The organism is Mycolicibacterium arenosum (genome assembly GCF_024320865.1).
GTDB lineage: Bacteria > Actinomycetota > Actinomycetes > Mycobacteriales > Mycobacteriaceae > Mycobacterium > Mycobacterium arenosum.
This window is the reverse complement of sequence record NZ_JANDBD010000006.1, coordinates 288,358-344,715: the sequence shown is the minus strand read 5'-3', so window position 1 is coordinate 344,715 and position 56,358 is coordinate 288,358. Positions and strand designations below refer to the sequence as shown.

The 56,358-nt window shown below is 68.5% G+C and carries 59 protein-coding genes and 2 pseudogenes (2 of these 61 cut by a window edge); 23 read left to right on the top strand and 38 right to left on the bottom strand.

Annotation, left to right across the window (positions count from 1 at the left end):
* The 4 genes in view from aroA to NM203_RS16880 are tightly spaced (at most 48 nt apart) and all read left to right on the top strand, a layout consistent with a single transcriptional unit that may run on beyond the window.
* Positions 1-313, top strand: partial view of a 3-phosphoshikimate 1-carboxyvinyltransferase gene (aroA, locus tag NM203_RS16895; protein ID WP_255061165.1) — the end only. 986 nt of this gene lie to the left of the window's left edge; 313 of the gene's 1,299 nt are visible here — the last part of the coding sequence; the start codon falls outside the window, past its left edge; the stop codon is at positions 311-313.
* The gene (gene rsgA, locus NM203_RS16890; protein ID WP_255061164.1) at positions 310-1,290 is read left to right on the top strand and encodes a ribosome small subunit-dependent GTPase A; all 981 of its coding nucleotides are present in this window, start codon (positions 310-312) and stop codon (positions 1,288-1,290) included. Before aroA ends, rsgA begins: the two co-directional genes overlap by 4 nt.
* Entirely contained in the window at positions 1,291-1,935 is a 645-nt protein-coding gene (locus tag NM203_RS16885; protein ID WP_255061163.1) for a class I SAM-dependent DNA methyltransferase, read from the top strand.
* Between the two features lie 48 nt (positions 1,936-1,983).
* Positions 1,984-2,832: an aldo/keto reductase gene (locus tag NM203_RS16880; protein WP_255061162.1), complete on the top strand. Its 849-nt coding sequence runs from the start codon at positions 1,984-1,986 to the stop codon at positions 2,830-2,832.
* Positions 2,833-2,847: 15 nt separating this feature from the next.
* On the opposite strand, the gene NM203_RS16875 is transcribed toward NM203_RS16880, so the two are convergent.
* The 5 genes from NM203_RS16875 to NM203_RS16855 form a co-directional block, all read right to left on the bottom strand.
* Positions 2,848-3,261 (bottom strand): hypothetical protein, encoded by a 414-nt coding sequence (locus tag NM203_RS16875; protein WP_255061161.1) that lies wholly within the window; start codon positions 3,259-3,261, stop codon positions 2,848-2,850.
* Between the two features lie 66 nt (positions 3,262-3,327).
* Positions 3,328-4,572, bottom strand: coding sequence for a fatty acid desaturase family protein (locus NM203_RS16870; protein ID WP_255061160.1), 1,245 nt, complete (start codon positions 4,570-4,572; stop codon positions 3,328-3,330).
* Positions 4,573-4,640: 68 nt separating this feature from the next.
* Positions 4,641-5,813, bottom strand: coding sequence for a ferredoxin reductase (locus NM203_RS16865; protein WP_255061159.1), 1,173 nt, complete (start codon positions 5,811-5,813; stop codon positions 4,641-4,643).
* Between the two features lie 52 nt (positions 5,814-5,865).
* Positions 5,866-6,360 carry a DUF6912 family protein gene (locus NM203_RS16860; RefSeq protein WP_408633366.1) on the bottom strand — a complete coding sequence of 165 codons (495 nt, stop codon included), beginning with the start codon at positions 6,358-6,360 and terminating at the stop codon, positions 5,866-5,868.
* 16 nt (positions 6,361-6,376) lie between these two features.
* The gene (locus tag NM203_RS16855) at positions 6,377-7,786 is read right to left on the bottom strand and encodes a WS/DGAT/MGAT family O-acyltransferase (protein WP_255061252.1); all 1,410 of its coding nucleotides are present in this window, start codon (positions 7,784-7,786) and stop codon (positions 6,377-6,379) included.
* Between the two features lie 187 nt (positions 7,787-7,973).
* Here NM203_RS16855 and NM203_RS16850 point away from each other — a divergent pair, with 187 nt between their 5' ends.
* Entirely contained in the window at positions 7,974-8,477 is a 504-nt protein-coding gene (locus NM203_RS16850; RefSeq protein WP_255061251.1) for an Rv3235 family protein, read from the top strand.
* On the opposite strand, the gene secA is transcribed toward NM203_RS16850, so the two are convergent.
* The 3 genes from secA to NM203_RS16835 all read right to left on the bottom strand — a co-directional run bounded on the left by secA (position 8,474) and on the right by NM203_RS16835 (position 13,000).
* Positions 8,474-11,305 (bottom strand): preprotein translocase subunit SecA, encoded by a 2,832-nt coding sequence (gene secA / locus NM203_RS16845; protein WP_255061158.1) that lies wholly within the window; start codon positions 11,303-11,305, stop codon positions 8,474-8,476. The genes NM203_RS16850 and secA overlap by 4 nt on opposite strands.
* A 158-nt stretch (positions 11,306-11,463) precedes the next feature.
* Positions 11,464-12,135, bottom strand: a complete 672-nt coding sequence (hpf, locus tag NM203_RS16840) for a ribosome hibernation-promoting factor, HPF/YfiA family (protein ID WP_255061157.1) — start codon at positions 12,133-12,135, stop codon at positions 11,464-11,466.
* 241 nt (positions 12,136-12,376) lie between these two features.
* Positions 12,377-13,000, bottom strand: coding sequence for a ComF family protein (locus NM203_RS16835; RefSeq protein ID WP_255061250.1), 624 nt, complete (start codon positions 12,998-13,000; stop codon positions 12,377-12,379).
* A gap of 88 nt (positions 13,001-13,088) precedes the next feature.
* Here NM203_RS16835 and NM203_RS16830 point away from each other — a divergent pair, with 88 nt between their 5' ends.
* Positions 13,089-13,898, top strand: coding sequence for an SDR family NAD(P)-dependent oxidoreductase (locus NM203_RS16830; protein ID WP_255061156.1), 810 nt, complete (start codon positions 13,089-13,091; stop codon positions 13,896-13,898).
* Here NM203_RS16830 and lpqB read toward each other — a convergent pair.
* Genes lpqB through NM203_RS16810 form a run of 4 tightly spaced genes read right to left on the bottom strand, consistent with a single transcriptional unit; the run spans position 13,895 to position 18,687 of the window.
* On the bottom strand, positions 13,895-15,661 hold the full coding sequence (gene lpqB, locus NM203_RS16825) for an MtrAB system accessory lipoprotein LpqB (RefSeq protein WP_255061155.1): 1,767 nt from the start codon (positions 15,659-15,661) through the stop codon (positions 13,895-13,897). The genes NM203_RS16830 and lpqB overlap by 4 nt on opposite strands.
* The gene (mtrB, locus tag NM203_RS16820) at positions 15,658-17,307 is read right to left on the bottom strand and encodes an MtrAB system histidine kinase MtrB (protein WP_255061154.1); all 1,650 of its coding nucleotides are present in this window, start codon (positions 17,305-17,307) and stop codon (positions 15,658-15,660) included. The genes lpqB and mtrB overlap by 4 nt, the downstream gene beginning before the upstream one ends.
* 7 nt (positions 17,308-17,314) lie before the next feature.
* Complete coding sequence (gene mtrA, locus NM203_RS16815; RefSeq protein WP_255061153.1) at positions 17,315-18,001, bottom strand: two-component system response regulator MtrA; 687 nt, start codon at positions 17,999-18,001, stop codon at positions 17,315-17,317.
* Between the two features lie 56 nt (positions 18,002-18,057).
* Positions 18,058-18,687 (bottom strand): dTMP kinase, encoded by a 630-nt coding sequence (locus NM203_RS16810; RefSeq protein ID WP_255061152.1) that lies wholly within the window; start codon positions 18,685-18,687, stop codon positions 18,058-18,060.
* A 91-nt stretch (positions 18,688-18,778) separates the two neighbouring features.
* Here NM203_RS16810 and NM203_RS16805 point away from each other — a divergent pair, with 91 nt between their 5' ends.
* The 3 genes and pseudogenes from NM203_RS16805 to NM203_RS33595 all read left to right on the top strand — a co-directional run.
* Positions 18,779-19,399: a WXG100 family type VII secretion target gene (locus tag NM203_RS16805; RefSeq protein ID WP_255061151.1), complete on the top strand. Its 621-nt coding sequence runs from the start codon at positions 18,779-18,781 to the stop codon at positions 19,397-19,399.
* A 21-nt stretch (positions 19,400-19,420) separates the two neighbouring features.
* On the top strand, positions 19,421-19,696 hold the full coding sequence (locus tag NM203_RS16800) for a WXG100 family type VII secretion target (protein WP_408633365.1): 276 nt from the start codon (positions 19,421-19,423) through the stop codon (positions 19,694-19,696).
* 125 nt (positions 19,697-19,821) lie between these two features.
* Positions 19,822-20,370 (top strand): annotated as a pseudogene (locus tag NM203_RS33595) (hypothetical protein); the annotation flags it as partial.
* Here NM203_RS33595 and NM203_RS16795 read toward each other — a convergent pair.
* A complete protein-coding gene (locus tag NM203_RS16795; RefSeq protein ID WP_255061150.1) occupies positions 20,362-21,066 on the bottom strand; it encodes a hypothetical protein in 705 nt (234 codons plus the stop codon). The pseudogene NM203_RS33595 and the gene NM203_RS16795 overlap by 9 nt on opposite strands.
* Before the next feature lie 263 nt (positions 21,067-21,329).
* Entirely contained in the window at positions 21,330-21,461 is a 132-nt protein-coding gene (locus NM203_RS16790) for a hypothetical protein (RefSeq protein WP_255061149.1), read from the bottom strand.
* A gap of 277 nt (positions 21,462-21,738) precedes the next feature.
* Between NM203_RS16790 and NM203_RS33520 the strand changes: the two are divergent.
* The 5 genes and pseudogenes from NM203_RS33520 to NM203_RS16770 all read left to right on the top strand — a co-directional run.
* Positions 21,739-22,686, top strand: a pseudogene (locus NM203_RS33520) (toxin glutamine deamidase domain-containing protein); the annotation flags it as partial.
* Positions 22,687-22,786: 100 nt separating this feature from the next.
* Positions 22,787-23,314 (top strand): SUKH-4 family immunity protein, encoded by a 528-nt coding sequence (locus NM203_RS16785; protein ID WP_255061148.1) that lies wholly within the window; start codon positions 22,787-22,789, stop codon positions 23,312-23,314.
* Positions 23,315-23,317: 3 nt separating this feature from the next.
* Positions 23,318-23,845, top strand: coding sequence for an SUKH-4 family immunity protein (locus tag NM203_RS16780; RefSeq protein ID WP_255061147.1), 528 nt, complete (start codon positions 23,318-23,320; stop codon positions 23,843-23,845).
* An 83-nt stretch (positions 23,846-23,928) separates the two neighbouring features.
* Entirely contained in the window at positions 23,929-24,606 is a 678-nt protein-coding gene (locus NM203_RS16775; RefSeq protein ID WP_255061146.1) for a hypothetical protein, read from the top strand.
* Complete coding sequence (locus tag NM203_RS16770; RefSeq protein ID WP_255061145.1) at positions 24,607-24,960, top strand: hypothetical protein; 354 nt, start codon at positions 24,607-24,609, stop codon at positions 24,958-24,960.
* 211 nt (positions 24,961-25,171) lie between these two features.
* Here NM203_RS16770 and NM203_RS16765 read toward each other — a convergent pair whose 3' ends face one another.
* From NM203_RS16765 to NM203_RS16730, 8 genes are all read right to left on the bottom strand, one after another.
* Positions 25,172-25,975 carry an endonuclease/exonuclease/phosphatase family protein gene (locus NM203_RS16765; RefSeq protein ID WP_255061144.1) on the bottom strand — a complete coding sequence of 268 codons (804 nt, stop codon included), beginning with the start codon at positions 25,973-25,975 and terminating at the stop codon, positions 25,172-25,174.
* A 17-nt stretch (positions 25,976-25,992) separates the two neighbouring features.
* On the bottom strand, positions 25,993-27,315 hold the full coding sequence (locus NM203_RS16760; protein WP_255061143.1) for a lipase family protein: 1,323 nt from the start codon (positions 27,313-27,315) through the stop codon (positions 25,993-25,995).
* 76 nt (positions 27,316-27,391) lie between these two features.
* The gene (locus NM203_RS16755; protein ID WP_255061141.1) at positions 27,392-27,856 is read right to left on the bottom strand and encodes a hypothetical protein; all 465 of its coding nucleotides are present in this window, start codon (positions 27,854-27,856) and stop codon (positions 27,392-27,394) included.
* Between the two features lie 10 nt (positions 27,857-27,866).
* Positions 27,867-29,333 carry an adenosylhomocysteinase gene (ahcY, locus tag NM203_RS16750; RefSeq protein ID WP_255061140.1) on the bottom strand — a complete coding sequence of 489 codons (1,467 nt, stop codon included), beginning with the start codon at positions 29,331-29,333 and terminating at the stop codon, positions 27,867-27,869.
* 106 nt (positions 29,334-29,439) lie between these two features.
* Positions 29,440-30,087 (bottom strand): TetR family transcriptional regulator AlkX, encoded by a 648-nt coding sequence (gene alkX / locus NM203_RS16745; RefSeq protein ID WP_255061138.1) that lies wholly within the window; start codon positions 30,085-30,087, stop codon positions 29,440-29,442.
* A gap of 41 nt (positions 30,088-30,128) precedes the next feature.
* On the bottom strand, positions 30,129-30,308 hold the full coding sequence (locus tag NM203_RS16740; protein WP_255061137.1) for a rubredoxin: 180 nt from the start codon (positions 30,306-30,308) through the stop codon (positions 30,129-30,131).
* Positions 30,305-30,514 carry a rubredoxin gene (locus NM203_RS16735; RefSeq protein WP_255061136.1) on the bottom strand — a complete coding sequence of 70 codons (210 nt, stop codon included), beginning with the start codon at positions 30,512-30,514 and terminating at the stop codon, positions 30,305-30,307. The genes NM203_RS16740 and NM203_RS16735 overlap by 4 nt, the downstream gene beginning before the upstream one ends.
* A complete protein-coding gene (locus tag NM203_RS16730; RefSeq protein WP_255061135.1) occupies positions 30,511-31,734 on the bottom strand; it encodes an alkane 1-monooxygenase in 1,224 nt (407 codons plus the stop codon). Before NM203_RS16730 ends, NM203_RS16735 begins: the two co-directional genes overlap by 4 nt.
* A gap of 188 nt (positions 31,735-31,922) precedes the next feature.
* Here NM203_RS16730 and NM203_RS16725 point away from each other — a divergent pair, with 188 nt between their 5' ends.
* On the top strand, positions 31,923-33,308 hold the full coding sequence (locus NM203_RS16725; protein WP_255061134.1) for an FAD-dependent oxidoreductase: 1,386 nt from the start codon (positions 31,923-31,925) through the stop codon (positions 33,306-33,308).
* Here the strand turns inward: NM203_RS16725 and manA are convergent.
* The 4 genes from manA to NM203_RS16705 all read right to left on the bottom strand — a co-directional run bounded on the left by manA (position 33,305) and on the right by NM203_RS16705 (position 37,495).
* Positions 33,305-34,525: a mannose-6-phosphate isomerase, class I gene (manA, locus tag NM203_RS16720; protein ID WP_255061133.1), complete on the bottom strand. Its 1,221-nt coding sequence runs from the start codon at positions 34,523-34,525 to the stop codon at positions 33,305-33,307. The two genes, NM203_RS16725 and manA, sit on opposite strands and share 4 nt — an antisense overlap.
* 4 nt (positions 34,526-34,529) lie before the next feature.
* Positions 34,530-35,591 carry a TobH protein gene (locus NM203_RS16715; protein WP_255061248.1) on the bottom strand — a complete coding sequence of 354 codons (1,062 nt, stop codon included), beginning with the start codon at positions 35,589-35,591 and terminating at the stop codon, positions 34,530-34,532.
* Positions 35,592-35,602: 11 nt separating this feature from the next.
* The gene (locus NM203_RS16710; RefSeq protein ID WP_255061132.1) at positions 35,603-36,991 is read right to left on the bottom strand and encodes a phosphomannomutase/phosphoglucomutase; all 1,389 of its coding nucleotides are present in this window, start codon (positions 36,989-36,991) and stop codon (positions 35,603-35,605) included.
* Positions 36,992-37,087: 96 nt separating this feature from the next.
* Positions 37,088-37,495, bottom strand: coding sequence for a DUF3499 domain-containing protein (locus NM203_RS16705; protein ID WP_255061131.1), 408 nt, complete (start codon positions 37,493-37,495; stop codon positions 37,088-37,090).
* Between the two features lie 133 nt (positions 37,496-37,628).
* Here NM203_RS16705 and NM203_RS16700 point away from each other — a divergent pair, with 133 nt between their 5' ends.
* Complete coding sequence (locus NM203_RS16700) at positions 37,629-38,054, top strand: metallopeptidase family protein (protein WP_255061130.1); 426 nt, start codon at positions 37,629-37,631, stop codon at positions 38,052-38,054.
* Between the two features lie 6 nt (positions 38,055-38,060).
* On the opposite strand, the gene NM203_RS16695 is transcribed toward NM203_RS16700, so the two are convergent.
* The gene (locus tag NM203_RS16695; RefSeq protein WP_255061247.1) at positions 38,061-38,327 is read right to left on the bottom strand and encodes a WhiB family transcriptional regulator; all 267 of its coding nucleotides are present in this window, start codon (positions 38,325-38,327) and stop codon (positions 38,061-38,063) included.
* A gap of 419 nt (positions 38,328-38,746) precedes the next feature.
* Between NM203_RS16695 and cofD the strand changes: the two genes are divergently transcribed.
* From cofD to NM203_RS16670, 5 genes are all read left to right on the top strand, one after another.
* Entirely contained in the window at positions 38,747-39,739 is a 993-nt protein-coding gene (gene cofD, locus NM203_RS16690; RefSeq protein WP_255061129.1) for a 2-phospho-L-lactate transferase, read from the top strand.
* Positions 39,736-41,085 (top strand): coenzyme F420-0:L-glutamate ligase, encoded by a 1,350-nt coding sequence (locus NM203_RS16685; RefSeq protein ID WP_255061128.1) that lies wholly within the window; start codon positions 39,736-39,738, stop codon positions 41,083-41,085. Before cofD ends, NM203_RS16685 begins: the two co-directional genes overlap by 4 nt.
* A complete protein-coding gene (locus tag NM203_RS16680; protein ID WP_255061127.1) occupies positions 41,082-41,621 on the top strand; it encodes an NUDIX hydrolase in 540 nt (179 codons plus the stop codon). The genes NM203_RS16685 and NM203_RS16680 overlap by 4 nt, the downstream gene beginning before the upstream one ends.
* Positions 41,622-41,724: 103 nt before the next feature.
* Positions 41,725-43,389 carry an HNH endonuclease signature motif containing protein gene (locus NM203_RS16675; RefSeq protein WP_255061126.1) on the top strand — a complete coding sequence of 555 codons (1,665 nt, stop codon included), beginning with the start codon at positions 41,725-41,727 and terminating at the stop codon, positions 43,387-43,389.
* A gap of 85 nt (positions 43,390-43,474) precedes the next feature.
* On the top strand, positions 43,475-43,837 hold the full coding sequence (locus NM203_RS16670) for a hypothetical protein (RefSeq protein ID WP_255061125.1): 363 nt from the start codon (positions 43,475-43,477) through the stop codon (positions 43,835-43,837).
* A 3-nt stretch (positions 43,838-43,840) separates the two neighbouring features.
* Here NM203_RS16670 and manB read toward each other — a convergent pair whose 3' ends face one another.
* From manB to rfbD, 3 genes are read right to left on the bottom strand one after another with little or no spacing between them, the layout of a single operon-like run.
* Positions 43,841-44,917 (bottom strand): mannose-1-phosphate guanylyltransferase ManB, encoded by a 1,077-nt coding sequence (gene manB, locus NM203_RS16665; RefSeq protein WP_255061124.1) that lies wholly within the window; start codon positions 44,915-44,917, stop codon positions 43,841-43,843.
* A gap of 37 nt (positions 44,918-44,954) precedes the next feature.
* Positions 44,955-45,839 (bottom strand): glycosyltransferase family 2 protein, encoded by an 885-nt coding sequence (locus NM203_RS16660; RefSeq protein WP_255061123.1) that lies wholly within the window; start codon positions 45,837-45,839, stop codon positions 44,955-44,957.
* Positions 45,836-46,702, bottom strand: a complete 867-nt coding sequence (rfbD, locus tag NM203_RS16655) for a dTDP-4-dehydrorhamnose reductase (RefSeq protein WP_255061122.1) — start codon at positions 46,700-46,702, stop codon at positions 45,836-45,838. Before rfbD ends, NM203_RS16660 begins: the two co-directional genes overlap by 4 nt.
* Before the next feature lie 67 nt (positions 46,703-46,769).
* Between rfbD and NM203_RS16650 the strand changes: the two genes are divergently transcribed.
* On the top strand, positions 46,770-48,236 hold the full coding sequence (locus tag NM203_RS16650) for an LCP family protein (protein ID WP_255061120.1): 1,467 nt from the start codon (positions 46,770-46,772) through the stop codon (positions 48,234-48,236).
* Between the two features lie 3 nt (positions 48,237-48,239).
* Here the strand turns inward: NM203_RS16650 and NM203_RS16645 are convergent, their stop codons facing one another.
* The 5 genes from NM203_RS16645 to NM203_RS16625 form a co-directional block, all read right to left on the bottom strand.
* Positions 48,240-49,337 carry a beta-galactosidase gene (locus tag NM203_RS16645; protein WP_255061119.1) on the bottom strand — a complete coding sequence of 366 codons (1,098 nt, stop codon included), beginning with the start codon at positions 49,335-49,337 and terminating at the stop codon, positions 48,240-48,242.
* 97 nt (positions 49,338-49,434) lie between these two features.
* Positions 49,435-50,598, bottom strand: coding sequence for an acyl-CoA dehydrogenase (locus tag NM203_RS16640; RefSeq protein ID WP_255061118.1), 1,164 nt, complete (start codon positions 50,596-50,598; stop codon positions 49,435-49,437).
* Positions 50,599-50,652: 54 nt separating this feature from the next.
* Entirely contained in the window at positions 50,653-51,486 is an 834-nt protein-coding gene (locus tag NM203_RS16635) for a class I SAM-dependent methyltransferase (RefSeq protein ID WP_255061117.1), read from the bottom strand.
* Between the two features lie 11 nt (positions 51,487-51,497).
* The gene (gene purE, locus NM203_RS16630) at positions 51,498-52,004 is read right to left on the bottom strand and encodes a 5-(carboxyamino)imidazole ribonucleotide mutase (RefSeq protein WP_255061116.1); all 507 of its coding nucleotides are present in this window, start codon (positions 52,002-52,004) and stop codon (positions 51,498-51,500) included.
* On the bottom strand, positions 51,997-53,205 hold the full coding sequence (locus NM203_RS16625; RefSeq protein ID WP_255061115.1) for a 5-(carboxyamino)imidazole ribonucleotide synthase: 1,209 nt from the start codon (positions 53,203-53,205) through the stop codon (positions 51,997-51,999). Before NM203_RS16625 ends, purE begins: the two co-directional genes overlap by 8 nt.
* A gap of 92 nt (positions 53,206-53,297) precedes the next feature.
* Between NM203_RS16625 and NM203_RS16620 the strand changes: the two genes are divergently transcribed.
* Positions 53,298-53,975, top strand: coding sequence for a GtrA family protein (locus tag NM203_RS16620; protein WP_255061114.1), 678 nt, complete (start codon positions 53,298-53,300; stop codon positions 53,973-53,975).
* On the opposite strand, the gene NM203_RS16615 is transcribed toward NM203_RS16620, so the two are convergent.
* The 3 genes in view from NM203_RS16615 to NM203_RS16605 are tightly spaced (at most 23 nt apart) and all read right to left on the bottom strand, a layout consistent with a single transcriptional unit that may run on beyond the window.
* The gene (locus NM203_RS16615; protein WP_255061113.1) at positions 53,930-54,448 is read right to left on the bottom strand and encodes a PH domain-containing protein; all 519 of its coding nucleotides are present in this window, start codon (positions 54,446-54,448) and stop codon (positions 53,930-53,932) included. The two genes, NM203_RS16620 and NM203_RS16615, sit on opposite strands and share 46 nt — an antisense overlap.
* Before the next feature lie 23 nt (positions 54,449-54,471).
* Positions 54,472-55,281: a biotin--[acetyl-CoA-carboxylase] ligase gene (locus tag NM203_RS16610; RefSeq protein WP_255061112.1), complete on the bottom strand. Its 810-nt coding sequence runs from the start codon at positions 55,279-55,281 to the stop codon at positions 54,472-54,474.
* Positions 55,271-56,358, bottom strand: the 3' portion of a protein-coding gene (locus NM203_RS16605; protein WP_255061111.1) for a lipase family protein. The gene runs 142 nt beyond the window's last position; 1,088 of the gene's 1,230 nt are visible here — the last part of the coding sequence; the start codon falls outside the window, past its right edge; it ends in the stop codon at positions 55,271-55,273. Before NM203_RS16605 ends, NM203_RS16610 begins: the two co-directional genes overlap by 11 nt.

Sequence of the window (56,358 nt, the reverse complement as noted above, 5' to 3'; positions counted from 1 at the left end):
GTCCCGGCTCACCGGCATCGCACACCTGCGCGGCCACGAGACCGATCGGCTCGCCGCGCTGAGCGCCGAGATCAACGGTCTCGGCGGCCGGTGTGAGGAGATCTCCGACGGACTGGTGATCACTGCCGGGCCGCTGCACGCGGGCCTGTGGCACTCCTACGCCGACCATCGGATGGCGACCGCGGGCGCCATCGTCGGGTTGCGCGCCGAAGGAGTGGACGTCGAGGACATCGCGACGACGAGCAAGACCCTGCCGGACTTTCCCGGCATGTGGGCGGACATGCTCGCCGGAGAGGTACCCGAAAAGCCTTGAGCCCCCGCGAGTACGACGAATCCGATGTCCGGGTGCGCCCCGGCAGGGGTTCGCGGCCGCGAACCAAGACGCGACCCGACCACTCCGACGCCGAATCGGCGATGGTGGTGACCGTCGACCGCGGCAGATGGGGGTGCGCACTCGGCGGCGATCCCCATCGGGTGGTCACTGCGATGCGGGCGCGCGAACTCGGGCGCACCTCGGTGGTCGTGGGCGACGACGTCGACGTCGTCGGCGATCTGTCCGGCCGGCCCGACACCCTGGCGCGCATCGTAAGACGCGGGTCGCGACGAACGGCGTTGCGCCGCACGGCTGACGACACCGACCCCACCGAGCGGGTGGTCGTCGCCAACGCCGACCAGCTGCTGATGGTCGTCGCGCTCGCCGACCCGCCGCCGCGGACCGGCTTCGTCGAGCGGTCCCTGGTCGCGGCGTACGCGGGCGGGCTCGCGCCGATCCTGTGCCTGACGAAGTCGGATCTGGCACCGGCCGCGCCCTTCGCCGCGCAGTTCGCCGGCCTCGACCTGACCGTCGTGACGACGAGCCGCGACGGCGGCATCGACGACGTCGATGAGCTGCTCGAGGGGAAGTCCACGGTGCTGGTCGGCCACTCCGGCGTCGGCAAGTCGACGTTGGTGAACCGGTTGGTGCCCAACGCCGATCGCGCCGTCGGCGTGGTGTCCGGCGTCGGCAAGGGCAGGCACACGTCGACGCAGTCGGTGGCCCTCCCGCTGACCGGTTCCGGATGGGCCATCGACACCCCCGGCATCCGCTCGTTCGGGCTGGCGCACGTGACCGCCGACGACGTCATCCATGCGTTCTCCGACCTGGCCGCCGCCATCGAGAACTGCCCCCGCGGCTGCGGGCATCTGGGGCCGCCCGCCGACCCGGAGTGCGCGCTCGACGAGATGACCGGCGCCGCGGCCGGTCGCGTCGCCGCGGCCCGCCGACTGCTGATCGCACTGAAGAGCGGCTGAATGACCTATCTGGACACGACGCGCGCCGGCTACGACGCCACGGCGAGCGAGTACGCGGCGCGGTTCCACCGTCACCTCGACGACAAGCCGATCGAGTTGGCGATGCTGTCGGCGTTCGCGGGGCTCGTCCGAAAGACGGGGCGCGGTGACGTCCTCGACGTCGGCTGCGGCACCGGTGCGACGACGGCGATCCTGCGCGACCGCGGGCTGATGACCACGGGAATCGACCTGTCCCCCAACATGATCGCCGAAGCACGCCGACTGAACCCGGATCTGCGGTTCGACGTGGGCACCATGACGGCTCTGGAAGCGGACGACGGCTCCGTGGGCGGCCTGTGCGCCTGGTATTCGACGATCCACGTCCCCGATGCCGACCTGCCGACGGTGTTCGCCGAGTTCGCACGGGTCCTCGCGCCGGACGGCGTGCTCCTGTTGGCGTTCCAGGTCGGCGACGTCCCGCGCAGGCTCACCGAGGCGTTCGGCGTGCGGGTCGACCTGGAGTTCCACCGCCGACGGCCCGACGCGGTCGCCGCGATGCTCACCGATGCCGGTCTGGTTCCCTACGCGGAGACGGTGCGGGAACCCGACGGCGGCACCGTCGATTCCACCCCGCAGGCGTTCCTGATCGCGGTGAAGAGCGGCTAGTGGGCAGCTCACAGTTTGTCCCCTCAGCAGAGAGGGCAAGCTGTACGGATGAGCATTGTTCCGAACATCGAACTCAACGACGGCAACACCATTCCCCAGCTCGGCTTCGGCGTGTACCAGGTCCCGCCGGACGAGACCGCGAGCGCTGTGAAGACCGCGCTCGACATCGGCTACCGGCACATCGACACCGCCGAGATGTACCAGAACGAGAAGGGTACCGGGCAGGGCGTCCGCGACTCCGGCCTCAACCGCGCCGACGTGTTCGTGACGAGCAAGCTCAACAACGGCTTCCACGAGCCCGACGACGCCCGTCGCGCCTTCGACTCGACGTTGTCCGAACTCGGTTTCGACTACGTCGACCTGTTCCTCATCCACTGGCCGCTGCCCACGCTGTACGGCGGCGACTACGTGTCGACGTGGAAGGTTCTCGAGGAGTTCAAACGTGACGGCCGGGCGAAGAGCATCGGAGTCTCGAACTTCCAGGTTCCGCATCTGCAGCGGTTAGCCGCCGAGGCGGAGACCGTGCCGGCGGTCAACCAGATCGAGGTGCACCCCTACTTCACCAACGAGGACGTGCGCGCCTACGGGCTCGAGCACGGCATCGCCACCGAGGCGTGGTCGCCCATCGCGCAGGGACAGGTGCTCGACGATCCCGCCATCACCGGTGTCGCCGAAGCGCTCTGCCGCACACCGGCTCAGGTCGTCCTGCGCTGGCACATCCAGCGCGGCGACATCGTGTTCCCGAAATCGGTGACACCGCAACGCGTCAAGGAGAACTACGAGATCTTCGACTTCGAGTTGAGCGCCGACGACATGGTGGCCGTCAGCTCACTGGACAAGGGCGAGCAGGGCCGCACGGGACCCAACCCGGACAGCTTCGACTACGTGCCGGAGTAGCGGGCGGGAGTCTCGTCAGGCGGCCCCGTCGCCCTTCGCCTCCGCGGCCTTCTTCTCGGCTTCCTTCTTGGCCGCGGCGATGGCCGCACGGCCCTCCGGCGAGGCCGCCGAGTTGCCCGCCTGCGTCGCGGACGCTACGCCCGCATCGCAGTTGAGGTACAGCAGCACCGTGTCCGTGACCGGCGCGAAGTCATCGCCCTTGAGCCACGCCGCCTTCTGCGAGTGCGTGACGATGCAGTCGTCGTCGGCGAGTTCGTCACCGAAGCGCGCCGCGATCACGCCCGTCTGCTTGGCATCCCCGAGCGCGGACTGAGCGTCCTTGTAGGTCTTGCCGGAGTAGTCGTCGGCCGCCGCGATTCCCGTGCCGAACGTGGCCGTGGACACCGCTGCGGCGCCGATGCACACCGCACCCAGAACAGTTCTCTTCATGGCAGCACCGTAGAACCGAGAACTGATAGGACGCTGGACCGCCCGTTTGCGAATGCTGGGAGTTGCTTAGGCGGCGAGTTTCCTTGCCAGCAGCCGCTTTTCACGGCGCTTGCTGCGCACGGCGGCGATCGCGGACTTCAGCCCGCGCCGCTCCTCGGGCGCCAGTTCGTCGAACATCCGCTCGCTGCGGGTCTCCGGCGCGTTGTCGCGGGTGTCGGACAGGTACTTGTCCGGAAGCGACAGCTTCGCGATGGTGCGCCACGTCTTGCCGTACTGCACCAGGAAGTTCCCGGTGGTGTAGGGCAGATCGTACTTGTCGCACAGCGCGCGCACCCGGAACGAGATCTCGTGCAGCCGATTGCTCGGCAGATCGGGATACAGGTGGTGCTCGATCTGGTGGCACAGATTGCCGCTCATGAAGCGCAGCAGCCAGCCACCCTCGAAATTCGCACTGCCGAGCATCTGGCGCAGGTACCACTGACCCTTGGTCTCGCCGACCATGTCGGTCTTGGTGAACTTCTCCGCCCCGTCGGGGAAGTGACCGCAGAAGATCACCGCGTTGGCCCACACGTTGCGGATGACGTTGGCGACCGCGTTGGCCTTCATCGTCGACGTGAACGTGGCGCCCGGCGACAGCGAGGTCAGGGCGGGGTAGACCACGTAATCCTTGGCCACCTGGTTGCCCGCCTTGACGCCGAACTCGCGCACCCGGACCAGCGTCGCCTTGCGGTCGTCGCGGCCCTTGAAGATCTTGCCGAGTTCGAGGTGCTGCAGTCCGACGCCCCACTCGAAACCGATCGCGAGCAGCGTGTTGAACAGCAGGTTGCCGTAGAGGTTGAACGGCTTCCACTTCGCGTCGCGGGTCACCCGGATGACGCCGTAGCCCACGTCGTCGTCCATACCGAGGATGTTCGTGTACTTGTGGTGCATGAAGTTGTGGGTGAAACGCCAGTGCTTGGACGACCCGCTCATGTCCCACTCCCACGTCGAGGAGTGAATCTCGGGATCGTTCATCCAATCCCACTGGCCGTGCATGACGTTGTGGCCGATCTCCATGTTCTCGATGATCTTGGCCACGCCCAGGGTCGCGGTGCCCGCCCACCACGCGGAGCGCTTCGAGCTCGCAGTGAGGATCAACCGGCCCGCCACCTCGAGGGCACGCTGGGCGGCGATGGCGCGGCGGATGTAGCGCGCGTCGCTCGCACCGCGGGAATCCTCGATGTCCTGCCGGATGGCGTCGAGTTCGATGCCGAACGCCTCAATGTCGGCGTCCGTCAGATGTGCGAATTCGGGTACGTCTGTGATTGCCACTTGCAACCCTCCTTCCGATACCTACGTTAGCGTAACCTACGGTTCCGTAGGTTACCAGCCAGTAAAGCCTAAACGTCCACTGCGCAATCGCCGGATGCTGCGGAAACGCACGTCTGAATCCGGGTCCCCGGTTCGCGCTCTTCACCCGTCCGCAGATCGCGTACGTTTCCGTCGACCAGGGTGACGACGCACGACTGGCAGATGCCCATCCGGCACCCGAACGGCATCTGCACGCCGGCCTGTTCACCAGCCTCCATCAGTGAGGTCGCCGCGTCGGCGGCGAACGTCTTACCGCTGCGCTCGAACGTCACGGTGCCGCCCGTTCCGCGCGCCGCCCGCGCCGCGGCGAACCGCTCGAGGTGCAGCATGTCCCCGATTCCGGCCGCCGACCACACCCTGTGCGCCTGGTCGAGCATGCCCTCCGGGCCGCAGGCCCAGGTCTGCCGCTCACGCCAGTCGGGAACCTCGTCGGCGAGGCGGTCGAAGTCCAGCCTGCCCTCGGTGCGGGTGGTCCGGATGCGCAGCCGGTAGCCGTCGTGCGCGCGCGCCAGGCCGGCGAGCTCCTCGGCGAAGATGACGTCGGATTCCGTCGGCGCCGAATGCACGTGCACGACGTCGCCGATCTGGCCGTGCCGCTCCAGTGTCCGCAGCATCGACATGACCGGCGTGATGCCCGACCCCGCGGTGACGAAGAGCACCCGCGCCGGTGCCGGGTTCGGCATGACGAAGTTGCCCTGCGGCGCGGCCAGCCGCACGACCGTTCCCGGCTCGAGACCGTCGACCAGATGCGTGGACAGGAAGCCCTCGGGCATGGCCTTCACGGTGATGGCGATCGTCCGCCCGCCTGACCGATCCCCCCGGTCGCTTCGCTCCTGCCCCCTGGGACCGACTGGACTCGACGTCAGCGAGTACGAGCGCCAGCGCCACCGCCCGTCGACCAGGACGCCGATCCCGACGTACTGCCCCGGTTCGTAGTCGAAGGTGAAACCCCAGCCCGGCTTGATCACCAGCGTCGCGGAGTCGACGGTTTCGCGGCGCACCTCCAGCACGCGGCCGCGCAGTTCGCGCGCCGACCACAGCGGGTTGGCGAGCTTCAGATAGTCATCGGGCAGCAGAGGCGTCGTGACGCGCTCCACGATGCGACGCAGCGCGTGCCAGCCCGGACGCTCCTTGGCGCCCGCGATGGTCGGACGCGCGGTATCGACGACGCGTGCCGATACCTTGACGGAGTTCTTGGCCATACAACCTACGGTACCGTAGGTTACGGCCTCGTAGCCATCCCCAACGAGCACATCACAGCAGCTCGAGCAGGAACGGCAGCTCCTGAGTGGCGTACCACGCCAGGTCGTGATCCTGCGCATCGCCGACGGTGAGCTCCGCGTCCTCGTCACCCAGATCGGCGTCGTCGACGACGGCGATCGCCGCCAGCACCGCGGATTCGGCGGCCGCGTTGTCGACGTAGGCGGCCACCACGTCCGCCATGGCGAACGGGCCCGCGAGCCGGACCACCGCGTCGTCGAGGTCGGGTCTCGCCGTCGCGTCGGCCACCTCCACGGCGAGCACCACGCGTCGCGGCGGCAGCTCGGTGTCCTCGGCAGCCAGCAGCCGCAAGGACGCCAGCGCCGCGTCGCGCAGTGCCACCTCGGAGAGCTCGTCCTCGTCGCCCTCGGCGTAGGCCTCGCGCAGCGTCGGCGTCACGGCGAACGCGGTACCGCTGAGCGCGTGCAGCAGTCCGTCGTCGACCATCCGCTGCAGCATGGTCAGGGTTGCCGGAACGAAGACGCGCACCAGGCGACTCTAGTCATCACCGCGCGGCGTCCAGCAGTTCGTCGAGCGATTCGCGCAGCAGGACCGGGAAGACGTCGACGTCGCTCATGCCCTCGCGGTCGGCGTTGATCCCGAAGTAGAGCATGCCGTTGTACGACGTCACGCCGAGTGCGAGCACCTGGTTGTGCAGCAGCGGCGGCACCGCATAGGTCTCCAGCAGCTTGGTGCCCGCGACGTACATCTGCTTCTGCGCGCCGGGCACGTTGGTGATGAGCAGGTTGAACTGGCGCGCCGAGAACGTCGTCGCGACGCGGGTGCCCATCGCGTGCAACGTGGGCGGCGCGAACCCCGACAGCGTCACGATCGTGCGGGCGTCGACGAAGCTGACGGCCGACGATGCGGACTCCGTCGTGTGGGCGATCTGGGACAGCCGAACGACCGCGTTGCCCTCCCCCACCGGTAGGTCCACCAGGAACGGCGACACCTCGCTGATCGCCTGACCCGGCCCCGTCGCGTCCAGATCGGCGTCGGGGTACACCGACATCGGGGCCATCGCGCGCACCGTCGACGTGGACGTGACCGGTTCGCCGCGCGACATCAGCCAGTTCCGCAGTGCCCCCGCGACGACCGCGAGCACGACGTCGTTGACGTCGCAGTCGTAGCGCGCGCGTAGTGCGCGGTAGTCCTCGAGCCGATGGCTGGCCACCGTGAAGCGGCGGTTGCGCGACACCGTCGTGTTCAGCGGACTGCTCGGTGCGGTGCCGCGTGCGAACGTCCTCGCGGCGTCGGCGACCTTGCGCCCGACCTCGAGCAACTGGCCGGTGCTGCTCAGCGTCTCGGCCACCGCGTTGCGAGCGGCGGCCAACTGCACGGTCGGCCGCGCGATCCATTCACCGAGCGCGCCGATGGTCAGCCTGGCGTCGCTCGGCTCGCGGGCCGGGATCCAGATGTCCTCGCCGAACTCGGGCGCCTTCTGGGTGCGGTCCGCGATGACGTGGCCGATCTCAAGCGCCGTCATACCGTTGACGAGTGCCTGGTGCGACTTCGTGTACAGGGCGATGCGGTTCTTGGACAGGCCCTCGACGAGGTACATCTCCCACAGCGGCCGCGTCCGGTCCAGCGGCCGCGACCCGAGGCGCGCCACCAGGTCGTGCAGCTGCGAATCGCTACCCGGTGACGGCAGCGCCGACCGCCGGATGTGATAGGTGATGTCGAAGTCGCGGTCGTCGATCCACACCGGCCGTGCGAGACCGAGCGTGACCTCGCGGACCTTCTGTCGGTAGCGCGGAATCTGCGGCAGCCGCTGTTCCACGGTGGCGAGCAGCGTCTCGTAGCTCAGACCGTTGCGCGGCTTGCGGAGGATGGACAGCGAGCCGACGTACATCGGGGTCGCGGTGTTCTCCAGGTGATAGAACGACGCGTCGGACGCCGACAACCTGGTGACCATGGCGGCGCCGCCCTCCCTCCGTGTATCGAGCCGCTGAACGAACTCCGTCACGGTAGCCGCAGAGCCTCACCCCCCGCATCACGGGTGCATAGGAGTGTCTGTTGGCCGTGCGATCATGAATCCAGTCTGTCCTCTCCAGCAGATCGTGACCGTGTTCGTACCGACACCCGCTGGAGCAGCCGTGGAGATGTCCCCCGCAACCGGCGAGCCCCGCTCGCTGATCTCGCCGATCGTCGACTACGAGCCCGAACCGCTCGCGGTCCCCGCGCCGTGCCGACAGCCCACCCCGGCAGCGCTGCACCGCAGCACCCCGCGGCCCCTGCTCCGGGCCCCGACGACCGACCGGGCGGCGCGCGAACTGCCACCACCTCGAGCGGCCGCCGTCTTCGCCGACGCGGCGGTACGGCGGGTACTGGAGGTCACCGACAGGCGCAGGCCCGTGGCCGCGCTGAAGTCGCTGCTGACACCGGCGCTGGTCGACGCCGTCACGGTGCAGGCGCACACGCCGTCGCGCGGGGGTGCGGCCGTGCTGCGGCGGCTACGCGTGCGAACGGCCGCACAGACCGACGGCGAGGCCACCGCCGCGGAGGTGTTCGGCACCTATTCGCGGGGTCGCCGGGTGCACGCGCTGGCGGGGCGCATCGAGGTCGCCGACGGCCGCTGGCGCATGGTCGCGCTCCAGTTGGGTTAGCCGCGCCGGCCCGGCCCCTTGCTCTTGCGCGCGGCCTCGCGGCGCTCACGCCTCGAGGATCCCGGCGTCGCGGCGTGCCTGCCTCCAGCGGCGCCGTGTCGCTGCACCTCCGCGGAGCCGTCCTCGGACGGTCCGGTGTAGGTCAACGGGCGGCCGTTGTCGTCATCGATGCCCTTGACGCGCAACGCCTTCGGGGCGGCGGCAGCCTGCTCCGGCGCGCGTTCGTCGGTGGCCACCGCGCTGGACTGCTGCGCCTTGGCCGCGGCGTCGGCGGCGAACTTCGCGAGGTCGGGCGGTGCGGCCATCGGCGCCACCGACGGAGCCGCGGCCTGCACCTGGGCGTTGAAGAGCAGGCCGACTGCCTCCTCCTTCAGGGCGTCGCGCATGCCCATGAACATGTCGTAGCCCTCGCGCTGGTACTCGACGAGCGGATCGCGCTGCGCCATGGCCCGCAGCCCGATGCCCTCCTTGAGGTAGTCCATCTCGTAGAGGTGCTCACGCCACTTGCGGTCGATGGTGGTCAGCAGGACGCTGCGCTCCAGTTGCCGCATCGCGTCCTCGCCGCCGATCTCGGCCAGCTGGGCCTCGCGCTCCTTGTACGCGCGGCGGCCGTCCTCCAGCAGCGCGTCGAGAAGCTCCTCGCGGGTGAGCTCGCCGGGCTCGCCGACGGCGCCGGAGTCGATGAGGTCGTGGTGGTCGATGCCGACGGGGTACAGCAGCTTCAACCCCGACCACAGGGTCTCCAGATCCCAATCCTCCGAGTAGCCCTCGGCGGTCGCGCCGTTGACGTAGTCGGTGATCACGTCCTCGACCATCTTGTGCGCCTGATCGGCGACGTTCTCGCCCTCGAGGATCAGCCGGCGCTCGGCGTACACCACCTTGCGCTGCTGGTTCATCACCTCGTCGTACTTGAGGACGTTCTTGCGGACCTCGAAGTTCTGCTGCTCGACCTGCGTCTGCGCGCTCTTGATCGCGCGGGTGACCATCTTGGCCTCGATCGGCACGTCCTCGGGCAGGTTCAGCCGGGTGAGCAGCGACTCGAGCGTCGCGCCGTTGAACCGGCGCATCAACTCATCGCCGAGCGACAGGTAGAACCGGGACTCACCGGGGTCGCCCTGCCGACCGGAGCGGCCGCGCAGCTGGTTGTCGATGCGGCGCGACTCGTGCCGTTCGGTGCCGAGCACGTACAGGCCGCCGGCCTCGATGACCTCCTTGGCCTCCTTCTCGACCTCCGCCTTGATCTGGTGGAGCACGTCGTCCCACGCGGCTTCGTAGTCCTCCGGCGTCTGCACCGGATCGAGGCCGCGTTCGCGCAGCCGCACGTCGGCCAGGAACTCCGCGTTGCCACCGAGGACGATGTCGGTGCCGCGGCCCGCCATGTTGGTGGCGACCGTGATCGCGCCGCGCCTACCGGCCTCGGCGATGATGTTCGCTTCCTTCTCGTGGTACTTCGCGTTGAGCACGTTGTGCGGAATGCGGCGCTTGGTGAACTGCTTGGACAGGTACTCCGAGCGTTCCACGCTGGTGGTGCCGATGAGGACCGGCTGGCCCTTCTCGTAGCGCTCGCTGACGTCATCGACGACGGCGATGTACTTCGCCTCTTCGGTCTTGTAGATCAGGTCGGACTGATCGGTCCGGATCATCGGCTTGTTCGTCGGGATGCTCACCACGCCGAGCTTGTAGATCTCGTGCAGCTCGGCGGCCTCGGTCTGCGCGGTACCGGTCATCCCGGACAGCCTCTTGTAGAGGCGGAAGTAGTTCTGCAGCGTGATCGTCGCGAGCGTCTGATTCTCGTTCTTGATCTCGACGTGCTCCTTGGCCTCGATGGCCTGGTGCATGCCCTCGTTGTAGCGCCTGCCCAGCAGCACGCGGCCGGTGAACTCGTCGACGATCAGGACTTCGCCGTCGCGGACGATGTAGTCCTTGTCGCGCAGGAACAGCTCCTTGGCCTTGACGGCGTTGTTGAGGTAGCTGACCAGCGGCGAGTTCGCGGCCTCGTACAGGTTCTCGATGCCGAGCTGGTCCTCGACGAACTCGACGCCCTTCTCGTGCACGCCGATGGTGCGCTTGCGGATGTCGACCTCGTAGTGGACGTCCTTCTCCATCAACGGCGCGAGCCGCGCGAACTCGGCGTACCAGTTAGACGCCCCGTCGGCCGGACCCGAGATGATCAGCGGCGTCCTGGCCTCGTCGATGAGGATCGAGTCGACCTCGTCGACGACGGCGAAGTTGTGGCCGCGCTGGACCATCTCCGCGGTCGAATGCGCCATGTTGTCGCGCAGGTAGTCGAAGCCGAACTCGTTGTTCGTGCCGTAGGTGATGTCCGCGGCGTACGCGACGCGGCGCTCGTCGGGGGTCATCTGGGAGAGGATGACGCCGACGTCGAGGCCGAGGAAGCGGTGGACGCGGCCCATCATCTCGCGGTCGCGCCTGGCCAGGTAGTCGTTGACGGTGACGATGTGGACGCCCTTGCCCGACAGGGCGTTGAGGTACGCGGGCAGCACGCTGGTCAGGGTCTTGCCCTCACCGGTCTTCATCTCGGCGACGTTGCCGAAGTGCAGCGCGGCGCCGCCCATCACCTGGACGTCGAACGGCCGCTGGCCCAGCACTCGCCACGCGGCCTCACGGGCGACCGCGAACGCCTCGGGCAGCAGGTCGTCGAGGTCCTCGCCGTCGGCGACGCGCTTCTTGAACTCGTCGGTCTTGGCGCGCAGTTCGGCGTCGGACAGCTTCTCGACGTCGTCGGCGAGCGAGTTCACATAGTCGGCGACCTTCTTCAGGCGCTTGACCATGCGGCCTTCACCAACGCGGAGCAACTTCGTCAGCACGCGATTTTCCCCTCATACCTCATATGGATCGATCGGGGTCCATGGTAGGTGACGGACCTGCTCAGCCTCCGAAGCCGCTTCGAGTCCTGGTTCGATCCGCTCATGGCCACGGCCGGGGAGCGCGTGCTCCCCGGCCGTGGCGACTGTCAAGACGAGCGTTACGCGAGCCTGATCAACCCGTAGTCGTAGGCGTGGCGGCGGTAGACGACCGTGGGACGGTCGGTTTCCTTGTCGTGGAAGAGGAAGAAGTCGTGACCGACGAGTTCCATCTCGTAGAGGGCGTCGTCCACGGTCATCGGGTCGGCGGGATGGTCTTTAGTACGGACGATGCGACCCGGTTCGTGGTCGACGGCGGCGCCGTCGACGGTGTGGTCCGACGCGGAATCCGTCGGTTCGGGAAGCGGCGGCAGCGCCGTCGCCTCGTGCAGCGACGTAGGGGTCTTGTCGCCGTAGTGGATCTTGCGCCGGTCCTTACTCCGACGGAGGCGACTCTCCAGTTTGCCGACTGCGGATTCCAGTGCGGCGTAGAAGCTGTCGGCGCACCCCTCTCCGCGGACGACGGGACCCTTACCGCGAGCGGTGATCTCGACGTGCTGACAGTTCTTCCGTTGCCTGCGGTTCTTCTCGTGGTCGAGTTCCACGTCGAACAGGTAGATCGAGCGGTCGAAGCGCTCCAGGCGCGCGAGCTTCTCTTCGATGTAGGTGCGGAAGTGGTCGGGTATCTCGACGTGTCGGCCCTTCACCACCACCTCGGCATGGGGTTCGGCGCGGGGTTCGTCGTCGACGTCCACCATCGCGCTGCGATCGGCGTCCACGGAATTTACTGGCATTCTTGGCAACTCGTTTCTCTTCGCGTCGCACGCGCACGGCGTGCCGGATGGTCGAGGAACGCACCGAGGGGACATGCAAATCTCCGCCCATCGGCGCAAGGGGTCGTTCGCTCACCTCCTCGCGCATTCAGGCGATGTTCGTCCCGACGCTAGTCCGAGTTCACCTCTCCGTGCCACTGATTCGACCGATGATTTTCGACTTCTTCATATCGGTTTGATCGCGCGGAAATCGTCGTCTCGGTCAGGCGTGCGCCACGACGAGGACGGCGACGACCCTGGCACCCGCGGTTTGCAGGACGCGGATCGACTCTCCCGCCGTGGCACCCGTGGTCACCACGTCGTCGACCAGCACGACGTCACCGGCCACCCGAGCTGCGAGCCGGACCCGACCGGCCAGGTTGGCCTGCCGCTGACCGGCCGACAGTCCCACCGAGTCGCGGGTGAACGCCCGCAGCCGCAGCGCCCGCACGACGCCGATGTCCGGTGTGCCCGCCGCCCGCGCCGCCCTGGTCACGGGGTCGCCACCGCGCCTGCGGGCCGCAGTGCGACGGGTGGGCGCGGGCACCACGGTCACCGGCGCCCGCACGATCCCCCACTCGAGGAGGTGCCGCAGTCCCGCCCCCAGGGCGCACCCGAGTGGGCCGATCAGATCGCCGCGGCCACGCTCCTTCACCGCGAGGATCACCTCGCGCCGCACGCCGGAATAGCGGCCCAGCGAGAAGACGGGCACGCCGGGATCCAGCCGCGGAGTGACCAGGAGCGGCTCGCCGGGCCGCACCGCGAGCGCCCCGCGGCACGCGTCGCACCAGCGGGTCGACGGCGCCCCGCAGCCCCCGCACTCGAGCGGCACCACCAGATCGAGCAGCACCGTCGCAGTCTCGCCGCCGACTCCGACACCCGGCGTGCCGAGTCGCTTACAGTTGTGCCCTCAGTACGACGCGGGAAGGACGCGCATGACCTGGACGGGCAAGACCGCGATCGTGACCGGTGCCGGCTCCGGTATCGGGGCGGCGTTCTGTCGCGCGCTCGCGGCAGCGGGTGTCGACGTCGTGTGCACCGACGTCGACGGCGACGCCGCGGCACGTACCGCCGATCCGCTCGGGGTCCGGTCCGCCCGGCTCGACGTCACCGACGCCGGTGCGGTGCAGGCGTGCGTCGACGAGGTCGTCGACCGGGCCGGACGGCTCGACCTGATGTTCAACAACGCCGGCATCACCTGGGGCGGGGACACCGAACTGCTCACGCTGGAGCAGTGGAACGCCATCATCGACGTCAACATCCGCGGCGTCGTGCACGGCGTCGCGGCCGCGTACCCGCTCATGGTGCGGCAGGGACACGGCCACATCGTCAACACCGCGTCGATGGCGGGCCTCGCCGCCGCCGGTCAGATCACCAGCTACGTCATGAGCAAGCACGCCGTCGTCGGACTGTCGCTCGCATTGCGCTCGGAGGCCGCGGGCCGCGGAGTCGGGGTGCTCGCGGTGTGCCCCACCGCGGTGGAGACGCCGATCCTCGACAAGGGCGCCGTCGGCGGCTTCGTCGGCCGCGACTTCTACAAGATGGGCCAGCGCAGCGACACGTTCTCGTCGGCAGACGACCTCGCGCGCGACACGCTGCGCGCGGTGGAGCGCAACCGGGCGCTTCTGGTGTGGCCGCGTCAGGCACGTACGGCGTGGCGCTTCTCCCGGCTGGCTCCCGGTCTGCTGCAACGGATGTCGATCCGATTCGTCAACCAGCAGCGCGCCGCGCAGGGCGCCCGCTAACCCGACAGCACCGGTTCCGCGCCGCCGACCATCAACGGCCGCACCTCGGCCCACATCAGATCGTCCTCGGCGGCCGAGCCGGTGAGCTGCAGCACGCCGCGCGGGTCGGCCACGTAAACGGTCGACGGGTTGGCCGACACCGTCGTCACGGGGATCAGCACGTTACGGCTGGGCCCGTCGGAGTTCACGCCGTCGAGGTTCACGTAGGACACCGGATGCTGGGAGTCGGTGCGGCTCACCACGATGTCATCTCCGGTACGCCACGACAGGGACACCGCGGTGTCCCCGAGGCCGAACCCGAGGCGACGCGGACGCGTCAGCGCGTACTGGCCACCGGTGGTCAGTTCGACACCGGCCATGATGACCTCGCCCTCGATGACCATCGCCGCCCTGGTGCCGTCCCGCGACAGCGCCAGCTCGCTGATGGGCCCGGCGAACCTCGTCTGCACGGCCGTCGCGTCGACCGGGATGCGCGCGGGCTGACCGGACGCGGCCTCCTGTATGACGCGCACGACGTTGTTGCCGTCGACGACCACCCAGATCGCGTCGTCGAGCGACCAACTGGGCCGCGACAGCGTGCGCCCGTCGAGTGCCTGCGCCGCGTCGCCGCCGACCGGCCCGACCCACAGCGACGACGACATGTCGGGGGCTCCCGGCCGCAGCGTCACCACCGACGCCACCTCCTGGCCGCTGCGCGACAGCGACGCCGACGTCTGGTCGGGCATCGTCCCGAACGATCCGGGCACCCGCGGCGCCCGGTCCCCGTCGAGCGACACCAGCGAGCCGCCGACGAGGGCGTGCAGACCCGCGGCCGCGCCGGGGTCGGCGCCGGGATCGGTGGCCGCCACATCGGAGGTGTTCCACCCCTCGGCGAACCGGTCGTCGAGGGCTGCGCCGTCGGCGGTGATGACGTAGGGTCCGTTCACTCCGGCGCGGTTCAGCGTCCAGATGATCTGCGCCGCCAGCAGTTGCCTGCTGTGCGGATCGGTCGTCGACAGGTTCTCGAGATCGACGCGCGCGCCGCCGTAGCCGCGCCCCACCCCGGTCTTGCCGCCGTCGGCGCGGGTCACCGGGCCCCGCAACCCCAGCGGCGCCTCCAGGAGGTTGCGCACGGTGTTCTCCATCTCGGGCCGCGGACCGGAGATCATCTTCGTGATCAGTTCGGTCGCCAACTGGTCGGGATCGGACACCGCGACGTAGCGCGGGTCGGGCACCACGGTCTTACCCGTCGGGTCGACGAAGTACAGCGTGTTGCGCTTGTAGGTCGACTGGAACTGCTGCCAGTCCAGGAACACCCCGTTGGGCAGCTTGTTGATGCGCCAGCCGCCCGGCGTGCGCACCAGTTCGATCGGGCCGGGGTCCGGCAGCGCACCCGAACCGGTTTCGAACACCCCGATATCGGATAGCGATCCGAGGATGTCGGCCCGCATGGTCACCGAAACCCGCTCCGGCCCTCGGGTTTCGACGAAGACCACGCGGTCGATCAGCGTGGCGCTACCCGCGTCGTCCCAGTCCTGTGAGGCCGACTCGGTGAGGAACTGCCGAGCCGCGAGGTGCCGGTTGGCGGGATCCGCGGTGGCCTTCAGGAACTCGCGCAGCAGGATGTCGGGATCCATGCCGGGCGTCGGGGTGGGCAGGCTGGGCGGTGGGGGCCGGTCGACGGTCCCGATCGCCTGCGGCGCAGACGAACTCGGCACTCCCGCGCAACCGGCGAGGGTGAGGGTGAGCACCACCAGGCACAGCACCGACAGCAGCCGTGTCACGCGCGGTCTCCCGCGGGTTGACGCTCCTTGGTGATGCCGCGCGGCGGCCGGTCCGGCCCAATCGGTTTCAGCGGCAGTGGGCTGGTGGTGACCTTGTGGCCGCGCACCAGCGGCAGCGTGAGCCGGAAGCAGGCGCCCTTGCCCGGCTCACCCCAGGCCTCGAGCCGACCCTGATGCAGGCGGGCGTCCTCGATGCTGATGGCGAGGCCGAGGCCGGTGCCGCCCGAGCGCCGCACCCGCGACGGGTCGGAGCGCCAGAACCGGCTGAACACCAGCTTCTCCTCGCCGGGCCGAAGGCCGACGCCGTAGTCGCGCACCGTGACCGCGACGGTGTCCACGTCCGCCGCCATCCGTATCCGCACCGGCTTCTTCTCCGCGTGGTCGATCGCGTTGGCGATCAGGTTGCGCAGGATCCGCTCGACGCGGCGCGGGTCCACTTCGGCGATGACGTCGTCCTCGGGCATCTCCACGATCAGCTCGACGTTCGCGTCGTTGGCGAGGTGACCGACGTTGTCCAGCGCGCTGCCCACCGTGTCCCGGAGATCCACCGACTCGACCGACAGCTCGGCGACGCCCGCGTCGTGGCGCGAGATCTCCAGCAGGTCGGTCAGCAGCGCCTCGAACCTGTCGAGCTCGTTGATCATCAGCTCGGTCGAGCGGCGCAGCGCGGGCTCGAGCTCGTCGCTGTGGTCGTAGATCAGATCGGCGGCCATCCGCACGGTCGTCAGCGGTGTGCGCAGTTCGTGGCTGACGTCGGAGGTGAAGCGGCGCTGCAGGTTTCCGAATTCCTCCAGCTGGGTGATCTGGCGCGACAGGCTCTCGGCCATGTCGTTGAACGACACCGCGAGCCGCGCCATGTCGTCTTCGCCGCGCACCGGCATGCGCTCGGTGAGATGGCCCTCGGCGAACCGCTCGGCGATGCGCGACGCCGACCGCACCGGAAGCACGATCTGGCGGGCGACCAGAAGGGCGATGGCGGCGAGCAGACCGAGCAGCACGATGCCGCCGGTCGCCATCGTGCCGCGCACCAACGCGATGGTGCTCTCCTCGTTGTTCAGCGGGAAGATCAGGTAGAGCTCGAGATTCGTCACCGACGACGACGTCGGGCTGCCGACGATGAGGGCGGGTCCGGAGAACGCGTCGGTGCGCACGGTCGCGTACTGATAGCTGACCTGTCCGGCCTTGACGAAGTCGCGAAGCGTGCCGGGCACCTGTGTCGACGGCCCCGCCGCGGTGGCCGCGCGCGGTCCGTCGCCGGGCACGATGAGCACCGCGTCGAACGCGCCGGCGAGTCCGGCGCCGGAGTCGGCCTTGCGGTCGATCAGGGTGTTGCGCGCCAGCTGCAGACTGCTGTCGAGTGAGCGCGTCTCCTCACCGCCGACGATGCCGCTGACGGTCGTTCGCGCTCGGTCGATCTCCTCGGTGGCCGCGCGCACCTTGACCTCGAGGATGCGATCGGTGATCTGGCTGGTCAGCACGAAGCCGAGCACCATGATGACGGCGAGCGACAGCCCGAGGGTGAGGGTGACGACCCGCAACTGCAGCGAGCGACGCCAGGCGAAGCCCAGCGCGCGGCTCAACGCGCCGAGGCCTCGCAGCATCGGCGCTGAGCGGCTCCGGATACGTCTGCGGGTACCCCAGATCACTGCGGGCTCACGGTGGGCCGGCCTTGTACCCCACTCCTCGAACGGTCAGCACCACCTGCGGGTTCTCCGGATCCTGCTCGACTTTGGCCCGCAGCCGCTGGACGTGCACGTTCACCAGACGGGTGTCAGCGGGATGTCGGTAACCCCACACCTGTTCGAGCAGCACATCCCGAGTAAACACCTGGCGCGGTTTGCGTGCCAGCGCGACCAGCAGGTCGAACTCCAGCGGGGTCAGGGAGATCTGCTCGCCTAGCCGGGTGACCTTGTGGGCGGGTACGTCGATGTCGATGTCGGCTATCGACAGCATCTCGGCGGGACCGTCGTCGTTGCGACGCAGTCGAGCGCGCACGCGGGCGACGAGTTCCTTCTGCTTGAAGGGCTTCATCACGTAGTCGTCGGCACCGGACTCCAGGCCGAGCACCACGTCCACCGTGTCGGTCTTCGCGGTGAGCATGACGATCGGAACGCCCGAATCCGCCCGCAGCACCCGGCACACGTCGATGCCGTTCATGCCGGGCAGCATCAGGTCGAGGAGGACCAGGTCGGGCCGCAGCTCGCGAACGGCCGTCAGCGCCTGGCTGCCGTCGCCGATGACCGCGGTGTCGAATCCCTCGCCGCGCAACACGATGGTGAGCATCTCGGCCAGCGATGGGTCGTCGTCGACGACCAGAATCCTTTGCCTCATGGTGTCCATGGTGACACCGGAACGCGATAAAGCCCGGTTACGACACCCGAGTGAGTTGACGCCGGTCAGCGCCGCAGCGCCGCGGCAAGAGTCTCGGGGGTGGTGTCGGGGCCCGCGCTGATCCACGGGCCGCACCACTGCGCGGCCGCGAGCGCGGCGTAGGCGGCGGAGGTGCGGCGCTGCAGACCGTCGTCGCGCTCGTAGGCGTCCCTGGCGCGGTCGGCCTCGGTGGCGGCCCGATGCTGCGCGCGCTCCGCGGCCAGCTCGGTCGGCACGGCCAGCAGCACCTGCCAGTCGGGGGTCGGCAGCTCCAGGCGGCCGAACTCGAGATCGCGCACCCAGGCCACCACCTCGCCGTCGACGTCCTGATGCAGTCGCGCCGCGCTGTAGGCGGCGTTCGACGCGACGTAGCGGTCGAGGATCACCACGTCGTGCGTGTCGCGCAGCCGGGCGATCTCGTCGCGGGCGCCCGCCCGGTCGAGGGCGAACATCACGGCCATCGCGTACACCGAGTCGGCGAGGTCGCCGTGACCGCCGTGCAGCGCCTCGGCGGCGATGTCGGCGTGGATCGACTGGTGATAGCGCGGGAAGGCGAGCTGCGCGACCGACGCCCCGTCGGCCTCGAGCACCGCCCGTAGTCCACCGGTCAGGGTGCGTTTGCCCGCACCGTCGACGCCCTCGATCACCATGAGCACGGTGACACCTCCCGAGTCGCTTCGCTCCTGCCCGCCGAGCGAGCGTAATTGGTGCGCTGGAGCAGCGTCGACCGCCGATAGGCTTTTTCGCGTGAGTCAGCCTGTCGAAGTCGTGGTTTCCGAACTGCATTCGGCGTCGGCGCGGCTGCAGGACGCCGCGCAGCGCCTGCGGGACGGCCTCGCCGGCGTGAACGACGAGACGACGGACCTGCTGGGCTCGGGCTGGAAGGGCGGCGCCGCGTCGGCCTACGCCCCGCCGTGGCAGCAGTGGAACGAAGGCGCGAAGAAGGTCGTCGAAGGACTGCAACGGATGTCGGAGCTCCTCGACATCGCGGGCAACGAGTACGCCAAGACCGATCAGTCGGCCGCGGCGAGCCTCGGTTCGGCGATGCGGAGTCCGGACGGGACGACGGGCGGCGCGACTGTTTCGCCGTCCGCCGGCGGGGTCGGCAGCCCGACGAGCGCCGGCGCCACCGGAACCGGCGGGTCCGGGTCGGGACCGGGTGCCAGCGTCGGGCAGGCCTTGTCGTCGGCGGCGCAGCTGCCCCAGACCGCGGTGCAACCGCTGTCCCAAGCCGGGCAGGCGGTCGCCGGATTAGTCCAGAGCGCAGCCCAACTGGCGTCCGAGCTGGCGGAGAAGGCCACTGCCGAGGAGGACGGCACGGAAGAGGACAGCGGCGCAGCGCCCGCCGTCGAACGGAAGCAGGAGTAGGGGGCGCACACGATGCTGTTGGTGGAGTTCGCACAGTTGCAGGCCGCGATCGATCACATGGCGCGCTACCAGCAGGACGTCAAGGCCTGCCTGGAGGACATCGACCAGACGATGAAGCGGTTACGCGCGACCTGGCACGGTGACGCATCGGAATCGCAGGCCGATGCGCAGGCGAGGTGGGACGAGGGCGCCGACCAGATGAACAGCGCGTTGGACCAACTGCGCAAGATCGCCCAGCAGGCACTCGCGTTCTACAACGACGCCGTGACGCAGAACAAAGCGATGTGGGGCATGTGAGCCCAGCCAGTCGCGGGTCCGCGACCCACCGCATCGAGGTCGAGCCAGACGTTCTGATCCGTGCGGGTCAACGCCTCACCGCAGTGGGCACGCAGTTGGGCTTGATCGCGGACCTGACCAAGCCGATGCTGGCCAACGGGATCTCCTCCGGCTGGGACCTGCCCGGCATCAACTTCGCACTCGAATACTCCGACACCGCAGGACAGCTCGCAACCGCTCTGGCCGAAGCGGCGAACGGCTGCAAGGGCATGGGGCTCAGGGTGCAGGCCTCCGGACACAACTACAAGAACTCCGACGCTGCATCGACACTGCCCGGCGGCGCACCGATGGGAAGCGTGGCAGAAGCGCCGCCCGACACGGTGGCGGCGTCGGTTCCCGCCTTTCCCAACATGATCGCCGTCCTGCCACCAGGCGCCTGGGTGCCGATCTATCCCGTCGTCCAACTCCTCGGCGGTTTCGGGATGACCTGGCCGCTGGGTGACCCCACGTTCATGCGCGTGCTCGCCGCGCAGTGGGACGTCATCGCCTCGGGAGCGAAGGTCTTCAACGACGACATCGACGCGATCAAGACCGTCGTGTCGATGCAGGACATCCCCGAGCGCGGCAGGATGCTCGAGGACCTCCAACTGGCCGACGACAATCTCGCTGAATTGGCAAGATATGCTTCAGATCTCGCGAAGCGGATCAGGGAATTCGCGCAAACGGTCGAGGATGCGCAGAACGCCATTCGCCGGATCCTCGAGAGGCTGTCGTCGATCGACTCGATCATCGACACCATCACGGGCCTGTTCAGCGGCGAGGCGGAGGACATCGCCCGCGACGTCATCGCGGTTCTGGACAACTCCCAGCGCCAGGTCAAGGCGATCGTGGGACTCCTGGGACAGGCCAAGCAGGCGATCAACGACGCACTGACGGAATTCCAGGAACTGAACCGCGAGGTCCTGGTCGCCACGTTCGGCGACGACGTGGGAAACACGCTGGCCGACGGCTTCGACTACTACTCCGATTTCGAGGTCGGCATCCTGAACGGCGTCATCAACACCGTCTCGGGGACTGTGGCGATGCTCGACGCCGACACCTGGAAGGGCATGTACGACGTCGCCACGATGGTCGCCGACGACCCGTCCATGCTCGACGACGTCCTGCTCAACATGGGCAAGGAGTTCCTGGCGTGGGACGCGTGGTCCGGCGACCACCCGGGCCGGGCCGCAGGCGAAGCCGCGTTCAACATCGCGTCGCTGTTCAACCCGTATGGCGGGGCCCTTCCCAGAACCGGCACCCTGGCAAGGGGATTCAGGTACGGCGGCACGCTGGCGCGCGAGGGCAGACTCCCCCGCTTCAACGACCTGCCGGGTATCGGCAGCCGTCACACGCCCGGTTTCGACGGTAATCCCGGCGCCGGACGCGGCATTCCGGACACGACGTCGTTCACGCCCGGCCGGGTTCCCGACTCCCTCACGCAGGGGCCTGGTACGCCGGGCCGCTTCGATCCACCGGAGACCCCGAACGGATTCGGTGGCCCGTCGGACCCCCCGCAGGGCACCCGCGTCGACGGTGGATCCGGCGGGGGCGGTGGCGACGATCCACCGGGTTCCGGTGGGCGTCCCGTCGGGCCACCGGACACCTCGCCAGGTCAGCCGAGCCACTCCGCGTCGTCGCAGGCGCCGGGTTCCGACTCACCTCGCGGAATCCAGCCGTCGACGTCCTCGGCTCCGGCCCACACGCCGTCGACGGCCGACGCCACGCCAAGCACTCCCGGTGACACCCGAGCACCCTCCGAGAGCGGCTCGCCGCACCGCACCCCGGATTCGACGGGTAACGGTCACTCGAGTCCGGATGCATCGACGAATCACCATCCCGATGCCGACAGCTCCGCTGGCCGGCCGGATGCCACCCACCCGCCCGCCGAACACCGGCTTGCCGACGCGTCCGCGACCGAACACCCCGGCAACTACGAGCAGTCGGCCACCGACGGCCACGTGCGGGATCAACCGCCGGCGCCGACCGACCACCACCAATCCGCCTCCACCGCACCGGGTGTCATGGGTGGCATGCCGATGAGCGGTCACATGGGCGGCACGCACACCCCATCGGCGCCGTCCCCTACTCCAGGCGGGCCCAACCGCATTCCGGAGTGGAAGGGCCCGCAGTCCGGTCCCCCGGAGAATCCTCGCGCTCGAACTCCTGGAGCAACCGGGCCGGAGCCAGGACGCTCGCCGGCGCCTCCGGTGAGATCGACTGCGCCGCCCCCGGTTTCCGAACGCATTGCGGAGCCGCTGCGCCCTGTAGATACGACGGCTCCCCCGCCGTCCGACCGACCCGGTACCCAGCCCGATCCGAACCGCGGCGACGGTCACGGGTCCGACCAGGGCGGCGGCACAAACAGTCCGACCCCGGATCGCCCTGGGCCGGAGGGCAACCCGGCGAACGATCGCATCTACGGGCCGCAGGAGCTGGACGAAGTCGAGGATCCGGCCTACCAAACCGCGATCGAGCACGCGCTGCGCGATGCCGATGGGAACTATCTCCGCCACGCCGACCCGAGAACCAACGATTACGGGCATCTGATCAACGACGGTGGCCCGGACGTTCCAGGACGCGACAACAACTGCCTGGACTGCTCACTGTCGGCGCTGTCGTCGTTCCTGGGCGACCCAACGGTTTCGGTTCCTCGAGCGTTGGACATCTCGAGCGACGGCGCAGTGGATAGGGCAGGGGAAGCCAGCGGGCTGCGCCGCGCTGCCGATTGGCTTGGTAGCGGAATGCTGGAGTTCCCAGGGCGCTCCGTTGCGGAACAGTTCGACGCACTTCACCACTACATCGACAATCTCGGACCAGGTTCCGCGGCGTTGGTTCACAACGGCTGGCACGGCTTCGACGAGTCCACCAACAGCTACCTACATCACGCCGACGGTTCGCCCGAGACACGGGGTTCGCACGCAACAGTCGTCGTGTATCCCGAGGGTGCTAGTGGACCGGTGTGGTGGGATCCGCAGCAGGGCCTCGTCTCCGACCACCCTCCGTCCTGGATGACCGACCACGCGACATTCCTAGAGTTCACCCCGATCGATCCGAATCAAGGAGCACACCATGGCGGAGTTGGACACCAGGGAACAGGCACTGGCCTATCTGGCGGAAATGTCGCCAGCGGAGGCGTTCACGGTGAATCGGTTTCCCCACGGATGGGTGTGCACGCCAGTCCTGAGCCCGGAACAGATCGCCAGGGACCAGGGCCTGGGGATGGCGAAGCTGGTGATCGATTCGGAGACGGGCATCGTCTATCAGTTCCCGAGTTGGTCGACTCCGATGGTGGCGGAGGCGTTTACGGAGTTCAAGCAGACGGGAACCCGGCGAGCGGGCAGACAGATCTACCCGTATCAGTGGAGAATCACGATCCAGCGGACCAGCGAGGACGACCAGACGATCGTCTACCAACTGACGGCGCAATCGTTGACCGATCCGCCGGAGCCGACCCAGCAGCACCCGCTCACGATCCAGAAGCAGACGTTCAGGTCGGATCCGAGAGACCCTCTGTCGAGGATCGCGAAGTCTTACGCGGAGTGGCAGAGCAGACAGAGCAACGGAAAGTGGCCGGAGACGGCCACGACTCAGGTGTAGCTCATGACGCAGCTGGAAACCACGAAGCAGGCAGTGGCGTATCTGGCGGAGATGTCCCCGGACGTCACCTACCGGGTGAATCGGTTCCCGCTGGGATGGGTGTGCGCGAAGGTCCTGAGCCGAGAGGAGACGGCCAGGGACCAGGGCCTGGGCCTGGCGAAGTTGGTGATCGACTCGGAGACGGGGATCGTCTACGTGTACCCGAGCTGGTCGGAGATGATGGTGGCGGAGGCGTTCACGGAGTTCAAGGAGACGGAAGTCGATCGGGCGGGCCGACGGATCTACCCGCATCAGTGGAACATCACGATCCAGCGGACCGCGGAGGACGACCAGACGATCGCCTACCAACTGACGGCGCAGTCACTGACCGATCCACCGGAACCCACCCAACAGTTTCCCCTGACGATCGACAAGCGCACGTACGCAACGGATCCGACGAACCCATTGACGAACGTGGCGTTGTCTCGAGCGGAGGCGGAGAGCCGCCGGAACCAGGGCGTCTGGCCGGAGACGGCCACGATCAGGGTGTAGAGGGCGACGCGCACGGGCACCACGGCGGTCAGGATGAGGGCTCCCCGTGGGACGGCGACGCTGGGCAGCGCGCCGTCCACCTGTTGCCGAGTGACGACTCCGGCTATCGGGTCCAACCCCGTGATTGCGAGTTCCTCGACATCTCGCCCGAAGAGGTCGAAGCATGGGCCACGCGCCGGGCTCCGCTCGGCATGACGCCCGCAGAGTTCACGGAGTTCAACGAATCCATGTTCGGCGCGTTGGTGAGCGAAGGAATAGACACCAACGATCTCGATGTGCGACTGCAGGGCTCATCAGCGAATTTCTTCTCGGGCGAGCACAAGTCGTTGCCGCTTCGATCCGAACTCGCCGACTATCCTGAGGCAGCAGCCCAGATGGACCGTTGGCTCGGCGACGATACCGACCGTCCGCTTCGCCGACCTTTCGACTCAATGCATCGACTCGGTCTGGACGACGAGCCGTCGGACTACGATCTCCAGATCTCGTCCGACTCGATGGTCGATGCATGCCAACGTCATTGGGAAGCGAACGGATCGCACGGGGACCTGGTGAACCCGAAGTACGGGTTCATCAACAAGCGGGTGTTCCAAGATCTTTTTCCAGCATTATGGGCCTGGGCTGACGACTGGAGTGAACGCACAGGACGACCTGTGGTTCCGGCGCTTTTCCCGAGTTCAGGGCCTCCCGACACGTCATCAGCCGGCGTATCGTCGCACTTCCGAGATACGGATTGGCGCCTCCCGAACGAAAGCGACCACTGAATGAGTCTGCTGATCGTGATAGACATCGACGGCGACGTCGATCAGTCGAGTCTGGACCGTCTCCGTAAACATCTAACCCTCGACAGGCGAGGGCGACTCACCGACGACTGGGACCAGGATTTCGGGCATCGCGTCGTCGACGTACCGGGCGGGCCGCGCCTCAACATCGGCCTCTACCGTGAGTTTGACGGATCATGGCTGATCCAGGTTCAGACCCGCGAGACATCTGTTTCCGGTGACGAGATCGCGAAATTACGAGAGGAATTGGTGGCAAGCATCACGGCCGCGGGTTTCGATGCGGCGGTGCGTGCGAAGCCCACCTTCGGGGGGAGGGAGAAGGGCATCTACGAATAGCTCTCAATCGGCACGACAGCCAGCGCGAGGCCGTCGAAACAATGGCTCATGCTCCAAAACCTGGTTGCCCGTGCGCTGCGCGAGGTCGGGCAGTGTGTCGGCTGGACTTGACGAGGTGTCGGTCCGCGAGTGACCGGCGTCGAGGAGAGGGCCGAGGAGCGAACCCGCGGCGCCCTTCCGGCTTCGGCGTCGGAACTCGGGCCTCCCGTGATCAACACCTCTCCAGCCGACACACCACCCCGAAGTGATCCGACGGGAACACCCTCGGCTGGTCCGGCGAGATCGGCTCGGCGCCGAGCAGGTCGATCCGCGTCGGCCGCCACCCGGAGCCCTTCACGAGCACCCGGTCGAACCGGACGTGGCGTTGCTTGCCCGTGCTGTCGAGGCGCATCAAGTTGATCGACGTGTCCTCGGTGTAACCCGGCTCGTCCGGGCGCAGATGCGGCCAGACGTCTTCGAACGGCGCGGTGATGCCGTCGTTCTCGTCGTCGCGCATGTTGAAATCACCGAGCAGGACCACGTCCGAGGAACCGTCGACATCGTCAAAAACTCTGCGCAGCTGACGCTTTCGGAGTTCCGCTGAGGCCTTGCCGCTGTCGAGGTGTACCGATCCAACCACAAGCGATCCGTCTCCAACGTCCACCTCGGCGCGCAGCACACCGCGAGACGCCTGCGTGGGCAGTGGAACGTACACCGCGCGAGTGATCGGAACCCGCGCCAGCATCAAGTGCCCGTAGTTGCCGGTGCGCCATCCCGTCACGGCCGCCCGCCGGTAACCGGCGCGGATCCAGTCCTGACCCAGCAGCACGTCCAGCGCAGGCCGAGTCACCTCCTGAAACACCATGACGTCCGGCGCTTCTCGGGCCAGCACGTCGGCGATCGCCTGATACCGGTCCCGTGCGTACCGGTCGTCGAACCACACGTTGAACGTCGCCAGGGTCAGCGTGTCGCCCACCGGTGCGGCGACGACACCGCCGGAGATCGGCACCGACCGACGGCGGATCCAGGAGAACACCGGTCCAATCTAGGCGGTTAGAACTCCCCGCAGTTCGGTGTGGTCGGCAATCCGTTGAATCGGTCGGAGACCCACTGCATCGCGCGTTCCCCGTCCACCAGCATCGGCAGCGCGTGGTTGATCACCAGCTTGTTGAGGAACGGTGGCTGCTCGTTGGTCCAGAACTGCACGTCGGCACCGCGCGCACACCAGTCCCGGCCCAACTGGTTCGCGGCCGTCCACGGCACCAGCGGGTCGAACCGATTGCTGAGGATCAGCACCGGCGCGTTCGGGGTGAACTTGCCGAGTTTCTGCATGTCGAACAGCGACGCGAACGGCTCCTCGTTCACCGTCGCGAAGATGTCGGTGGTGAAGTACGGCTGCAGGTGTCGGAACATGAACTTGGCGATCGTCTCCGCAATGCACTGATCCTGCACCTTCTGCAGCAGGTCCAATCCGCGCGGCGTCATCTTCGAGCGGATCACGTCGGCGAACTCCGGGTAGCTGGTGATCACCGAGTTCAGCGCGTACCCCACCACCCCCACCAGGGCGCTACCGTCGGCGTAGGGGAACAGCTCCTTCAGATCCGCGGGCGGAGCACCCGCGTACGTGCCGACCACTCGCAGGTCCGGCGCGTACGACGACGCCAGTTCCGCGGCCGACGCCGCCGCTCCCCCGCCCTGCGAGTAGCCCCAGAACGCCACGGGCCCTTGCGGATCCAGCGACGTGCCCGGAAGCCGCATCGCCGCGCGGCCCGCGTCGAGCATCGCGTTGCCCTGCGCCACCCGGTTGACGTAGGTGTGCAGGCCGGGAGTGCCGAGGCCCTGGTAGTCCGTCATGACGATGGCGAAGCCGCGCGCCACCATGGTCGCCACGAACAGTTCCTCGTAGTTGAACGCGATGTCCAGGTACGGCGAGAAGTGGATGCCCTGGTTGAACTGCCGCGACGGCGCGCACTGGTCGCCCTGCCCCTGGGTGCCGGGCCCGTATACGATCAGCGGCCGCGGCCCCTGGCCGGGCCAGGGATTCCACGGCTCGAAGTAGGTCCCCGTGACGGCCATCGGCTGCCCACGGGAATCGCTGCTGCGGTACATGATTCGCGTTCCATTGGCGAAGATCGCACCGAGTTGCCCGGACGGCTCGAGCACCAGCCGCGACGGCTCGCTGCGGAGCACGTCGCCCGGCTGCCCGTCGGGCAGTGGATCCGGCGGCGTGTAGAACGCGGTGTACTCGTCCTCGTTGTACTTCGGATCCCGGAGGTCGTTCGTCGGGTCGGGATCGGCCCACGCGAGCGGCGGCGCGGCGCATACCGCGAGCAGCGTTAGAACAAGGACACTGAGCGCTCGCACAGCACATGTCACGGACGCACCGTAGCAGAACGCTCGGCTCGAGATTCTCAGTGCCCGGAATACCGTTGCGCGCTAACGCAATCCGCTATCACATGCCCGTCGACCTCAGCACCAGGACGTGGGCGGACGGGTCGAGGTACGCGGCGGTGGCAAGCTCCGGTGTCGTGAAGGCGAGATCGAGCCGGGCATCGGTGAGGTACGGCCCGGCAGGCAACTCGGGCCGAAGCAGGTCCTGAACGTCGGGGACCTCACCCTCCGGCACCGGCTGGTGGTCGCGCACCAACGCGTTGACCACGGCCGGCGCGAGCGACACGACGGCGTCGATCCAGTACGTGGTGGGCCCCGGCACTCCCCTGTCGTCGGGGTGGTGCGAGTTCCACGTCACCCAGGAGGCCGCCGACGGCTCACCGAGCGCCGGGAATCGCGTCGTCAGCGGAGCGAGGTCGTGGCGCACCACGGTCGGGGGCGACGGGGTGCGGTCGTCGGGTTCGTCGCCGCACCCGACGAGAAGCGGCCCCAGGCATACCAGAACTACTGCCAGGGGCCGCTTCACGACGCAGTGCTCAGTAGCGGTAGTGCTCGGGCTTGTACGGGCCGTCGACGTCGACGCCGATGTACTCGGCCTGCTCCTTGGTGAGCTTGGTCAGCGAACCGCCGAGGGCCTCGACGTGGATCTTGGCGACCTTCTCGTCGAGGTGCTTGGCGAGCCGGTACACCTCGTTGTCGTACTCGTCGTTCTTGGTCCACAGCTCGATCTGCGCGATGACCTGGTTGGAGAAGCTGTTGCTCATCACGAACGACGGGTGGCCCGTCGCGTTGCCGAGGTTCAGCAGCCGGCCTTCACTCAGCACGATGATCGAATGTCCATCGGGGAAGATGAACTCGTCGACCTGCGGCTTGATGTTGATGCGACGGATGTCCTTGTCGCGCTCCAGCTTCGCCATTTCGATCTCGTCGTCGAAGTGACCGATGTTGCCGAGGATGGCCTGGTGCTTCATCGACCGCATGTGCTCGAGGGTGATGATGCTCTGGTTTCCCGTCGCGGTGATGACGATGTCGGCCCAGCCGATGGCCTCCTCGACCGTCTTCACCTCGAACCCGTCCATCAGCGCCTGCAGCGCGTTGATCGGGTCGATCTCGGTGACCGCGACACGGGCGCCCTGCGCCTTGAGCGCCTCGGCGCAGCCCTTGCCGACGTCGCCGTAACCGCACACCAGCGCGGCCTTGCCGCCGATCAGCACGTCGGTGCCGCGGTTGATGCCGTCGATCAGGGAGTGGCGGGTGCCGTACTTGTTGTCGAACTTGCTCTTGGTGACCGAGTCGTTGACGTTGATGGCCGGGAACGACAGCTCACCGGCAGCGGCGAACTGGTAGAGCCGCAGCACGCCGGTGGTGGTCTCCTCGGTGACGCCCTTGACCGACTCGGCGACCTTGGTCCACTTCGTCTTGTCGGCCTCGATCGAGCGGCGCAGCAGGTTCAGGAACACCTTGTACTCGTCGGAGTGCTCGTCGTCCTCCGGCGGCACGACGCCGGCCTTCTCGAATTCGGCGCCGCGCAGCACCAGCATCGTGGCGTCACCGCCGTCGTCGAGGATCATGTTGGCCGGCTCACCGGGCCAGGTGAGCATCTGCTCGGCGGCCCACCAGTACTCCTCCAGCGTCTCGCCCTTCCACGCGAACACCGGGGTGCCCTTGGGCTCCTCGACGGTTCCGTGCGGGCCGACGACGACCGCCGCGGCGGCGTGATCCTGGGTGGAGAAGATGTTGCACGACGCCCAGCGGACCTCGGCGCCGAGCGAGACCAGCGTCTCGATCAGCACGGCGGTCTGGATCGTCATGTGCAGCGAGCCCGAGATGCGGGCTCCCTTCAGCGGTGCGACGTCGGCGTACTCGCGACGCAGCGCCATCAGGCCGGGCATCTCGTGCTCGGCGAGGCGGATCTCCTTGCGGCCGAATTCGGCCAGCGACAGGTCGGCGACCTTGTAGTCGATGCCGTTGCGTACGTCGACAGTGAGGTTTGGTGCGGTCATGAAAGAGCCCCTAAATTCGTTCGTCAAATGCGTCTAGCGCACCACAGTGCGCTGGGGACACCCTCAGCCTGCGGGCTCGCGGGACAGGCGCACGGCGCACTGCCAGCTAAGGAGTATCCACAACACCGTAGCGTTCGGCGAAGGGCGTCATCAATCTGGCTAGGTCACGCGCCACGTCGTGGTCGGCCTCCGGGGGCATCGACACGTAGCTCATCGCCAGCCGGACGATGGCTCTGGCCAGCACTCCGGCGTCCTCGTCACTGCACCTCACCCAGCTGTGCATGAACGTATCGGTGAGGCGCCCGCTGGCCCGGCTGATGATGGGCGCGCTGTCCGTCGTGATGATCTGAAGCAGGTCGGGCTTGGCCACACCAGTCAGCAGCGAGATGACGAGCGGGTCGGATGCTGACTCGAGGAAGAACGCGCGGAACCCCTCGAGGAACGCCGCGTAGATGTTGCCGACGTTGCCCTCGATCGCGAGTTCGACGGCGTCGACCAGGCGGTCCGCCAGTCGCAGCGCGTAGCCCTCGGCCAACCCCTGCCGGGACCCGAACTCGTTGTAGATCGTCTGACGGCTGATGCCCGCGGCCCTCGCCACGTCCGACAGCGTGATCGACGACCAGTCCCGTGTGAGCAACAGATCGCGCATGCCGTCCAGGATCGAATCCCGCAGGAGCACCCGCGACGCCTCGGCGTACGGCACGCGGGGTGCCGTACGCCGGGGTGGGGTGCTCACACGCGCGACTTTATACATTTCCCGGCGGTTCGCTCGCCCTGTGTCCCGAAGGGGGACGCTCAAGACCGCGCCACTTCCACCATCTCGAAGTCCGACTTGGCGGCACCGCAGTCCGGGCAGCTCCAGTCGTCCGGGATGTCGTCCCATCGGGTGCCCGGCGCGATACCGTCCTCCGGCCAGCCCTTCTCCTCGTCGTATTCGAATCCGCACTGTACGCAGACGAACAGTTTGTAATTCATTTCGTGGCCTCCACGCTTTCGAAATCGATCTTCTCGCGCACCGCGCAGTCGGGGCAGCACCAGTCATCCGGTACCTCACCCCACGGGGTCCCCGCCGGAAAGCCTTCGCGCGGGGCGCCTTCCGCTTCGTCGTACACGTAATCGCAACCGGGGCAGCGGAAGCGGCGGGCAGGAGCGAAGCGACCAGGGGATTGATCGGCGCTCATGCCGTCTGCTCCGCGCCGTACTTCGCGACCACCTTGTCGTGCATCCTCGGATGGATGTTGACCCGGCTGAGGTCGCCGTCGTAGTGCGCGAGCACCCGGTGGTCCATCACCTTGCGCCACAGCGGCGGGAAGTACGTCAGCCCGATCATCGACGCGTAGCCGCTGGGCAGGTTCGGTGCACCGGTCATGCTGCGCAGCGTCTGGTAGCGACGGGTCGGGTTCGCGTGGTGGTCACTGTGCCGCTGCAGGTGGTACAGGAACAGGTTGGTCACCAGATGGTCCGAGTTCCAACTGTGTTCGGGGGCGCAGCGCTCGTAGCGTCCGCTCGCCGTCTTCTGCCGCAGCAGCCCGTAGTGCTCGAGGTAGTTGACGGTTTCCAGCAGGGTGAAACCGAACACCGCCGAGATCACCACGTACGGGATCAGCGCGACGCCGAAGATCGCGATCAGCGCGCCGTACAGCACCACCGACATCGCCCAGGCGTTGAGCACGTCGTTGGACCAGTGCCACGGACTCTTGTCGAGCCTGCGCAGCCGGGCCGCCTCGAGCTCCCACGACGACTTCAGGCTGCCCCAGACGCTGCGCGGCAGGAACTCCCAGAACGTCTCACCGAAGCGCGCCGACGCCGGGTCCTCCGGGGTGGCGACGCGGACGTGGTGGCCGCGGTTGTGCTCGATGAAGAAGTGGCCGTAGCAGGTCTGGGCGAGCGTGATCTTCGAGAGCCAGCGCTCGAGCGAGTCCTTCTTGTGGCCGAGTTCGTGTGCGGTGTTGATCCCGACGCCGCCCATCATGCCGACCGACAGTGCCAGACCGATCTTCGCGGGCCAGCCGAGCGACCCGTCGAAACCGAGCCAGCCGAGATCCGAGGCGGTGAAGAGATACGCGCCGAGGATCACCGTCAGGTACTGGAACGGGATGAAGCTGTACGTGCAGTAGCGGTAGTACTTGTCGTTCTCGAGTCGCTCCATCACCTCGTCGGGCGGGTTCTCCCCGTCCGGCCCGTACCTGCGGTCCAGCAGCGGCAGCACGATGTACACCAGGATCGGGCCGATCCAGAACGGCACCTGGGCGGCGGCGTGCCAACCGAACTGGTTGAGCGCCCAGACGACCGGAAGCATCACCAGCACCGCGGTGGGGACGATCAGCCCCATCAGCCACAAATAGCGCTTCTTGTCCCGCCACTGCCCCGCGGGCAGCTGCGATTCCGTCTGTGTGGTCACAGTCGTTCAACCTCCATGTGAGAGCCATCACCTTCTGACTTTGACTATAGATCGACATTTGTCCGCTGTCTAGACACCAGGGCATGTTTTGTAAAACAACGGCGGTTCCTCGGAGACCACCGTTTCGTCATCTTCGGCAGCGCCTCTTGGTTCGTGCGATCCACGTGGTACCAGGTACCGTCGCCGCCATGGGGAAACTCCTGGGTGATCACGCCGTCGTCATCGGCGCCAGTCTGGGCGGGCTGTGCGCCGCGCGGGTGCTGTCCGACTACTACAGCCGCGTCACCGTCTACGAGCGCGACGAACTGCCCGATGGTCCCGGCAACCGCGCGGCCGTCCCGCAGGGCCGCCACGTGCATCTCCTGATGGCGCGCGGCGCCGCGGAGTTCGAGAAGTTGTTTCCCGGACTGCTCGAGGGCATGGTGGCCGCCGGGGTGCCGATCCTCGAGAACCGGCCCGACTGCATCTCCTTCGGCGCCGCCGGGCACGTCCTCGGCACGGGCACCACGCTGAAGGATCCGTTCACCGCGTACGTGCCCAGCCGGCCGCACCTCGAGTGGCAGATCCGCACCCGCGCGCTCGCGATCCCGAACGTCGAACTGATCCGGCGCGGCGTCGCCGAGCCCTGGTACGAGCCGGCCGAGGAGCGCGTGATCGGGGTGCTCCTCGAGTCCGGCGACGAGTCGAGCGGTGTGGCTGCCGACCTGGTGGTCGACGCGACCGGTCGAGGCACCCGGTTGCCGGTGTGGTTGGAGCAGTGGGGATTCCGCCGGGCCGATGAGGAGTCGTTCGACGTCGGCATCGACTACGCCACCCATCAGGTGCACATCCCCGAGGGACTGCTCAAGGAGAAGGTCGTCGTCGCAGGCGCCTCCCGCACTCAACCGGTCGGCCTCGGCATGCTGTTCTACGAGGACGGCAACTGGGGCGTCACCACGTTCGGCACCGGCAAGGTGCCGCCGCCGCAGAACTTCGCCGAGATCTGTGCGCTGGCCGACGAGATCCTGCCACCGCACGTGGCCGTGGCACTGCGCAAGGGTGAGCCACTCGGCGAGATGGCGTTCCACAAGTACCCGAAGAGCCGATGGCGCCGATACGACAAGATGGACCGCTTCCCCGCGGGCATCATCCCGTTCGGCGACGCCGTCGTCAGCTTCAACCCCACCTACGGGCAGGGCATGACGATGACGTCCCTGCAGGCGGGCAACCTCGCCGCGGTGCTCGCCGACGGTGACGTCGACATCGCGGGCAGGCTCGCGCGCGCCACGAAGAAGACGACGTGGCCGGTGTGGACCATGAACGCCATCGGCGATCTGGCACTGCACAACGCCACCGGCGACGCGCCCTGGTGGTACGTGCGCGTCGGCAACCTGTTCGACCAGTTTCTCGGCGCCGCCGAGACGAACCCCGACCTCGCCGAGTGGTTCCTGCGTCGGTTCAGCCTGCTCGACAGCCTGTACATGGTGCCGTCACCGCGGGTGTTCGCACGCATCGTGCGACACAACATGGGACTGCTGCTTCGCGAGAAGTTCGGTCGCACAAGGAAACTCGACGATCCGGTGCGGACCGGCTAGATCCCGACGGTCGCCCGGAACAGCGTGGTGGGCTGATCGGACACCAGCCGGATCGGCCCGTCGTCGGCGGACACCCAGGCCGCCGCCCCGCGCTTCAGGGTGAGCACACCGGTCTTGGCCCGCACCTCGGCGGATCCCTCGGTGCACAGCAGCACCTGCGGTCCGTCGTGCCGCGCGGGCGCATCGACCTCGTGGCCGAGGAACTGGCCGTCGAGGTTCAGCACCGACACCGCGAACTCGGGAGCCGGTGTGGCGTAGACCATTTCGAATCCGTCGTCGGTGACCTCGGGGCGGATCACCAGGTCCGACGTCGGTGTGAAGTCGAGCACGCGCAGCAGTTCCGGGACGTCGACGTGCTTGGGGGTGAGCCCGCCTCGCAACACGTTGTCCGAGTTGGCCATCACCTCGAAGCCGACGCCGTGCAGATACGCGTGCAGGTTCCCCGCGGGCAGGTAGATGCCCTCGCCGGGTGCCAGGCTGAGCCGGTTCAGCAGCATCGCCGCGAGCACCCCGGCATCGGCCGGGTAGCGTTCCCCGAGCTCCAGCGCCGTCCGGGCCTCGGGCGCGAATTCGGTTGCGCCTGAACGCAGATAGGTGACGGCGCCGTCGAGCACCGCGGGTACCAGCTCGTCGAGGTCCGCCTGCGGAAGCGTGATCCACGTGGTGAACAGGGCGCGCAGACCGTCGGCGTCGGGCTGTCCCGTCAGCAGGTTGACGAAGGGATCGAGGCCCTCGACGGGCAGCGCGCGCAGTAGGGCGATGCTCTGCTCGACGGGCCGGAAGCCGGCCAGCGCCTCGAACGCGCCGAGCGCCACGATCAACTCGGGCTTGTGGCTGGCGTCGCGGTAGTTGCGCGTCGGGCCGGACACCGGAATGCCCATGCGATTCTCACGGGCGAAACCCTCGAGGGCCTGCTGCGCGCTGGGATGCGCCTGCAGGGAGAGCGGCTCGTCCGCCGCGAGCACCTTCGCCAGGAACGGCAGGGTGTCGCCGAAGCGCTCCCTGGTGGTCGTGCCCAGCTGGCCGTCCGGATCGGACTCGATCACGTCGAGCAGCGAGCGGTTCTCCCCGTCGAGGTGGGCCGGATCGCCGGGATGCGCGCCCAACCACAGCTCCGCCTCGGGGTGCGCCGTCGGGCTCGGTCGGCCGGTGAAATCGGCTATCGCGGTGTGGGAACCCCAGGCATAGGTTCGCACCGCTCCCTGTAGCAGGTCCACTCGTCTAACCCCGTGTCAGTCTCAGGTACACCGCCGTCATCTCCAGCCGTACCGCCAGTAGTGCCAACTGCTGTTCCGGCCGACCGCCGACGGAGGGCGCCGCGGCGTCCGGGACGTCCTCGGCACTGACAACGTCGATGTCGTCGAAACCGCTCAACCTAGCGACGAGCGCTGGACGTTCGTCGCCGATGGATAACACAACTGTACGCAACCTCGCCGGCAAAGGTCCGTCCAGATCCTCGTCGTGGAACAGCGCGGTCTCGTAATCAACTGTCCCGCCAGCCATTCCGCTCCCGATTGCCACCAGGACGTCGGACAACCCGGCCGCCGAGACAGCCGTCAGGCCAACTCGCAGCATGATGGTGGCGACGTGGGCTGCCAGCGTCGTCGTCGCGGCGTTGTCCCCCGCGAACACGACCTGCCGCCCGGCCATCCGGTCGGCCAGCGTCTTGGCCGGATTGGTGAAGAGGTCACGACCCGCGCTGTTGCGCAGCGCCTCGGCGTCTAGATCGTCGGCCAGTGCGGCGAGGTCGACCTGCATGCCCGCATCGACGACCCGCAGTGTCGCCAGGCCCGCGCCCAGATAGCGGGTCAGGCTGAAGTCGACGGGCACCTGCAGGCGCGGGCTCAGCACCACCGCCCGGCCGGCCGCCACCTCGCGAAGCGGCCCCTCGTCGGGAGCGGCGATCACCACCCGCGCACCCCGCCGGACACCGGTCGCCGCGGCGGCGACGAGGGCGGGATCAGCGGCGTCGTCACCGGCCACCACGAGCACATCGAGCGCGCCGATCCACGGCGGGACCTCGGAGCCGACGACCATAGGCGCCGCCATCGACCCGCCGAGCGCCGCCACCAGCAGGTGGCCCGCCGCCTCGGCAGGACCTCCGGTCGCGACCCAACTCACCGTGCGGGGTGGCTGATCGGACCGGAGGCCGTCCAGCACACCCTCATCGAGAGCGGCGGCGGTGGCGCGCATCTGCGCCCCCGCCATCGCGGCCGCCCGCAGCAGCCCCTCGCGGTCCGCGGCCAGCAGACCGTCGACGTCGTCGAGGTTCGCGTTCGCCATCGGCCGAGTGCTCACGCCGACGACTCCGAGCGCGACGCTATCTGCGCCGCAACGTGTTCCACGATCTCCTTCACCTCGGCGGAGGTGCGGGCCTCGACGTTCAACCGGAGCAGCGGCTCGGTGTTCGACGTCCGCAGGTTGAACCAGCTGCCCTCACCCAGGTCGACGGTGACCCCGTCGAGGTGGTCCAGCGACTGAATGCGCGACCCGAACGACTTGAGCACGGTGTCGACGCAGTCGGGGGCGTCGGCGACGGTGAAGTTGATCTCGCCGGATTCCTCGTACCTCTGGTAGTCGGCCATCAGCGCCGACAGCGGGCGGTCCTGCTCCCCGAGTGCGGCCAGCACGTGCAGCGCCGCCAGCATGCCGGAGTCGGCACCCCAGAAGTCGCGGAAGTAGTAGTGCGCCGAGTGCTCGCCGCCGAAGATCGCACCCGTCTCGGCCATCAACCCCTTGATGTAGGAGTGCCCCACGCGCGAGCGCAGCGCGGTGCCGCCGCGCTCGACGATCAGCTCGGGCACCGCTCGCGACGTGATCAGGTTGTGGATGACGGTGGCGCCGATCTCACGCGCGAGTTCGCGGCCGGCGACGAGCGCCGTCACCGCGGACGGGGTGACGGCGTGGCCGAGTTCGTCGACCACGAAACAGCGGTCGGCGTCCCCGTCGAACGCCAGGCCGATGTCGGCCTCGGTCTCGACGACATGGCGCTGTAGATCGACCAGGTTCGCCGGGTCCAGCGGGTTGGCCTCGTGGTTCGGGAACGTGCCGTCGAGTTCGAAGAACAGTGGCAGCAGCGTGACCGACGACAACGTCCCCAGTACCGCGGGCGTGGTGTGCCCACCCATGCCGTTGCCCGCGTCGACGGCGACGCGCAGCGGGCGCAGCGCCGAGATGTCGACCAGTGAGCGAAGGAAATCGCCGTAGTCGGCCAGGACGTCGCGGTCCTCGATCGCGCCCGTCGGTCCGTCGTAGGCGGGCACCCCGGCGATGACCTCGTCACTGATGGTGGTCAGCCCCGAGTCCTTGCCGATCGGCTTCGCGCCGGCCCGGCACAGCTTGATGCCGTTGTAGGCGGCGGGGTTGTGGCTTGCGGTGAACATCGCGCCGGGGCAGTCCAGCAGGCCGGACCCGAAGTACAGCTGGTCGGTCGACGCGAGGCCGATGCGCGTGACGTCGAGGCCCTGCGCCGTCACTCCGTCGGCGAACGCCGCCGACAGCGCGGGCGAACTGGCCCTCATGTCGTGGCCGATCACCACGCGGCCGGCGCCCTCGGCGCGCATCAACCGCGCAAAGGCTCCCGCGACATCGAAGACGAACTGCTCGTCGATCTCCGAGCCGACCAAACCTCGCACGTCATAAGCCTTGATGACGCGGTGAACAGCCGCAGCGGGCCGGGACATAGCTCTCCTCACAAGGCGAAATACAGATGCCAGCCTATCGGCTCCCGAATCACCACGCCGACGGTCCGAGCGGCTTGGCGCGAATCACCCTGGCGATCAGTCGGTGGGGTCCGGCAAAACCCGCAGATGTCCGCGTCGGCGGCCGTTGTGCTCGGACCGTCGCACGGGCGGCGCGATCACCGCACCCCCCACCGGATCCGAGAATCCCGCGGTGGCGCCGGGGTGGTGGACCACGCCTTCGCGACCTTCTCGCACCGCGTCGGCCAGCGCCACCAGGTCGTCGTCGTCGCTGTGCGACGGCAGCGGTCCCGCGTGCCGAACGAGCTCCCACCCGCGCGGCGCGGTGATCCGGCCGGCGTGCAACACGCAGAGGTCCCAGGAGTGGGGCTCGGACACGGTGGCCAACGGCCCGACGACGGCAGTCGAGTCGGAGTAGACGAAGGTCAGCGTCGCCACGGCATAGTGCGGGCACCCGGGCCTGCAGCAGCGACGGGGAACGTTCACGGGCGAAAGGCTATCGCGGCACACGCGCCCGAGGCATCGGACACGCGCAGCGCGGGGTGCGCCGATCTCCAACCGTTACCGAGGCCGTTACAGTCAGCGGATGCCCGACCCGCGTTCACGACGTGGCAGCGACATGCGAGGACCACTGCTTCCGCCGACTGTGCCGGGATGGCGCAGCCGTGCGGAGCGATTCGACATGGCGGTGCTCGAGGCCTACGAGCCGATCGAGCGCCGGTGGGCCGACCGGCTCAACAGCCTGGATGTCGCCGTCGACGAGATTCCGAGGATCGCCCCCAAGGACCCGGAGAACGTGTCGTGGCCGCCCGAGGTCATCGCCGACGGGCCGATCGCACTGGCCCGGTTGATCCCGGCGGGTGTCGACACGCGGGGTAACTCAACACGAGCGCGAATAGTCTTGTTCCGCAAGCCGATTGAGCGGCGAGCGAAGGACGCAGATGATCTTGCCGATCTACTGCACGAGGTTCTGGTCGCCCAGGTGGCGACCTATCTGGGCGTCGAACCGTCCGTCATCGACCCGACGATCGACGACGACGAGTAACCGCCGCTAGATGATGCCGCGCTTGAGGCGACGGCGCTCACGCTCGGACAGTCCGCCCCAGATGCCGAAGCGCTCGTCGTTGGCGAGTGCGTACTCCAGGCACTTGTCACGAACGTCGCAACCGAGGCAGATGCGCTTGGCCTCGCGGGTCGATCCGCCCTTCTCGGGGAAGAACGCCTCCGGGTCGGTCTGGGCGCACAGAGCGTTCTCCTGCCACTGGTCGTCCTCCTCCGTTGCCGGGAAGGAGTCGAGTGGCTCCGGCACCAGACTCAGCTGGGGCCGCCCTGTCGGGACGACCGGCGCCGGTCCGGTATTGGTGTGCGGGATGTTGCCTACTGAGCCGAGCATCCGGCTGTCGAACTGGATCACGCCATCGAAATCGACACGCTCATAAGACATCTTCCGCCTCCTCACCTGTTGTCGTAGTTCCCTGTGTCGAGCCGTACCGGGGTCGGCCAGCTCCGCCAATTCGAACAAGTGATCGAATCTCGGTCTGCGACACCGGAACCGCGCCCCCAACCGGGAAATGACACTGATGTGATTAGACACGGGTTAGCTGCACCGGTCAAGCGCTAGAACGGATTTTCATACCATCTCGTGACCAAACTTCGGCGCGTCGGTTATCTGGCGTGTCGCTCACAGCACCCCCACGGTGTCCCCCGACCCTGGCCGAACGCCTACTCTCGATCGATGTGAAGGTCACCGTTCTGGTCGGCGGCGTCGGCGGAGCCCGTTTTCTCCTCGGCGTCCAGCAGTTCCTCGGGCTCGGCCAGTTTGCCGGGGCCGCTACAGGTCCCAGCGGCGAGCACGAGCTCACGGCCGTGATCAACGTCGGCGATGACGCCTGGATGCACGGTGTCCGGATCTGTCCGGATCTCGACACCTGCATGTACACCTTAGGTGGAGGTATAGACCCCGAGCGTGGCTGGGGTCACCGAAACGAAACCTGGCACGCCAAGGAGGAACTCGCCGCCTACGGCGTGCAGCCCGACTGGTTCGGCCTCGGTGACCGCGACCTCGGCACGCACCTGGTGCGCAGCCAGATGCTGCGCGCGGGCTATCCGCTGTCTCAGGTGACCGAGGCGCTGTGCGTCCGGTGGGCGCCCGGCGCTCGGCTGCTGCCCGCGAGCGACGACCGGTGTGAGACGCACGTCGTCGTCGACGATCCGACCGACGGTGCCCGGCGCGCGATCCACTTCCAGGAGTGGTGGGTTCGCTACCGCGCTCGAATCCCCACCCACGACTTCGCTTTCGTCGGCTCCGAGAAAGCTACCGCAGGACCCGGCGTCGCGGACGCCATCGCGGGCGCCGACGTCGTCTTCATCGCCCCCTCGAACCCGGTCGTGAGCATCGGCGCCATCCTCGCGGTGCCCGGAATCCGCGGTGCGCTGCGCTCGACGCCGGCACCGGTCATCGGCTACTCCCCGATCGTCGCGGGAAAGGCGTTGCGCGGGATGGCCGATGAATGCCTGTCCGTCATCGGAGTGGAGACCAGTTCTCAGGCCGTCGGCACACACTTCGGTGCGCGGTCCGCCGTGGGCATCCTCGACGGCTGGCTCATCGACGAGGGCGACGAGGCGGCGATCGACGGCATCGACGTCCGGGCCATTCCGCTGCTGATGACCGACCCGGCCGCGACCGCCGAGATGGTCCGGTCCGGAATCGCGATGGCGGGTGTGGCATGACCGAGCACGGTTCGGCGGCGGCCGTCGAGATCCTTCCCGTCACAGGGCTTCCCGAGTTCCGGCCCGGCGACGACGTCGCAGCGGCACTCGCGAGCGCCGCGCCCTGGCTGCGCGACGACGACGTCCTCGTCGTCACCAGCAAGGTGCTGTCCAAGGCCGAAGGCCGGATCGTCCCCGCGCCCACCGATCCCGAGGAACGGGATGCTCTGCGGCGCAGGCTCATCGACGATGAAGCGGTACGGGTGCTGGCCCGCAAGGGCAAGACCCTGATCACCGAGAACGCCATCGGTCTGGTGCAGGCCGCAGCAGGTGTCGACGGCTCGAACGTCGACGCGGCCGAGCTGGCGCTGCTCCCAGTCGATCCCGACGGCAGTGCGGCCTCGTTGCGCGCCCGGCTGCACGAGTTGCTCGGCGTCACCGTCGCAGTCGTCGTCACCGACACGATGGGGCGCGCGTGGCGCAACGGCCAGACCGATGTCGCGATCGGGGCCGCGGGGCTGAGCGTGCTGCACGCCTACGCGGGCGCCGAGGACAAGCACGGCAACGAACTGCTCGTCACCGAGGTCGCGGTCGCCGACGAACTCGCCGCCGCCGCGGATCTGGTGAAGGGCAAGCTCACCGGGATCCCCGTCGCCGTTGTCCGGGGCCTGCGTCCCGTTGACGACGGCTCCAACGGCCACACCCTGGTGCGCTCCGGCGAGAACGATCTGTTCTGGCTCGGCACGCAGGAGGCCCTCGAAATGGGTCGACGCCAGGCGCAGCTGCTGCGGCGTTCCGTGCGGCGCTTCGCCTCCGACGACGTCGACCCCGAGCTCGTGGAAGCCGCGGTCGGCGAGGCGCTCACGGCACCCGCGCCGCACCACACCCGGCCGGTCCGATTCGTCTGGATTCGGGACGGCACCGTCCGCCGCACGCTGCTGGACCGGATGGCCGACCGCTGGCGCGCCGACCTGACCCGCGACGGCAGGCCAGCCGATTCGGTGGAGCGGCGCGTCGACCGCGGCCGCATCCTCTACGACGCCCCCGAACTCGTCATCCCGTTCATGGTCCCCGACGGCGCGCACTCGTACCCGGACGCAGCGCGGACGGCGGCCGAGCACACCATGTTCACCGTCGCCGTCGGTGCCGCGGTGCAGGGGCTGCTGGTCGCCCTCGCGGCGCGGGGCGTGGGCAGCTGCTGGATCGGCTCGACGATCTTCGCCGCCGACCTGGTGCGCGACGAGCTCGATCTCCCGTCTGACTGGGAACCGCTGGGCGCCATCGCGATCGGATACCCCGAAGCCGATTCCGTGCCGTCCGGGCCGAAGGAACCCGTCCCCGTCGAGGGTCTGCTGGTGATCAAGTGAGCCTGCACGCCTCGGTCGTCGACACGCTGACCGATTGGCGGCCAACGGATCCCGCCCAGGACGCGTTGCGACTCGCGGTGCTGGCCTTCGTGCTGGCTCGGCCCGATGCGTGCAAGCGCGCTTGCGTACCCGGCCACATCACCGCGTCGACCCTGCTGCTGGATCACGCCGGGCGGCGCGCGGCGCTCACGCTGCACCCCCGGTTGCAGCGGTGGGTACAGCTCGGCGGCCACTGCGAGGACGACGACCCCGACATCGCGGCGGCCGCGCTGCGCGAGGCCACCGAGGAATCCGGTATCGACGGCGTGACGGTCGACCCGGTGCCCGCGGCGATCCACGTGCACGCGCTGACGTGTTCGCTCGGCCAGTCGACGCACCACCTCGACCTGCAGTTCGTCGCCCGTGCACCCGAGGGCGCCGACCTGGTCGTCAGCGACGAGTCGTTGGATCTGCGGTGGTGGCCGCTCAACGGGTTACCCGACGGTGTGGACTTCGGGCTTCGCCAGTTGGTGGGAGCGGCTAGCAGACGGGTCTGACACGAATCGTGTTGCGGGCCTGAGTTATCCACAGTCCGGGATTCATCCACAGGTCGAGTTCGCACCGTGGCGAGGAGGGCTTGACTGGCGGATAATCGAATGTATGTGCGAAGCGTTTCGGAATCCGGCGGGGATGGACGATGCTGCGCTGAACCTGTCGATCACCGGCTACGCCCGCGCCGAGGCCGCGACCGCCGGGCATCGCCTGGCTGCGATCGCCGAACTGGTCGACCGGCGGCTGGGTACCGAGTTGGCGCGGTCGCGGGAACGGTCGGCCTGCGACGCGTGGGATTGCTGTGCCGCCGAGATCGCCGCCGACCTGACGATCAGCCACCGCACGGCCTCGGGGTTGATGTATCAGGCCCTGGACCTGCGCGACCGGATCCCTTTGACCGGGGACCTGCTGCGCCTCGGCGACATCACCCTGAAGGTCGCGGCCACCGCGTCGTGGCGCACCCAGCTGATCGTCGACCCCGACGCGCTGGCCCGGGTGGACGCCGACCTCGCCGCGGTGGCCACCCGGTGGGGCGGCTACTCCGAGCAGAAACTCTGCGATGCGATCGACGCCGCGATCGAGCGCCACGACCCGGATGCGGTGCGCCGGTTCCGGACCGCGCAGCGCTCGTTGAACATCGCGTTCGGTAAACCCGACGACGCCACCGGCACCCGCTCCATCTACGGACGGGTCAGCGCCCTGGACGCCGAACTGACCGACCGCCGCCTGGACGCCATGGCGACATCGGTGTGTCCCGAGGATCCGCGCACCCACGGTGAGCGTCGCGTGGCGGCCCTCGGGATCATCAACGCCGGCGGGGATCACCTGCCGTGTCTGTGCGGATCGGCGGACTGCCCCGCCACCGGGCCCGACGCCCGCGGTAAGCACTTCGAGATCCTCGTCCTGACCGACAACCCCAATCCCGCCGACGGCCCGGCACCCGAGGCACCCGACCCCGACGACGGCCCCGATGACGGTGGGCCGCGCTACGACCCGGACTACGACTGGGAACACCACTGGACCGACGAAGCGCCACCCGGCGACGAGGCGCCCGAACCACCACCCGAGGACGAGGAATCCGCGCCCGAACAAGCGGATTCCGTCGCCGAGCCCGAGAACGCCGACTCCGCAACGACTTCCGAACCCACACCCGCCCCGTGTGGCTACACCGCGATCGTCGCCGGCGGTGGCGTCCTGCCCGCGGCGCTGCTGGCCGACCTGTGCCGGATGGGCACCTCGGTGCGCACCATCGCCACCCCTGAGGAGGTGACCGCCGAGGTGCGCTACCGGCCCTCGATCGCGACCCGACACCTCGTACGGGCCCGCGATATGACGTGTCGGTTCCTCGGCTGCGATCACCCGGCCGAGTACGCCGACCTCGACCACACCGTCCCCTACGGCCGCCCCGGCGGGCTGACCCATCCGGGCAACATCGCCACGCTGTGCCGAAAACATCACCTGCTCAAAACGTTCTGGGTCGGCGAGGGCGGCTGGTCGGAGAACCAGCTCGACGACGGCACCATCGTCTGGACGAGCCCATCCGGCCTCAAACACCGCGCCCCACCGGGCAGTCGCATCTACTTCCCGAACTGGGACCCCACCACCCCACTACCGGACACCCCGACACCGGTGGTCACCGAACCCACCCCCGGCCGCGACCTGCGCATGCCCACCCGCCGACGCACCCGCGCCCAACAACGCGCCGCCACCATCGCCGCCGAACGCCGACGCAACCACGAAGACCGCCTCACCGACTGCACCGCACCGTTCTGAGTGGACCCGATCGACGCACGCGTCAATTGGCAAGTCTCTCTGCGTCTTTCAGGTGCACTCGTCGCGCCTGTGCGACGATGCCGGTATGAACAGGACGAACATCGTGCTGGCGGCAGCACTGCTCGGCACGGCTGCGATGGCCAACGCGGCTCCCGCCTACGCCTGGCCGAAGGCCGATGAGCCCAACTGCATGGTCGCGCCCTACATGTCGGACTGCACCGGCCAGCCGTTCGGAACGCCCACCAGCCCGTCGGACCCCTCCTGCGCGATGGACCCCGCCGACGCGGTGTGCGCGGGCGGTCCGTTCTCGGCGCCGACGACGCCGCCACTGATCGGCAGCGGTCAGCCGGGCAGCATCAACGCCGACGGACTCCCCGTCGGTGCGCCGCCGATAGCGACCACGATCACCCCGCCGGGCGGCATCCCCGGGATGCCGGGCACCGCCTGACAGCTATACGTCGGTCGAGTACCGGATCCCCACGTCGGGAATCGTCACGCCAGGCCACACCCGTGCACCGCGCAGCAGTTCGCAGCGCGCCCCGATGTTGGCGCCGTCGCCGATCACGCCGTCGCGAATCAGCGCACGCGGACCGATGCGGGCGCCGAAGCCGATGATCGAGCGTTCGATCACGGCGCCGGCCTCGACGTGAGCACCGTCGAAGATCACCGCACCGTCGAGCCGCACTCCCGGCCCGATCTCCGCTCCCCGACCGACCACCGAGCCGCCGATGATCAGCGCACCCGGCCCGATGGAGGCGCCGTCGTGGACCAGCTGTTCGCCCCGATGGCCCTTCAGCGCCGGCGACGGCGCGATGCCGCGCACCAGGTCGGCCGACCCGCGGACGAAATCCTCGGGCGTTCCCATGTCGCGCCAGTACGTGGCGTCGACGTACCCGCACACCTTGAGCCCGTCGGACAGCAGGCCGGGGAACACCTCGCGCTCCACCGACACCTCACGCCCCGTGGGGATGCGGTCGATGACGTCGCGGTTGAACACGTAGCAACCCGCGTTGATCTGGTCGGTCGGCGGATCCTGCGTCTTCTCCAGGAAGGCCGTCACGCCGCCGTCGGAATCCGTTGGGACGCAACCGAAGGCACGCGGATCTCCGACCCGGACCAGATGCAGCGACACGTCGGCCTGGCGTTCCTCGTGGCTGCTCAGCAGAGCGTTCAGATCGCACCCCGACAGCACGTCGCCGTTGAAGATCAACGCGGTGTCGTAGCGCAGCTTGGACGCGACGTTGGCGATGCCGCCACCGGTACCGCGCGGTTGCTCCTCGAAGACGTACTCGATGTCGAGACCGAGCGCCGAGCCGTCGCCGAACTCCTTCTCGAACACCTCGGCCTTGTACGACGTGCCGAGCACGACGTGCTTCACCCCGGCGTCCGCGATGCGCGACAGCAGATGCGTCAGGAACGGAAGACCCGCCGTCGGGAGCATCGGCTTGGGCGCCGACAGCGTCAGCGGACGCAGTCGGGTGCCCTTCCCGCCGACGAGGATCGCGGCGTCGACCTCAGCGGCGTTCACCTGCCCTGGCCCGTTCGTGCCTGGTGCGCAACTGGAGTCACGTCCGTCGTCCTTTCGCGAGCTTCCGCCGGGAGTTGCCGACTACTAGTCCTGCGCGCACCGAGAGAGCGGACTTGATCGCCCACCGCAGCGGTGCCTGCCACCGGCGGGGATGCCGATCAGCGAGGAAAGTGTAGGTGCTGTCGTGATGGGCGGCCAAGTTGCGGGCGGGGTCGCGGCCGGTGGCGTGCCCCTTGTCGTGCAGGATCTCCGCGGTCGGCACGTACACGTTCTGCCAGCCCGCCCGGATCAGCCGGTCCCCCAGGTCAACGTCCTCCATGTACATGAAATAGCGCTCGTCGAAGCCACCGATGCCGTCGAAGGCGGCGCGCCGCAGCAGCAGGCACGAGCCGGAGAGCCACCCGACGGGGCGTTCGCTGGGCGCCATCCGCTCCTGGCGGTAGGCGGCCGTCCACGGATTCGCCTTCCAGACCGGGCCGACGACGGCGTGCATTCCGCCGCGCACCAGGCTGGGCTGATGCCGCGCGGACGGGTAGACGGTGCCGTCGGGGTCGCGGATCAGCGGTCCCAGCGATCCGGCGACCGGCCACCGCTGTGCGGCTTCGAGCATGAGGTCGATGCTGCGCGGCCCCCACTGCACGTCGGGGTTCGCCACCACGAAGAACTCGGAGTCGTCGTCGGCCAGGTATTCGGTGACGGCGCGGTTGACGGCGGTGCCGTACCCCAGGTTCCCGCCGGTCCGCAGCAACCGCACGTTCGGATACCGCTCGAGCGCCTCCTCGGGTGCGCCGTCGGTCGAGCCGTTGTCGGCCATGACCACCGTCACCGGCAGGTCCGTCGCGTGCGCAAGCGAGGCGAGGAAGCGATCGAGGTGCGGTCCCGGTGAGTAGGTCACGGTAACGACCGTCAATTGCTCCGTCACGGCGTAGAGGTTAGCGCCGCGGCCAGCGCGTCCCGCCACGGCCGCAGCGGCGTCAGGCCCGCCGCGGTCGACGCGGCCTGCGAAAGCACCGAGTAGGCGGGCCGGGGCGCAGGGCGCGGGTGACGGTCCGTGCCGACCGGTCGGACCCGCTCGGGATCGGCGCCCAGCACCTCGAACACCGCCCTGGCCTGCTCGTAACGGCTGGCGCTGCCACCGTTGGCGGCGTGCAGGACGGGCGCGGAGATCGCATCCGCGTCGGCCAGCTGCAGCAGCGCAGCGGCCAGGTCGCCGACGAAGGTGGGGGTGCCGACCTGGTCGGCGACGACGTCCACCGTGTCCTCAGCGGCCGCCTTAGCCCGCATCGCGGCGACGAAATCGGAACCGTCGCCGCCGGAGAATATCCACGCGGTGCGCACCACGTGCGCGTGCGGCAGCGCCGCGTGCACGGCGAGTTCACCGTCGAGTTTCGTGCGTCCGTACACGCTCAGGGGGCCCGTCTCGTCATCGACGTCGTACGGCCGCGGCTCCGCGGTCCCGAAGTCACCGCTGAACACGTAGTCGGTCGACACGTGGATGAGCCGAGCCTCCACCCGTGCACACGCCCGCGCGACGTTCCCCGCACCCGTCGCGTTGACGGCGTGCGCGCCCGCCTCGTCACGTTCGGCGTCGTCCACCCTGGTGTAGGCGGCGCAGTTGACCACGACATCGTCGGTACGCACCGCGCGCTCGACCGCCGCGGGGTCGGTGATATCGCAGTCCGCCGAGGTCAAAGCCATGACGTCGTGGCCGCGGGAGCGCGCGGCGGCCGCCAGGGTGCGCCCCAGCAGCCCGCCCGCGCCGGTGATCACGATTCGGTGCGACATGAATCCGAGTCTGGCACGCGGCCCGTCGCTACCCGATCTTCGGTCGACTCGCCAGTAGCCTGGGCTGATGCCCACCCGCGCCACCCGGATCGTCGCCGTCCTGGCTGCGTCCATCGTCGTCATCGGCACGGGGGTGGCCTGGGGCAAGATCCGCTCGTTCGAGTCGGGCATCAATCACGTCAGCTCGATAGCGCTCGGGGAGGGCGGCGAGGACGGCGCGATCGACATCCTCCTGGTCGGCATGGACAGCCGCACCGACGCGCACGGCAACCCGCTGTCGTCCGAGGAGTTGGCGACGTTGCGCGCCGGCGACGACGTCGCCACCAACACCGACACGATCATCCTGGTCCGCATCCCCAACAACGGGAAGTCCGCGACGGCGATCTCGATTCCCCGTGACTCCTACGTCACCGCACCCGGCTTCGGTAAGACGAAGATCAACGGGGTGTTCGGCGAGGTGAAGCTCGAGAGGATGAAGGAACTCGTCGAGGAGCAGGGGATGGAGCCCGCCGTCGCCGAACCTGAGGCCAACGAGGCCGGCCGGGAAGCGCTCATCAAGACCGTGGCCCACCTGACGGGAGTCACCGTCGACCACTACGCGGAGATCGGCCTGCTGGGTTTCGCGCTCATCACCGACGCCCTCGGCGGCGTCGACGTGTGCCTGAACAACGCGGTGTACGAACCGCTTTCGGGCGCCGACTTCCCCGCGGGCTGGCAGAAGCTCGACGGACCGCGCGCGCTGAGCTTCGTGCGCCAGCGGCACGACCTGCCGCGCGGCGACCTCGACCGCGTCACGCGCCAGCAGTCCGTGATGGCCTCGCTGGCCCATCAGGTGATCTCGAGTAAGACGTTGACGAGCCCGGCGACGCTGAACCGCCTCGAGGAGGCCGTGCAGCGATCGGTCGTGCTGTCCGACGGCTGGGACATCATGGACTTCGTCGAGCAACTCCAGAAGCTCGCCGCAGGCAGCGTCGCCTTCGCCACCATCCCGGTGCTGCAGGAGGACGGTTGGAGCGACGACGGGATGCAGAGCGTCGTCCGGGTCGACGAGACTCAGGTCAAGGACTGGGTCGAAGGCCTTCTCAAGGAGCAGGACGAGGGCAAGACCGAGGAGATCTCCTACTCCCCCGACAAGACCACCGCCGACGTCGTCAACGCCACCGACATCGGCGGTCTGGCGGCCGCGGTGTCGGACGTGCTGTCGAGCCAGGGCTTCAAGCCCGGCGAGGTCGGCAACCACGAGGGACCGCCGATCGCCGGCAGCCAGGTGCGCGCCCCCAAGACCGACGACCTCGGTGCCGTCGCGGTGGCGAAGGCGCTCGGCAACCTGCCCGTGGTCGAGGACGGCTCGCTCGGCGCGGGCGAGGTCAGCGTCGTGCTCGCCAACGACTACACCGGGCCGGGATCCGGCCTGGGCACCGAGGATCCGACCCTGGACACGACTGCCGATCCGGTCGCCAACGACGCCGAGCTACCGCCGCCGCCGCCCCCGGTTCTGACGGCCGGTTCCGACGATCCCGCGTGCGTGAACTAGCCGTCAGTTGCCCGTGCGGGTGTGCGACAGGATGACGTCGACCACCGGCTTGGCGCTGCCGTCCGACCGGTAGGCGCCGAGGGTGTCCTCGTCGCGGGGGCTGCCGGTCCGCCTGTCCCGCATCGTGTACAGGTAGACGGGTCCCGCGTAGGTGATCCTGCGCCAGGCGGTCAGCATGTCGTCGACGTATCGCGCCTGCAGCTTGTCGCCGCCCTCGGAGGACGGCAACCCGTACTCGGTGATCCAGATCTTCTTCGCCTCATCGCCGTTGGCGAGCATGGCCGCACGGATTCCGGCGACCTGGTTGATCGGCGAATCGGGGTGGTAGCCGCCCTCGGAGAACATGGTCGTGTACTGGTACGGGTGATAGCCGATCCCGTCGAAGTAGCCCTTCGCGCCCGCGGCGTACATGCCCTTGACGAACTTGACCGCGTCGATCGTCAGCGTGGTGTGGTCCACGAGCGCGCCGAGGCCACCGGTCACGACGACGGCGTGGGGGTCGGCGGCCTTGATGGCCGGGTACGCGGCTTTCAGCAGCGCGACGTAACCGGCAGCGTCGGGGCGGGGTGTGTAGAAGGTCACCGCGTTCTGCTCGTTCCAGATCTCGTATGCGGTGATCCTGCCGCGATATCTGTCGGCCGCGGCGGCAGCGAACTCTCCGTACTCCGCGGGAGACCGCGGTCTGCCGCTCAGGATCGGCGTACCGGGGGTGACCGCCCACGACGGCGTCGCGTTCAGCGTCGCCAGCACCGACAGCCCGTGCCTGGCCGCGCCGTCCACCATTCGGTCGATCAACTGCCAGTCGTAGACGCCCTTCGCGGGCTGCACACCCGCCCACGGGACCATGAGGCGGACGGACGTGACGCCGAGGTCCCGCATCGTCTGGAACGCCCGGTCGACCGCGGGGGCCGGCTGCGCGTAGAGGTCCGAGTCGGCCATTCCGATGGTCGTCGGCACTTCCTCGATGGGGGGTGCGACGCGTACCCCGGCCGGCTGAATGGTCAGCGGCGGACCGGGTGCCTCCGCGTTGGCGGCGCAACCCGAGAGGAGGGTGGCGATACCCAGGGCGAGCACTACGGCCCGTCTGCGCACGCGCCTCATTCGAGTCTCCCGTTCTGATGGTCGGGATCACAATATGGCACCCGACCATCGAGCACGGCGCTTCGCCCCGGAGTCACCCGGAGCTGACGTGGTGGCGCTACTTCAGCAGTGCGCGTGACATCACCACGCGCTGAATCTGATTGGTGCCCTCGTAGATCTGGGTGATCTTGGCGTCGCGCATGAACCGCTCGACCGGGAAGTCCACCGTGTAGCCGTACCCGCCGAACAACTGCACGGCGTTGGTGGTGACCTCCATGGCCACATCGGAGGCGAAGCACTTCGACGCCGACGAGATGAACCCCAGCGCCGGCTCACCGCGTTCGGCGCGCGCCGCTGCCGAGTACACCATCAGCCGGGCGGCCTCGATCTTCATCGCCATGTCGGCCAGCATGAACTGGGTGTTCTGGAAGTCGCTGATGGACTTGCCGAACTGCTTGCGCTCCTTGGTGTACGCGATCGACGCCTCCAACGCGCCCTGCGCGATACCGACGGCCTGCGCCCCGATCGTGGGCCGGGTGTGGTCCAGCGTCGCCAACGCGGTCTTGAACCCCGTGCCGGGCTCGCCGATGATCCGATCACCGGGAATCCGGCAGTCCTCGAAGTACAACTCCGTGGTCGGCGAACCCTTGATGCCCAGCTTGCGCTCCTTGGGCCCGACGGTGAAGCCGGGATCGTCCTCGTGCACCACGAAGGCCGAGATGCCGTTGGCGCCCTTCTCGGGATCGGTCACCGCCATCACCGTGTACCACTGCGAATGACCGCCGTTGGAGATCCAGCACTTCGACCCGTTGAGCACCCAGGAGTCCCCGTCGGCCTTCGCGCGGGTGCGCATGGCTGCGGCGTCACTGCCCGCCTCGCGCTCACTGAGGGCGTACGACGCGGTCGCCTCGCCCCCGCCGATCGAGGGCAGCACCTGCTTCTTGAGTTCCTCGGAGCCGTTCATCAACAGCCCCATCGTGCCCAGCTTGTTGCAGATCGGGATCAGCGAGGACGACGCACAGACGCGGGCCACCTCCTCGATCACGATGCACGCGGTGATCGAATCGCCACCCTGCCCGCCGTACTCCTCCGGGATGTGGATCGCCGAGAAGCCCGACGAGTTCAACGCCGCCAACGCCTCATCGGTGTAGCGGGCCTTCTCGTCGACATCGGCCGCGTACGGCGCGATCTCCTTGTCGCACACCTCGCGCACCACCGTGCGCAGTTCCTCGTGCTCGTCGGACAGTTTGAAAACGTCGAACGAGGGGTTACCGATCGCCATGCTGGCCTCCTTGCTACTCGTCGGTAACTTTACCTGCGAGGCCGCGCGTGGCCGCTACCGACCCGGCGTGCCCTTACCGGTCACCAGCTGAAGGCCCTGGACGACGCCCTTGTAGGCACCGCGGTAGATCGACCGCGCCGTTTCACTCTTGCGGGCGATGTCGACGGCGGTCATCGGGGCGAGGTAGGTGACGTCGTGTCCGTCGAAGACGGTGTCCTCGAACTGGATTCGCATGCTGCCGGTGAAGGCGGTGGCCAGTTCGTTGCGGTAGTAGTCGCTGTAATCCGGCTGGGCGAAGAACACCTTGTTGAACCCGATCGCGAACGGCACCAGCTTCGCGCCGTCGGCCAGGTACTTGAGCGTGCCGACCGCCACGCCGGGCCACTGCTGGTTGAAGATGTCGTCGGCGATGACCACGCCGCCGTCGACGAGGGTCGCCTCCGCGAGCTGCATGTCGCTGTACACGATCTCCGCGGTGTGACCGCCGTCCACGCTGAAGAAGCGGATCGGCCCACCGGCCTTGTCCCGCAGCACCTCCGGAGCGAGCTTCGTCGAGTCACCCTGCTGGATGACGACGTCGTCCATCGACGACCAGAGCTTGACGTTGTTCTCGAACCGGTCGTAGTCGCCACGGCCCGAGTTGTCGATGTTCATGGCCTGGTCACCGAAGAGGTCGATGGCCACCGACTTCTCACCCGGCCGCTGCAGGAGGGACAGGCCGATGAACAACCTGCCGTGGTGCACTCCGATCTCGGCGACCGCGCCGCCGACCTGCCGGGCCCGCTGCGCGCGGTCCAGCACCTCGGCGATGGCGAGCACCCCCGATTCCATGAAGCCGTTCACCAGCTTGTTGCCGAAGTTCCGGTACCTACCGAAGGAGCGTTTCATCGTTAGCCAGCTTAGCCGCCGAGCAGCCGATCACGCAGCGCCGCGTCCTTCTGCAGGACGAGCGATTCCAGTTCGGCCTGAAAACGTTCCATACGTGCGCGCAGGTCGGTGTCGGCCGCACCGAGGATGCGGACGGCCAGCAGACCGGCGTTGCGGGCCCCGCCGATCGACACCGTCGCCACCGGAACGCCCGCGGGCATCTGCACGATCGACAGCAGCGAATCCAGGCCGTCGAGCCGGGCCAGCGGCACCGGCACTCCGATCACCGGAAGCGGCGTGGCCGACGCCACCATGCCGGGCAGGTGGGCGGCGCCGCCCGCCCCCGCGATGATGACCTCGATGCCGCGGTCCGCCGCCGTCCTGGCGTAGTCGAGCATCCGGCCGGGCGTGCGGTGCGCCGAGACGACGCCCACTTCGAACGGCACCTCGAACTCGACCAGCGCGGTGACCGCGTCCTCCATCACCGACCAGTCGCTGTCGCTGCCCATGATGACGCCGACCCGCGCCTTGTCAGCCATGCCCACTCCATCCGTCCGTCCACTCCGCGTGGGACAACCAGTGTGCCGCTCGCACGGCGCGCTCACGCACATCGGCGACGTACGCGTCGTCCGACAGCGACCCGCCGGCCGCCCCGAGCACGTTCACGTGCCCGATCTTGCGGCCGGGCCGTTCCGACTTGCCGTACAGGTGGACCTTCGCCTCCGGCAGCCTGCCGAACAGGTGGTGCAGCCGCTCGTCCATCGCCATGTCGGGGAGTTCCTGTGCGCCAAGCACATTCGCCATCACCGTGACGGGCGCGACCGGCTCGGTGGCCCCGAGCGGATAGTCGAGGACCGCGCGGAGGTGCTGCTCGAACTGGCTGGTGCGAGCGCCGTCCATCGTCCAGTGCCCCGAATTGTGCGGGCGCATCGCCAGCTCGTTGACCAGCAGCGCACCGGACGTCGTCTCGAACAGCTCCACGGCCAGGACGCCGACGACGCCCAACTCGCTCGCCACTCGCAGCCCCAGGTGCTCGGCCTCGCCGCCGACCTCGGGATCCAGGCCCGCCGCCGGGGCGATGACCTCGACGCAGATGCCGTCGCGCTGCACGGTCTGCACGACGGGCCAGGCGGCGCCCTGCCCGAACGGCGACCGGGCCACCAGCGCGGCGAGTTCGCGTTTCAGGGCGACCCGCTCCTCGAGCAGCACGGCCATCCCGTCGGCGAGGTAGCGCTCGGTGACGTCGCGGGCCTCGGCGAGGTCACGCGCCAACGTGACGCCGCGGCCGTCGTACCCGCCGCGGGCCGCCTTCACGACGACGGGCCCGCCGATGCGCTGAGCGAACGCGTCGACGTCGTCTGCCGACGTCGCCTCGGCGAACTGCGGGATCGGCGCGCCGAGGTCCGCCAGCTTGCGCCGCATCACCAGCTTGTCCTGCGCGTGGATGAGGGCCTGCGGCGGTGGCGCGACGTTGACCCCCTCGGCCACCAGGGCGTCCAGCAGCGCCCCCGGCACGTGTTCGTGGTCGAACGTCAGCGCAGCGGCGCCTGCGGCCACGCGCCGCAGCGCGTCCAGATCCGTGTGCTCACCGATGACGACGTCGGGTGTGACCTGCGCCGCAGGTTCGCCGTCCGCGGTCGCCAGCACCCGCAGCGTCTGGCCGAGCGCGATAGCGGACTGGTGGGTCATCCTGGCGAGCTGGCCGCCTCCGATCATGGCGACGACTGGGGGTGCACTCACGCTGTTATGTTGTCACGGGCCCGGCCGGCCGCCGACCGGCCCCACCTGCACGGGTACGCGTTGACAACCTTGTTTCCGTACACTCGCTCCTTATGTCTTTCACCGATGCCACCATCGCGCGGCTCCCCCGTGTGATCCGGCCCTTCGCCGAGCGGCATCACGAGCTGATCAAGTTCGCGATCGTTGGCGGTACCACGTTCATCATCGATTCGGCGATCTTCTTCACGCTGAAGCTGACGATCCTGGAGCCCAAGCCGGTCACCGCGAAGATCATCGCCGGCGTGGTCGCCGTCATCGCCTCCTACATCCTGAATCGGGAGTGGAGCTTCCGCGACCGCGGTGGACGTGAGCGACATCACGAGGCTCTGCTGTTCTTCGGTGTCAGCGGCGTCGGCGTCGTGCTCGCGATGGCCCCGCTGTGGATCTCCAGTTACGTGCTGATGCTGCGCGTCCCCGAGGTGTCGCTGCTCACCGAGAACGTCGCCGACTTCGTGTCGGCCTACATCATCGGCAACCTGCTGCAGATGGGGTTCCGCTTCTGGGCGTTCCGCCGCTGGGTGTTCCCCGACGAGTTCGGCCGGAACCCGGAGAAGGCCGTCGAGGCCACGCTGACCGCGGGCGGCATCGCCGAGGTGCTCGAGGACGAGCACGAGGTGGGGCTTGCGGAGGGTCGGGGCCGCGGCACCGTCACCAGGATGCGCTCCTGGCGGTCGGAGCAGTCCGATCAGCTCGGCGATTCCTCGGAACCCAGGGTGTCGAAGACTTCGTGATACAGCAGCGAGTGCACGCGTTCCACTAGCGGGATGTCGTGGAACTCGAGGGGATCCTGGCTCGCGGACTCGATGATCAGCGTGCCGGTGCGCAACAGCCGGTCCAGCAGACCGTGCCGGAACTCGACGCTGTTGATGCGTGCCAGCGGGATGTCGATGCCCGCGCGGGTCAGAAAGCCGTGCCGGAACATCACCCGGCGGTCGGTGATCACGAAATGCGTTGAGCGCCAATTCAGGAACGGCCACACGGTCAGCCATCCGATGATGACCAGCCAGACGACGGCGATGACGCCCAGCACCACGTTGGTCGCGACCGGGCTCCAATCCGCGTGGTAGACGACGGCCGCCCCGAACGCGGCGAGCGCGGTCGCGATCAGCAGCACCAGGACCGGGCCGATGAGCCGCTTCCAATGCGGATGACGATGCAGTACCACCCGCTCATCGGCGGCCAGGACGTTCTCCGGATACCCCACGGTGCGACTCTAACCGGCGCTGGTCAGCGCACGGGGCGAAGATGCACGATGTCCCCCGCCGACACCACGACGGTCTCGCCCGCGCTGTCGATGCACAGTCGGCCCTGGTCGTCGACACCCGTCGCCAGCCCCACGACCTCCCGGTTCCCGGGCAGGGTGGCCCGCACGGTCGATCCGATGGTCAGACTGGCGGCGGCGTAGCGCGCGACCAGGGTGTCGCCCGCTCCCCCGGCCAGCGCCGCGATCCCGCGGCCGAGCCCCCCGAGCAGAGCAGCCGCCAGCGCGGTCCGGTCGACCCCCTCGGCGCCCAGCAGCCCGAGCGACGTGGCCTCCGCGGTGGGCAGTTCGTCGGCGGCCAGCGACACGTTGAGCCCGACCCCGACCACGACCACCGACGCCGGGGACGCCACCTCGGCGAGGATGCCCGCGAGCTTGCCCTGCTGCGGCCCGGCGAGCACGTCGTTGGGCCACTTCAGACCCGCGCGGACGCCGGTGACGTCGGCGACCGCGTCGATCACCGCCAGACCGGTGAGCAGCGGGATCCAGCCCCACGCCGCAACGGGGACGGCGCGCACGTCCACCGCCGCCGACACGGTGAGTTGCGCGTGCGGCACCGCCGACCAGGTGCGACCGTTGCGGCCGCGGCCGGCGCTCTGGTGCTCGGCGATGAGCACGGCCCCTGCGATGTCCTCGCCCGCCGCGGCGCGCGCGATGAGATCGGCGTTGGTGGAACCGGTTTCGTCGACGACGTCGACGCGCCGCCAGACGGCGGGGTCCAGGGCGGACCGCAACCCGTCGGCGTCGACGGGACGTCTGGAGGGATCAGCAGTCATTGCGGACGGGTTTCCCCTCGAAGCGATCGGTCATCCACCTGACGAGTTCCTCGGCGTCGGGCGGGTTGTGGCCCCCATCGGGTTCGTAGTCGATGGTGATCTCGCCGCCGAGCGCGCACGCTCGGGCCAGTGCCTCCCGCGTCCACTCCGCGTCGATGAACGGGTCCTTGCCGCCGTACCAGACGTAGAGCGGCGCCGACAGCGGTTTCTGCGGTAACGCCCACTGTGTCAACAACTCGCGTAGCTGATCGGCGGCCTCCGGGGTCTTCGGTGTGAAGTCGCGAGGGCCGACCTGGGTCAGGGCGTTCGCGCGGTCGTAGGCCACGTCGGCCGTGCACCCGTTCAGCACGTTCCAGTAGCGGGCCGCCGCACCCTTCCGGAAGTCGTCGCGGTTGAGGTCGGGGTGCAGGCGGGCCAGCGATTCGATGACGGCCTGCAGCACCGCACGCTCTTCGCTGGTGAGCGACCCGTTCACCGCCTTGTCCACCAGACCCGACATATCCGGGCCCGGCGACGCGGCGAACCCGCCGAGCAGCTTCAACTCCGGCGCATAGGACCCGGCCTGCTCGGTCGCCGCCCAGGCCGCCCCGCCACCCTGCGAGTCCCCGATGGCCACCCACCGATCCGAGGCGTCGGGGAACGTGCTGCGCAGCGCTCGGACGGCGTCGATCATGTTCAGCCCCGCGGTGCGCGAGTCCGTGTACGGGTGAACCCCTTCCGCACCGAGACCCTGGAAGTCGGCAAGCGCCACCGCGTAACCGAGCTCGACGAGCACCCGGACGTATTTGAGGTGTCCGTACAGACTGTCCGAAAGCGATGGTGCGCAAGCGTTCTCGATGCCGATCGTGCCGTGCCCGAAGGACACCACCGGCCAACCGCCCGTCGGTGGCTGGCCCTTGGGCACGAAGACCGACCCGGATACCACGGTCGGGCTGTTGTCGTCGCCGTTGGTCGAGCGGTAGACCACGCGAGCTGCGTTGAGCCCCTGGGCATCCCACTTGCGACTCACGTACGGCACGGTGATCGCGGAGACCAGGCTGCCGGGTGTGTCGCCCCCGATGCGGGCTCCCTCGACCC

Excerpts from the sequence above, each read along its gene's own strand:
- NM203_RS16725 (WP_255061134.1), top strand. The coding sequence starts at position 31,923 with ATGGGGAAACTCCTGGGTGATCACGCCGTCGTCATCGGCGCCAGTCTG.
- NM203_RS16785 (WP_255061148.1), top strand. The coding sequence starts at position 22,787 with ATGGCGGAGTTGGACACCAGGGAACAGGCACTGGCCTATCTGGCGGAA.
- NM203_RS16640 (WP_255061118.1), bottom strand. The coding sequence starts at position 50,598 with ATGGCGATCGGTAACCCCTCGTTCGACGTTTTCAAACTGTCCGACGAG.
- NM203_RS16855 (WP_255061252.1), bottom strand. The coding sequence starts at position 7,786 with ATGGTCACCAGGTTGTCGGCGTCCGACGCGTCGTTCTATCACCTGGAG.
- NM203_RS16715 (WP_255061248.1), bottom strand. The coding sequence starts at position 35,591 with ATGGCGAACGCGAACCTCGACGACGTCGACGGTCTGCTGGCCGCGGAC.
- NM203_RS16610 (WP_255061112.1), bottom strand. The coding sequence starts at position 55,281 with ATGACTGCTGATCCCTCCAGACGTCCCGTCGACGCCGACGGGTTGCGG.
- NM203_RS16635 (WP_255061117.1), bottom strand. The coding sequence starts at position 51,486 with ATGAAACGCTCCTTCGGTAGGTACCGGAACTTCGGCAACAAGCTGGTG.
- purE (WP_255061116.1), bottom strand. The coding sequence starts at position 52,004 with ATGGCTGACAAGGCGCGGGTCGGCGTCATCATGGGCAGCGACAGCGAC.
- NM203_RS16830 (WP_255061156.1), top strand. The coding sequence starts at position 13,089 with ATGACCTGGACGGGCAAGACCGCGATCGTGACCGGTGCCGGCTCCGGT.
- NM203_RS16685 (WP_255061128.1), top strand. The coding sequence starts at position 39,736 with ATGACCGAGCACGGTTCGGCGGCGGCCGTCGAGATCCTTCCCGTCACA.
- NM203_RS16885 (WP_255061163.1), top strand. The coding sequence starts at position 1,291 with ATGACCTATCTGGACACGACGCGCGCCGGCTACGACGCCACGGCGAGC.
- NM203_RS16770 (WP_255061145.1), top strand. The coding sequence starts at position 24,607 with ATGAGTCTGCTGATCGTGATAGACATCGACGGCGACGTCGATCAGTCG.
- NM203_RS16875 (WP_255061161.1), bottom strand. The coding sequence starts at position 3,261 with ATGAAGAGAACTGTTCTGGGTGCGGTGTGCATCGGCGCCGCAGCGGTG.
- mtrA (WP_255061153.1), bottom strand. The coding sequence starts at position 18,001 with ATGGACACCATGAGGCAAAGGATTCTGGTCGTCGACGACGACCCATCG.
- NM203_RS16740 (WP_255061137.1), bottom strand. The coding sequence starts at position 30,308 with ATGAATTACAAACTGTTCGTCTGCGTACAGTGCGGATTCGAATACGAC.
- NM203_RS16880 (WP_255061162.1), top strand. The coding sequence starts at position 1,984 with ATGAGCATTGTTCCGAACATCGAACTCAACGACGGCAACACCATTCCC.
- NM203_RS16675 (WP_255061126.1), top strand. The coding sequence starts at position 41,725 with ATGTGCGAAGCGTTTCGGAATCCGGCGGGGATGGACGATGCTGCGCTG.
- NM203_RS16710 (WP_255061132.1), bottom strand. The coding sequence starts at position 36,991 with ATGTCCCGGCCCGCTGCGGCTGTTCACCGCGTCATCAAGGCTTATGAC.
- NM203_RS16670 (WP_255061125.1), top strand. The coding sequence starts at position 43,475 with ATGAACAGGACGAACATCGTGCTGGCGGCAGCACTGCTCGGCACGGCT.
- NM203_RS16865 (WP_255061159.1), bottom strand. The coding sequence starts at position 5,813 with ATGGCCAAGAACTCCGTCAAGGTATCGGCACGCGTCGTCGATACCGCG.
- NM203_RS16780 (WP_255061147.1), top strand. The coding sequence starts at position 23,318 with ATGACGCAGCTGGAAACCACGAAGCAGGCAGTGGCGTATCTGGCGGAG.
- NM203_RS16850 (WP_255061251.1), top strand. The coding sequence starts at position 7,974 with ATGTCCCCCGCAACCGGCGAGCCCCGCTCGCTGATCTCGCCGATCGTC.
- hpf (WP_255061157.1), bottom strand. The coding sequence starts at position 12,135 with ATGCCAGTAAATTCCGTGGACGCCGATCGCAGCGCGATGGTGGACGTC.
- NM203_RS16645 (WP_255061119.1), bottom strand. The coding sequence starts at position 49,337 with ATGAGGCGCGTGCGCAGACGGGCCGTAGTGCTCGCCCTGGGTATCGCC.
- NM203_RS16735 (WP_255061136.1), bottom strand. The coding sequence starts at position 30,514 with ATGAGCGCCGATCAATCCCCTGGTCGCTTCGCTCCTGCCCGCCGCTTC.
- NM203_RS16650 (WP_255061120.1), top strand. The coding sequence starts at position 46,770 with ATGCCCACCCGCGCCACCCGGATCGTCGCCGTCCTGGCTGCGTCCATC.
- ahcY (WP_255061140.1), bottom strand. The coding sequence starts at position 29,333 with ATGACCGCACCAAACCTCACTGTCGACGTACGCAACGGCATCGACTAC.
- NM203_RS16620 (WP_255061114.1), top strand. The coding sequence starts at position 53,298 with ATGTCTTTCACCGATGCCACCATCGCGCGGCTCCCCCGTGTGATCCGG.
- rfbD (WP_255061122.1), bottom strand. The coding sequence starts at position 46,702 with ATGTCGCACCGAATCGTGATCACCGGCGCGGGCGGGCTGCTGGGGCGC.
- NM203_RS16700 (WP_255061130.1), top strand. The coding sequence starts at position 37,629 with ATGCGAGGACCACTGCTTCCGCCGACTGTGCCGGGATGGCGCAGCCGT.
- alkX (WP_255061138.1), bottom strand. The coding sequence starts at position 30,087 with ATGTATAAAGTCGCGCGTGTGAGCACCCCACCCCGGCGTACGGCACCC.